The organism is Synechococcus sp. SYN20 (assembly GCF_014279555.1).
In the GTDB taxonomy this organism is placed as follows: Bacteria; Cyanobacteriota; Cyanobacteriia; order PCC-6307; family Cyanobiaceae; genus Synechococcus_C.
Genome location: NZ_CP047959.1, coordinates 55720 through 113068, shown reverse-complemented (window position 1 = coordinate 113068; position 57349 = coordinate 55720). Strand labels below are relative to the sequence as shown.

The window sequence follows — 57349 nt, the reverse complement described above, 5'->3', positions numbered from 1 at the left end:
CGTGATGGGTGCTCTCAATGTTGACTTCAAAGAGGCGATGGACACCATTTCCGCTCTGGCCGGCAACAACTTCTCCGGACTCACCTATGAGAGTGGTCAAGTGCGCAATATCTACGTGCAAGGCACACCGGATCAGCGACAAAACATCGAAGACATTCTCAGCTTCTACGTTCGATCGAACGATGGCGAATTAGTTCAGGTATCCCAGTTTGCTGAAGCCGAGCTCAGCAGCGCCCCCCCCGTCATCAGCCACTACAACTTGAATCGCACCGTACTCATTCAAGGCGCAGAAGCGATCGGCAAGAGCAGCGGTCAGGCCCTCAGCAAAATCAAGCAATTGTTTGACGCTCAGAATTACACCAACATTGGTTCAGCCTTCACTGGTTTGGCAGCTCTGCAACTCTCCGCAGGGAACGCGAGCATCCTGGTGTTTGGACTTGGGGTGCTGATTGTGTATCTAGTCCTTTCAGCCCAGTACGAGAGTTACATCACACCGATCATCATTCTGGCAACGGTTCCCCTGGCCATGCTTGGTGCCCTCGCCTTTCTTGCGATCCGTTCGATCGATTTGAACATCTATGCCCAAATTGGCCTAGTCACCCTGATCGGCCTAGCGGCCAAGAATGGAATTTTGATCGTGGAGGTAGCCGAACAAAAACTCAAAGAGGGGAAAAGTAGCGTGATCGCCGTGATCGAATCGGCCGAATCACGGCTTCGTCCCATTCTGATGACAGCTATAGCCGCCCTAGCGGGTTTCTTACCTCTCGTGGTCGCCAACGGTGCAGGAGCCAATGCACAACAATCTCTAGGAACCGTCATTTTTGGTGGATTAATCGTTGCCACCGTTCTCTCCATAGGGGTTGTTCCCCCCGTTTATGTGCTGGTCAAGGACCTTGAAAGCAGGCTCATGTCACCCAGCAAATGAACGCTCCTTTTGCTCCAATGCAGGCGCCTTGGACCTGGAAATCCCATGAGATTGGCTGGTCCGTCATGGGGGATCAAACGGCACCAACAGCGGTGCTACTGATTCATGGCTTCGGAGCGAATACGAATCATTGGCGCTTCAACCAACCCGTCCTCGCCGCGCAAGTTCCCACCTATGCCATCGATCTGCTGGGTTTCGGCAGGAGTGATCAGCCACAAGCACAGCTCAAGGATGAACCCAGCACAAACAAATCAGTTCACTATTGTTTTGATCTATGGGCTCAACAAGTTGTCGATTTTTGCATCAACGTGATTGATCGTCCCGTGGTGCTTGTTGGCAACTCAATCGGTGGTGTTGTAGCCCTAAGAGCTGCACAACTTTTAAAAGAGCAAAGCCAGAGGATTCCCTGTGAGGGAGTGGTGCTGATCGACTGCGCGCAGCGGCTGATGGATGACAAACAATTGGCAACCCAGCCAGCCTGGATGGCTTGGATCCGCCCTCTCCTCAAAACCCTGGTCAGTCAGCGCTGGCTGAGTACAGCCTTGTTCCGCAATGCGGCACGGCCAGCACTCATTCGGAGCGTGCTCAAACAGGCCTACCCCAGTGGATGCAATGTGGATGACGACTTGATAGCCCTTCTCTTAGGACCAAGTCAACGCAATGGAGCTGCAGAAGCATTTCGCGGCTTTATCAACCTCTTCGATGATCACTTAGCTCCGGATTTACTCCAAACTTTATCTGTACCCGTTCATCTGATTTGGGGGGAAGCGGATCCCTGGGAACCCGTTAAGGAAGCCAACAACTGGCAACAAGAATTCGATTGCATTCAATCACTCTTGGTGATTCCCCGTGCAGGACATTGCCCACACGACGAATCTCCAAAGGCTATCAACGAACGTTTATTGCTGATCCTCAATCAGCAGGCAACGTAGGCCTCAACCTGACCACTCAGACGACGCAAACCAGCTAAGCCATCACGCTCGAGATTGCGCACACGATCACGGCTGATGCCAATGATGCGGCCAATCCCCGTGAGGCTCATCGGCTCCTCTCCGTCCATCCCATAGCGCATCCGCAAGACTTTCCCCTGCAATTCAGGCAGCTGGCTCAGCAGATCGCGCAGGTCTCCCTTCAGGCATTCCCCTTCCACCTGTTCTGATGGCAGCTCTCCATCACCGGCCAACAATTCCAGCAGTTCGGTGTCATCACCATCGCCCACCTTCATCTCCAAGCTCACAGGCTGGCGGGCCCGGCACATCAAATCCTTCACCTCATCTTCTGGAAGTTCCACAAATGACGCCAATTCCGTCACCGATGGGGTGCGGCCCAGCTCTTGACTTAATTCCCGTTGACCCTTTTTCAGCTTGTTCAACATCTCGGTGATGTGAATCGGTAGGCGAATCGTGCGGCTCTTTTCCGCAATCGCACGGGTAATCCCTTGGCGAATCCACCAGTACGCATAGGTACTGAATTTGTAGCCCCGGGTGGGATCAAATTTCTCCACACCACGCACCAAACCGATCGTTCCCTCCTGGATTAAATCCAGCAGTTCCATATTCCGCTTGGTGTATTTCTTGGCGACGCTCACCACCAACCGCAAATTGGCAGCCACCATGCGCTCCTTGGCGCGGCGACCAGCCTGCAGCTTGCGCTTCAGTTGCGCTGCACTCACACCAGCAGCTTTCGCAACCTCTTCTCTGGCGACCTCTTCTCCGCCGCGCTGATCCTTGAGTTCTGCTTGCAACGCCTCCAAATCCATCAGCTCCTGAACCTGACGGCCCAGCGTGATCTCCTGTTGGTGACTCAACAACGGCACGCGGCCGATGTCGCGCAGGTACGAACGTACTAAATCGACTTCAGCGCCAGAGGCGCGACCGGTGGAGGCAGATGCGGGGCGGGAAGCAACAGCAGCAGCAGGAGCCATGACGCTTCATTGAGTTGTGTAAAGAGTAACCCTAAGAAACGTAAACGAACTCTCAGAAAGCGAAAGAAGTGGCTAGATGAGTAGAAATACTCGTGGTCTCGAGCAGCTGGGGCGCATGCAGCAGCAACCACTCCGCCGTTTTCAGATAGATGAACACGCCCGCCACGTCTGTAGCGGTGGTAATAAAAGGCGCTGACATCAGGGCTGGATCGAGGCCCATGCGGTTAAACAGCAAGGGCAGCGCAGCACCCGCCGTGGCGGCCAGGGTGGTAATCGCAAGCAAACTGATCCCAACCGCCATCCCTACAAGGGGGCCGTCACCACGCCACCAAGCAAATGGCACCACAACAAACAGCATTAGCAGGCCCAGGAGAGCACCGGCGAGCGCCTCTCTGACCACAGCACGCCAGGGGCCCAACGGTTGAATGCGCTGGGTGCTCAATCCACGAATCACCACCGTGGAACTCTGCGCACCCACATTTCCACCTGTGCCAATCAACAAAGGAATGAATGCGGCAAGCATCACAACCTCACGCAACACGGCATCGTTCATCGCGATCACCTGGGTGGTGAAGCCATTCGCAATCACCAACACCGCAAGCCAGACCACGCGGCGGCGCGCCACGGTGAACAAATTGCTCTGGAAATAGTCATCTTCATCACCAGCCTCCACCGCACCAGCGGCATAGAGGTCGCGGGTGGCTTCTTGCTCGATCACGTCGATCACGTCATCCACCGTGACGATCCCCACAAGACGACGCTCCCGGTCCACAACAGGCACCGCAAGAAAGTCGTAGCGCTGAATCGCACGGGCGACCTCCTCCTGGTCGGTATCGGTGCCAACGCTCACAACCTCCCGGGTCATCACATCACCGATGCAATCGCTGGGGTCGGCCGTAACCAAATCACGCAAGGACAAGATTCCAGTGAGATGGCGCTGCCCATCGGTGACATAAAGGCTGTAGATCGTTTCGGTTTCTGTCGCTCGGCGGCGAACGATGGTGAGAGCCTGCGCAGCACTATGAAATTCCTTGAGATCGATGTATTCCGTTGTCATCAAACGACCAGCCGTTTCGGGGGCATAGCCAAGGAGCTGGGCGGTCACACGTCGCTCAGCAGGACTGAGCTCCACCAAAAGACGGCGCACCACTTTGGCCGGAAGCTCATCAAGCAGGCGCACCCGATCATCGGGCGACATCTCTTCCACCAGCTCCAACACTTCACTGGAGCGCAGCCGTTCCAACAAGCTTTGCTGAATGGCTGGCTCAAGGTATTCATAAACCTCAATCGCTTCGTCCTTGCCGAGCAAGCGAAAGGCAAGTGCCTGCAGCGTTCGCGGAAGGCAACCCACCGCTTCCGCCACATCCACAGGCTGAACCGGAGCCAACAGCAACTTGACTCCGTCGTAATTGCCAACCGACAACATCGCTTCCAATTGCTGAGCAACCACCTCAGCGACCAGATCATTCGTGACGCTCACACCGCTGCGGCCGTGGGCTTCTTCCATGCTCTCCGCCCGGCCCCTTCCAGTGTAAGTGGGGCGGTCGCCGGTTATCGTCAGCGCCGATTGCACTTCCAATAGTTATGGCCCCCAACATCAGCAGCGTGTCCGTCAACACCCCAGACGGCACCAACAAATCACTCGGTTCTTACTCCGGCAAGGTGCTGTTAATCGTGAACGTGGCTAGCCGCTGCGGCTTCACGCGTCAGTACAGCGGTTTGCAAGCGCTACAAGACAGTTACGGCCCTCAAGGTCTTCAGGTTTTGGGCTTCCCCTGCAACGACTTTGGCGGACAGGAGCCAGGCTCTTTGGAGGAGATCAAAAGCTTCTGCTCCACCACTTACAACGCCAGCTTTGAGCTGTTCGACAAAGTGCATGCCACTGGAAGCACCACGGAGCCTTACACCACCCTCAACACAACAGAGCCTTCAGGCGATGTGGCTTGGAACTTTGAGAAATTCCTCGTCGGCAAAGACGGCACGGTGATCGCACGCTTCAAAAGCGGCGTTGAGCCCGATTCCGATGAACTGAAGACTGCGATTGAGTCTGCTCTTAACTCCTAACCAAGCTCCGGCCTACGACAACACCCAGGGCTGCGGCACCCAGCCCCAGCCCCAGGGTGAGGCCAATCAACCCCAAGGCAGCAAGCCAATCTCCTTGAGCGATGAAGCTCACGCAGTGCACCATCCAGCTGCTGAATGTGGTGAGCGAACCGCAGAAACCAATGCCAATCAACAACTGACGTTTTGGACGGAGGGGAAGCCCCACCAACCAGCCCAAAATGAACGCGCCGAGCACGTTCACAATCACGTTGTTGTCATGCAGATGGGACCCTATTTGCCAACGCATCACAGCGCCAGGAACGGCTCCAAGCGCTACAAGCCACAGCTCGTTCAGATCTTGGCGAAGGGTGAGCTCGTTGACGTTGGAAGAAGAAGACTGCGGCATCAAGCGACCCCCTCGGCCAAGCCAAGCCCGTAGCCAAGACCAGCCGCAACCAAGCCACCCAGGATCGAGCCCACGCCGAGAAGTAGCGATTCCAGCCAATTCCTCTGCTTAAGAGTATTGAGCAACTCAACGGCAAACGTAGAAAACGTACTGAGGCTGCCAAAAAAGCCCACAGCCACAAGCAACGTCAGCCCCGAAACCCCTTGAGACGGAGTGCAGGGATCATTGCCTTGCAGACCTAAAACCAGACCGAGGGCAAAGGCGGCAACGAGATTGACCGCAAAGGTTCCCCAATGCTTGCGGGGAACCATCGGCTCGAAGTGATTCACGATCCGCAGCCGAAGCCAGGCGCCAGGAATGGCACCAATCCCTACCAGCACGACCTGACCAGCCGTGAAGGAATCAGCCATTCACCCAACCACGCACAGACTGAAAGCTCGCTGGCAAGCCCTGGCCTGAAGACACCTGCACTTGAATCCAGTCGCGGCCATCGTCTCCACGCCAATGACGCAACATCTGGAGTGGAGTGCCTAACTCCAACCGGCGCAGGGCTGGGGCTTCAACCAGCGGGCTGGAGCGCAACACACAGCACTCACCACTGAGCAATGGGCTTTTGCCCTCCTGCCTGCGCAAGGGGGGAAGCCGCCGCTGAGCACCACCAGCGGGAAGTGCTGCTGGTGCCATCAAGGCCACGCCAAGAAGCCAGCCCCAACGCAACACAACACCGGTTGACATCCGCATCAGATGTCGAGAGACGCCATGTCCAAGTCGGCGCTGTGGGTTTCGATGAATTCCCGCCGTGGCGCAACTTTGTCGCCCATCAGGATCGTGAAGATGCGATCCGCCTCCAGCGCATCCTGCACTTCCACCCGTTTCATCATGCGGGTGGAGGGATCCATGGTGGTTTCCCACAACTGCTTGGGCATCATTTCACCGAGACCCTTAAATCGCTGAATGTTGTAGTTGGCTTTCTCGCCAAATCCAGCCAAGGTTTTTTGCAATTGCTGCTCGTTGTAGCAATAGGTGTGATTTTTTCCGCGCTCAACCTTGTAAAGCGGCGGACAAGCGATGTAGATATATCCACCTTCAACCAATTCTTTCTGATAGCGATAGAAGAAGGTAAGAATCAGCGTCCGAATGTGCGCACCATCCACGTCCGCATCCGTCATGATCACCACACGGTGGTAACGGAGATTTTTAACGTTGAAATCCTCTCCTTTAATCCCCAAGCCAAGGGCCGTAATCAGCGCTTGGATCTCAGTGTTTTTATAAATCTTGGCGTCGTCGGTTTTCTCGATGTTGAGAATTTTTCCGCGCAAAGGAAGAATCGCTTGAAAACGACGATCGCGTCCTTGCTTGGCGGAGCCTCCAGCGGAATCTCCCTCCACGATGTAGATCTCAGATTCTGAAGGATCTCTGGTACTGCAATCGGCCAGCTTCCCAGGAAGGGTGGAGCTTTCCAGCACACTTTTACGGCGCACCAACTCGCGCGCCCGGCGGGCTGCTTCTGCCGCATTAAAAGCCTGGATCGCCTTCTCCAGGATCATGTCGATCACCCCTGGATTGAACTCCAGGTATTGGCTAAGTGATTCTCCAACCAAGTTGTCAACAATGCCGCGAACCTCTGTATTGCCAAGCTTCGTTTTTGTTTGACCTTCAAATTCCGGCTCGGGAACTTTCACCGAAAGCACGGCGGTAAGGCCTTCGCGAATATTTTCGCCAGCCAAATTTGAATCAGCCTCTTTGCGCTTGCCTCGTTTCTTCGCAAATGTATTGAGAGTGCGGGTCAAAACCGTCTTCAAGCCTTCAATATGAGTGCCCCCATCCACTGTGCGGATGTTATTGGCAAAGCCAAGAATGCTGTCGGAATACGCATCAACGCACCACTGCAATGCCGCTTCCACGGTCACGCCATCTTTTTCAGCGTTCACATAGATGATTTCTGGATGCAGAGGATCTTTCTCCGCATTCATGTAGGCAACGTATTCCTTGATGCCACCTTCGTAGAAATACAGCTCCTCGCGGGGCTGGCCCTCTTTATCCCGGGCAGCTTCTCTCTCATCGCGGAACACGATGCGCACACCACCATTCAGATAAGCCAGCTCTCGCAAACGGGCCGAGAGGGTGGAGTAATCAAACTCAATTCCAACCGTAAAGATCTGGTGATCCGGCTTAAAGCAAACGCTGGTGCCTGTTACTCCATTCTCCTCAGCAGGCTGCGGCTCTGAAGCAAGGCTGCCAATGGCGGCACCGCGCTCAAAGCGCTGGCGATGCACCTGGCCTTGACGGCGAACGGTGACTTCCACCCACTCACTCAGGGCGTTCACGACGGAAACACCAACGCCGTGCAAACCACCCGAAACCTTGTAGCCACCAGCTCCAAACTTGCCGCCAGCGTGCAACACCGTGAGCACGGTTTCCAGGGCGCTTTTGCCCGTGCGGGGATGCACATCCGTAGGGATGCCTCGGCCGTTATCACTTACAAACGCGGAGCCGTCTTCTCCGAGAACAACCGTGATCTCGTTGCAATGCCCAGCCAGGGCCTCATCCACGGCATTGTCCACCACCTCGTAAACGAGATGGTGGAGGCCACGAGGCCCGGTTGTACCGATGTACATCCCCGGGCGCTTCCGCACCGGTTCGAGTCCTTCAAGAACTTGAATCTGTTCGGCACCGTAGGCGGCTTGAACTTTTGAGGCTTCGCTCATGCGCTCGTCGTCGGCCCAGCCCTTTTCATCTACAACTTACCACCGGTATCCCAGAGGCGCTCGTAGAACCCTCTGACGCGTCATTTTTAAAGGGGATGCACCCCATCGTTTCTTCGATGAATCAGATCAGCCCTGAATTCGGGACCACAGCCAAGGCAAAACCTGATGCAGAGGCGCCCCTTGTGGTGGCACTGGTGGGCCCGACGGCGAGTGGCAAAACCGAGCTTGCCCTTGAGCTTGCTGAGCACTTCCAGTTGGAGATCCTCAACATCGATTCTCGCCAGCTCTACCGAGAGATGGATATCGGCACGGCCAAACCCACGGCCGAGCAACAACAGCGCGTCACCCATCACCTCCTCGACCTGCGCTCCCCTGATCAACCGATCACGCTTCAGGAATTTCAGCAAGAAGCCGCTGCAGCCGTGAGCCAGGTGCTCAAGGTCCGAGGTGTGGCTTTTTTAGCCGGAGGCAGCGGCCTCTACCTCAAAGCCCTCACCCAAGGATTGCAACCACCGGCGGTACCTCCTCAAGCCGAGCTACGCCGCCAACTGAGCGCTCTTGGTCAAGCGAACTGCCATCAACTGCTCCAACAGGCCGATCCCCTAGCGGCCGCCAAGATCGCCCCTGCAGACGCAGTTCGCACCCAACGCGCTCTTGAGGTGCTGTACGCCAGCGGCAAACCAATGAGTGAGCAACAATCGGCCAATCCTCCGCCCTGGCGCGTGCTGGAGCTGGGACTGAATCCCGAGGAGCTGCGCTCACGCATCGCCCAACGCACCCAGCAGATCTATCAAGAGGGCTTACTTGAAGAAACGCAGCAACTGAGCCAGCGCTATGGCTCTGACCTCCCCATGCTGAAAACGATCGGCTACGGCGAAGCGCTCGAGGTGCTGCAGGGAGAGCGAAGCGAAGCTCAGGCCATCGCCACCACCACCAAGCGCACCCAGCAGTTCGCCAAGCGACAACGCACCTGGTTCCGCCGCCAACACAGCCCCCACTGGCTCACAGGTCAGGATGCGCTTAGCGAAGCGATAGGCCTGATCGAAGCGTGTCTAGACTGAAGAGCAATCTCTGCTGAGCACCGCTTTCAATCAGCAGCCCTTCACAACACTGAATGCCCCCACGTCCTCGCTTTGACCGTCGCGCCCCCGTCCGGGAGCTCCCCAACATCAATGACCGCATCAGCTACCCACAGCTCAGGGTTGTTGACGCAGACGGAGAGCAGCTCGGGGTGATCGACCGGGAAAAAGCACTAGAAGTTGCGCGTGAACGCGAGCTCGATCTCGTACTGGTGAGCGAGAAAGCCGATCCGCCGGTGTGCCGGATCATGGACTACGGCAAATTCAAATTCGAGCAAGAAAAGAAAGCCAAAGAAGCCAAGAAGAAGTCGCATCAGACCGAAGTCAAAGAAGTCAAGATGCGTTACAAAATCGATTCTCACGATTACGACGTCCGCATTGGTCAAGCGCAGCGGTTCCTTAAAGCCGGCGACAAGGTGAAATGCACGGTGATTTTCCGGGGCCGGGAAATTCAGCACACCGCCTTGGCCGAGGTGTTGCTGCGCCGGATGGCCAAAGACCTGGAAGAGCCCGCCGAGGTGCAACAGCCTCCGAAACGCGAAGGCCGCAACATGATCATGTTTCTCACACCCCGCAAAGCTCCTCTGTTGAAGAAGGACAAAGAAGACGGAGTGGGGAACAACGCTGTGCGCACGATTCCTTCACCGGCGCGTCGGATCATCACTCAAGAGTGAGCCGCTTCCAGAAGCAGTCGCCAGCCCTCCTCAGCTGAGGCCTGGTGATACTGATCACGGTCTTCGCACATGAAGCCGTGATCAGCGCCCTCAAAGGCGCTGTAGCGCAAGCGCAGGCCTGTGGGATCCACCCTTTGCAGTGCAGCCTGAATCGCCTGTTGCTCTGAGCTTGGGATCAGGGGATCGATGCTGCCGCACAAGCAATGCAGCTCTCCTTGCACTGCGGGCAGCAGCTCCAAGCTGGGGGCTCCTCCACCGGGCCGCCCACAGCTCACCCCAGCCCCATAAAAATCCAAACTCACATCTACGTCAGTGAGGGTGGCGGCCAGCAGAGCGGCATGCCCGCCAAAACAGAACCCCACCACTGTGATGCGCAGGGGCTGATCACGGCTTCCAAGGGCCTGCCGCAACCAATCGATTGAGGCTTGGACATCGGCCAGGATCGCCGCAGTGGTCGTGGCCTCCTTATGACGCCGACCTTCGCGGGTGGACGCGGGATCGTAGCCCAACTCCAGCTCTGGAGCCGTGCGCGCAAACAGCGGCATCGCTAAGGCCGGAACACCAGTCGCCGACAAGCGATCGGCCACACCCCGCACCCAACGATTCAAGCCAAAGATCTCAGGCAGCACGATCACCGCACGGGTTGCTGGCTTCACGCTGCTGGTGGGAGCCCACCAGCAGCGCAGCGGCACCGGCCCCGTGTTCAGCGTGATCCAGGAGCCTGGCGATGGCTCGGGAAGCACAGGAGGAAGAATGGAAGGAATGGGCATCAGCGCGTGAAGATAAGCCGCTAGATCGGGGCAAGGATCAGCTCAGCAATTGTCACCAAGCCATCCAGTCCTTAAGGTGGCCACATCAATCCGGTCCACCGGCGTGCGATTCCACATCCAACAGGAAAGCGACATACCGGCATCGACCCAGCTCTACAACCAGATCTGTTTCGCTATCGCCGCCCGGCACTACCCGCCTGGGCATCGTCTTCCGAGTACAAGACAACTAGCGATGCAAACCGGCTTACATCGCAACACGATCAGCAAGGTGTACCGCCAGCTCGAAACCGATGGGGTGGTGGAAGCGATGGCAGGTTCTGGGATCTACGTCCGCGATCAACAGAAGCCACGGGAAATCCGAACGCCGCCCCATATCCGCAATCGTGGCGTCACCGATCTCGATCGAGAGGTGCGCAAATGCGTGGATGGCCTGCTCAATGCTGGTTGCACCCTGCAGCAAACCCGAGAGCTACTCACGCGTGAAATCGATTGGCGCCTGCGCTGCGGCGCCCGGGTGCTTGTGAGCACCCCGCGAGAAGACATTGGCGCTTCGATGCTGATCGCCGAAGAACTCGAGCCCAACATCAATGTGCCCGTGGAAGTGGTGCCGATGGAAGAGCTCGAGAGCGTACTCGAGAACGCCAGCAATGGAACGGTGGTCACCAGCAGGTACTTCCTCCAACCCATCGAAGAACTCGCCAAAAAACACGGCGTGCGCGCTGTTGCCGTGGATCTCAATGACTTCAAAGCGGAGTTGGGGATGCTCAAAGAGCTCCGCCAAGGCAGCTGCGTTGGCCTGGTGAGCATCAGTCCCGGCATCCTGCGCGCCGCCGAGGTGATCCTGCACAGCATGCGCGGCAATGACCTGCTGCTAATGACGGCGACTCCAGACATCGGAAGCAGGCTGCTGGCCCTTCTGCGCGCCTCTAGCCACGTGCTGTGTGATCGCCCCAGCATGCCGCTGGTGGAGCAAAGCCTGCGTCAAAACCGCTCCCAACTGATGCGCATGCCCCAAGTGCACTGCGCCGAGAGCTACCTCAGTGGTGACACGATCGAGCTCCTCCGCAAGGAAATCGGTCTGGTCAGCCACTGATCAGTCCCTAATTCGCCGCGATAAGGGTTACCCGCACGAGATGATGCATGCATTAGCAACAGGTCCGAATCAAGGCCATGCTTGATCAAATTCGGGCCGACTTTGCAATCATCCGCGAACGGGATCCCGCAGCGCGCGGGCCTCTCGAGATCCTGCTCTGCTATCCAGGCTTTCAAGCGATCAGCCTGCACAGGCTGAGCCATCGGCTGTGGCGCTCGCGCCTACCCCTGAAACTGCCGGCACGCCTGCTCAGCCAGCTGGGGCGAGGAATCACCGGGATCGAGATCCACCCCGGCGCCACGATCGGCCGCAGCGTATTCATCGATCACGGCATGGGGGTGGTGATTGGTGAAACCAGCGAAATTGGTGATCGCTGCCTGCTCTATCAAGGCGTCACCCTGGGCGGTACGGGCAAAGACAGCGGCAAGCGTCACCCAACGCTCGCCAACAACGTGGTGGTGGGAGCCGGCGCCAAGGTGCTAGGAGCCATTGAGGTGGGCGCTAACACCAGAATCGGTGCTGGATCCGTGGTCGTGCGCAGCGTTGAGCAGAACTGCACTGTGGTGGGGATCCCCGGGCGGGTGATTCACCAGAGCGGGGTGCGCATCAACCCCTTGGCGCACTCGGCTTTACCGGATGCAGAAGCGAATGTGATCCGCAACCTGATGGAGCGGATTGATCAACTAGAAAATCAGGTGAGCATGCTGCAAACCTGCCTGAAGTCGGTAGCCGCAGGGCGACCTATGAATGAAGTGGAAGCTGGTCGAGCCCAAAGCCTGCAAGACCGTGAGATCCTTGAATTTTTAGGCGATTGAACTGAGAGGATATCAACAATTAACGAAAATAATGATTAACTCATCGCGCAGTTCAAATGTCAAACCAACGACAAAACGACGTAGAGCCTCATTAATGAATAAAAAGCTGCGCTTTCCACGCAATCTCTGGCGCCATCGCGAACTATGGTGGAGGCTGACTGAACGAGAAATTCTCGGGAGATACCGAGGCTCAGTTCTTGGAATCGCATGGAGCTTCATCACGCCCTTGGCGATGCTGGCGGTGTACACGTTTGTCTTTTCCCAGGTCTTCAAGGCGCGCTGGGGCGGCCTTGAGCAGGCTGGCCCTCTAGGATTCGCAATTAATCTATTTGCAGGGCTGATTGTTTTCAATCTATTCAGCGAGTGTGCCATACGTGCACCTAGCCTGATCGTGAGCAACCCCAACTACGTCAAGAAAGTCGTTTTCCCCCTGGATATATTGAGTTGCGTTTCAGTTGGAAATGCTTGCTTCCATGCACTGACCAGCTTGTGCATACTGTTAATTTTTGAATTAATTGCATTTCAAACTATTCCTCTAACTTTACTTTGGCTGCCTCTGGTCTGGTTACCTTTGATCCTGGGATCATTAGCATGTTCTTGGCTCTTGAGCTCTGCAGGTGTGTTTCTACGCGATATCGGTCAACTCATCGGCGTTGGCATAAACATGCTGATGTTCCTCAGCCCAATCTTCTTCCCTCTATCCGCTTTACCAGATCGATGGCAACCACTGCTTAGGATCAATCCACTAGCACAAGTGATCGAGCAAACACGACGAGTTGCCGTACAGGGCGTCAATCCAGACTGGCCTTATCTTTTAATCGGCACAGTAATTACGCTTTTAGCCTGCGAGATTAGCTTTCGAGGGCTCCAAAGGTCGAAAAAAGCTTTTGCGGATGTACTGTAATTAAGCAATGACAACTCTCCATTCAGCCAACACAGTTATTAAATGCACTGACCTAGGAAAGTGCTATCAAATTTATGACAGTCCCAAGGCCCGTCTCAAACAGGCCCTTTGGAGAGGAAAAAAACAATATTATAAAGAATTTTGGGCACTTAAAAATATCAATTTTACGGTTAAACGTGGCGAAAGCCTTGGCATCATTGGCCGCAATGGTAGTGGAAAAAGCACACTCTTACAACTCATCTGTGGCACTCTCACTCCTACAGTAGGAACAGTCCACGCCCAAGGCCGGATCGCAGCTTTACTCGAGCTTGGCAGTGGCTTCAACCCAGAATTCAGCGGATTAGAGAATGTTTACCTCAATGCCTCAATGCTCGGACTTAGCAATGAGGAGATATACGCAAAACTAGATGATATTTTAGGTTTTGCTGATATTGGTGAGTTCATTCATCAACCAGTCAAGACCTATTCCAGTGGAATGTCAGTAAGGCTGGCTTTTGCTGTGATCGCCAACGTAAATGCAGACATTCTTGTCATTGATGAGGCGCTGGCAGTTGGTGATGCAGTTTTCACACAACGCTGCATGCGATTTATTCGAAAAGTAGAGGAAGAAAAATGCTTGCTTTTTGTAAGTCACGACGCTAATGCCGTTAAAAGCCTATGCAGCCATGCACTTTGGCTATTAAAGGGATCAAAACAATCATACGGAAAGTGCAAAACAGTTACACTCGACTATCTTCGGTATTGCACAGCAACAAGCTATGGAGAAGAAACAGAACTAATAGCGGTTGGAGAAGAAACATCAACTGCAAAGGTGCAGGATGATCAATCGTTATATTGTGAGGATAGCTTTCAAGCAGACAATTGTTATGACTACTGCACAGAAACAATATCCTTGGATAATTTGCCAAACGCAAATGGCTGGAAAACTGGACAAGCCGATCTCATCGAGGTCTCTATAAGATCCATCGACGCGAAAAACAATGATGATAATATTTTGAAAGGAGGGGAACAAGTTGAAGTGGTAATTCGTGCCAAAGCTAATAAAGCCATTAAGTCACCAGCACTAGGTTTCATTCTAAAGAACAGACTTGGACAAGATTTATTTGGAGAAAACACTCTGATCACTCGAAAAAACGATACAGTGATCTCAGCAATGGCTGGGGATGAGCTCAAAGCAGTCTTTAAATTAGTTTTCCCAATGCTCCCCTCAGGCGAGTATACATTGACGGCATCGATAGCTGATGGCGACTCAAATTCGAATACACAGCATCACTGGCTAGAAGATGCAGTATTGTTGACAGTATTAACAAGCAAGGTTCGACATGGACTAGTAGGAGCATTCATAAATGACGTAAAACTTACAATCAAGGCAGGGCCGTAAAACGCGCAGTCATTATTAAACCAAAACAGGTTCACCTTCAGAAGTACATGACCATTGACAACAATCACTCCGATAACATGGATCAACAAATGCTCTCAAGTCGCTGGAAACAGATTTCTGCACTTGATTTATGGCACAAACAAGTTGTCCAGCATCACCAGGAAAGTTATAAAGGTATAGGTCTTGCGAAATTTCCCCAAGATCTATGGAGCTATGAAAAATTAATAGTTTCATCTAAGCCAAAAGCGATTATAGAGATTGGAATAAACGAAGGAGGATTTACTCGCTGGCTATACGACAGGTTACTTCTGGCTTCATGGGAGGAGCCGGAACATGAACATATTTTGATTGGTCTTGACCAAAATATCGAGAATGCCCGAAAAAACCTCGCAGAAGCAATTAAAGCATTTGAGGGGCGTGTGAAAGTTCACCTAATTGAATGCAACTTGCTAGACAAGCAATCTTTAGACAACGCAAAAAATAAAATTATTCACTTGATCGATGGCAAACCATCGCTAATTATTGAGGATTCAGGTCACACCTATGAGACCACCATATCGTCTCTAGAGGCATTTTCAGGACTGCTGCAACCTGGAGAATGGTTTGTTGTAGAAGATACATGTGTTGATATTGAGGATCTTCGCGAATCAGTTGAGTGGCCGAGAGGCGCACTTAAAGCAGTTAATGAATTTTTGCAAAAAAATTCCAGATTCGAAAGGACGTCGCTCAATGAAATGTATACGATTACCTGCCACCCCTTCGGATTCCTTCGTAAAAAATAATTACAACTAACTTATGGCGCATTTAGAGCAAATTCAGTTTTTCGAACGTCTGCGACTTTGTTACCCCATTTATTTTGTCCAATCAAATAAGATCCTAGAAATAGGCAGCCAGAATATAAACGGATCAGTTAGAGATTTTTTTAAATTCTCTACAGAGTATATTGGAATTGACTTAGGTATTGCTGACGATGTCGACTGGGTAATACCAGGCGAGTTTATTGAGCTACCAACAGCATGGTCGGATGTAACAATTTCGACAGAATGCTTTGAGCACTGTATGAATTGGCCTGATGTGCTTTCGAACATGATTCGAATTACACGTCCAAAAGGTTTGGTTATTATCACCTGCGCTGGGGCGGGCAGACCCACACACGGTACTTTGGACTCAGAGATAGATAGCTCAAGCTCACCTTTTACATCTGATTATTATAAAAATCTAGGAGTAAATGACATTGCAAGTGCAATATCATTAGAAAAACTTTTTGAGAATCACGGCTTTGAAGTAAATTCAAAATCACACGATTTGTATTTTTGGGGGATCCGTTCAGAAGTAACAATCAATGAAATAGATGGGTACTGGGAAGACACTTTGTCGAGATTAGCAAGGGCTCAAGGGCAGATAGGACAAGCTGCAGCAAGACAAGCTGCTCTCAAATCAGAATTGGAAAAAGCCAAATGCGAAGCTGAACAATCTAAAAAGGAAGCTGAACAAGCCAGGGCCGAAGCTAGACAAGCACAGGCTATTACCCAACAAGCACAGGCTGAAGCTCAACAAGCGAGGGCAGAGGCTGAACAAGCGAGGGCAGAGGCTTAACAAGCGAGGGCAGAATTAATGACAATAAAACAACCTAAATCGTGGGCCCTAACAAAACCGGCAAGGAAAACATTCGATCTCTTAAAAAGAGCAATTAAGGGCTCTTGAGCAGGAACGAAGAGACCGAACTCTAAGGAATTATGAATGATCTACTAAGTAGAATTATTCATGATTCAACAAGATATCACCAAAACGCCGCTCCACGCCTGCTAAATTTAACAATATAAGTATTGCCATCAGCTCTCATTGAGCCAAAAGCATAAAGACAAACCACAGACTAAGGCAATCTCACTTCCGGATGATCCTCGAGAGGCAACATAGCAAGAACCAAAATCATCGCAAACTCTACTCAAAACAAATGCATAGAAGCATGAAAGCACTACTTAATCCTTATGAATATCAAATCTAATTCCTCAACATCTTCAAGAAGACAGCCAAGGATCCAGTCGCGGAGGACTCGCTAAAGACATAGGAGAATTAAGTGAAAATGGATTATAATTCAAGCAGAGGTTAGGATTATAGGCCGGATCATGAAACAATTGATCCGACCATTGTTGCTTCATCCAAGCCACTTCGGTCGCGAAGCGTTCCGCTTTCGCGCCACTCAAATCATCACCACGACTGACAGATTCATGGTGAATCAAGACCGCCTCAGGAGCGTAAATGTTATGCAAGCCAAGCTCACGTAATTTCAGGCAAAAATCCACATCATTAAACGCCACTTTGAGATGCTCCTCATTCAAGCCACCCACTGCTTCATAATGGCTACGCCGTACCAGCAAGCAAGCCGCAGTAACGGCAGCCATCTCTTGAGTCAACTGTGCACGATAAAAATAACTAGGATGATTTTCGGGGATACGATGGTGAGCATGGCCAGCCACGCCTCCTGCACCGAGCACGACACCCCCATGCTGAATGGTGCGGTCTGGATAGAGCAGTTTCGCCCCCACAGCACCTACCCCGGGTCGCAGCACCTGGACCACCATCTCCTCCAGCCAACCAGGATCAATCACCTCGATATCGTTATTGAGCAGGCAGATCAACTCACTGCTGGTGTGCTGAACCGCACGGTTGTTTAGCGCTGAATAGTTGAACGGGCTGGGATCATGCAACACCTGGATCCGACCCTGCTGCTCCAAATCCGCCAAAAATTCCAAGGTGGAAGGCTCATCAGAGCCGTTATCCACCACCACTACCTCAAAATCTGGGTAGCACGTGCGCTCCAAAAGGCTAGTAAGGCAAGGGCCCAGCACCTCAATGCCATTACGCGTGGGGATGATCACACTCACCCGAGGAGCGGGATCCGGCAAAGCCAGCTTTGCGCGGAATCCCACCTCGCTCCAACTCAGATTCTCCAGCGCCAAACCAAGGCGCTGGATGTGCTCAGTGATCGCACGTTCTGCGGACTCCACGGCATACGACTTAGCACTAACACAGCTGGCAGTGCTCTGACGGTGCACCCGCCAGTGGTAAAGAACCCGCGGAATGTGCACGATCTGCTGCCGATCCAGCTGTTCGCTGCAACGCAGCACGAGATCGTGGTCCTGAGAACCTTCAAATCCCTGGCGGAATCCACCCACCTGGCGGACCAGATCTGTGGAATAAACACCTAAATGACAGAACATATTCTGCGCCTCCATCAGCACAGGGTTCCAATCACCCTTGAAATAGGGGTCAAACAACACACCATCCAGACCAATCTTGTCTTCGTCTGAATAAAACAACCGAGCATCGGAGTGATCCGTGATCGCCTTTGCTACCCAGATCAACGCCTCATCCGGGAGCAAATCATCGTGATCTAAAAGAGCCATCCATGGGGCATCAACCAGCTCAAGTGCGCTATTGGAGCTTGCGCAAATATGCCCATTGTGCTCACGGAAGACCACCTGGATGCGCGAATCGGCCGCCATCGCGGCCTCCAACAAAGGCCGAATCCTGGGATCAGTAGAGCAATCGTCTGCAATGCAGAGCTGCCAGTGGGGGTAAAGCTGAGACCGAACCGAATCGATCGCTTCTTGCAACCACTCCGGCTTCGGGTTAAAGACCGGCATCAGCACTGCGATAACGACCGGCTCCTGCAGCGACTCAGACCAGGCTGCCATCGCTACTTTTTCCTGATCTGTCGTACCAAATTGGTCTCGCCAATCCTGGTAATTCGCGCTGCTCGAAGAGAAACGCAAAGGATCTGTGACGCGCCGTAGCCGATGCAAGCTGGAACGAGGTCCTTCCTTGATCGCTCGCCAGACAAACCGCGGCAGCCGAAACAGCACATCAGGTTCTCTTTGAATGACTCTGGCCGAAGTGAACAAACGGCGAAGCAGAGCGTGAGCCTTCATCAGTCAGTTTGAGATATCAAACCTTAGTCCTGACCTTGCCCCCTTGCACTGCCCTTCTCGTGACCGCTCCCATGACATCCGCCAAAAATCTATGCGGCAACAAACGCAGAGGTACACGCAACAGCATAGAGCGAATCACACACCAAATCGGCATCAATCCGCTGCGCCCACATTGAAGAAGAAAGAGAGCCTCCGCCTTCGCATAGCCCCAGCCATGGCGACGGCCCAGGTGAGCCGGACCCACCCGAGCTAGCACCAAAGCCTCTGGAAGATTGGCCAGAGCACGAGGGCCATGGGCTTGCAACAAGCGCAACCAGAGCTCATAGTCTTCAAAGCCAGGAACCGAGCGGTAATTGCCGGCAGCAAGAACAGTGCTGCGGCGCAAGATCACCGATGGATGGTTGAGGGGATTGCGCAGCCGAGCGACCCGACTGATCTCTTCAGGGTCTATGGGCACCCAGCGCTGCAGCAGGAGCTGATTCGTGCGATCCATGAATTCGCTGATTGGTGTGCTCATCACCAGCACCCCGGGGTGCTGGTGCATCCAGCTCACCTGACGAGCCGCCCGTTCCGGCAGCGAGAGGTCGTCGGCATCGCACCGCAACACCAACTCCTCTTGGCAGTGGAGTAAACCCCTTGCCAGCACTGGCCCCACCCCCTCGGATCCCGGACCGAACACCAACTCGATCGGTAAACCAGACGTCACAAGGCACCGATGCAAAGCGGGGGGGGGAGTGCCATCGCAGCTGATCACAACCTGCTGAGGAGGCAGGGTCTGGCGCTGCAAACTGTCGAGCGCTTCCGCCAAGATCTCTGGCGCCTCCCACGGCGCCAACGGCATCAACACTGCGTAAGCAGAACGATGAACCATCAGAACGAATCGGCTGCCGGCAGTGGAGCGCACAAAGCGGCCAGGATCGCGGCGAGATTCTCGCGACGTCCTGGCTCACAAAGCACCCAGAGCCAGGGTTTAAGCAGCATCTTGATCGATTCTTTGCAGCGAAGATCCAGAGGCACTTCGGATTGCTGAAGCAGCCATCGCAAGTTTCGCAACTGGTAGTAGTGCCGAGTTGGGGAATACAGCTCCATCCCTAACCAACGGCATAGATGGTTGGGATGTGACCTACCAAACCGTTGCACCAGCTGCACCTCCGGATGCTGCAGTAAGCGGAAGCCCTGCCTGACCTGAGCACGAAAACACCAGCTGTGGTCAACAAAATCCACCACCAACCATTCATCCATAGCCCCAAGGCGAGGCCAATCCACCGCGCGAAACGTGGTGCCAGAACTGATCAACAGCCGAGTGAGGAGATATCCCTGCAAGCTGTTAGTACTGGCCATGGCATGCAAATGATTTCGGCGGCCATCCCAAATCAGAGGCCCCACCAGCAAGGCCGGCTGATCCAATCGCTGCCATGGCTCGCGCAGCCGCTGCAAATCCGTAGGAGTCAGACGGCTGTCTTGATCAAGCAGCGTGATCCAGTCAGCACCCTTTGCAATCGCCACATCCACTCCACGATTGAAGCCACCGGCGACACCTCCAACGTTGTGGTTACTAATAAAGTGCAGGCCCTGCTGAGATGGCTGCAACGCAGCAGGAAACTCCTTCAGATCGCTCGGGTTGTTCTGCACCAGCACCACGTACAACCCTGCCTGCTTAAGGGCCTGCACCCAACCTTCTAGATCGCTGGGTACTTCCCCGTAAAGAGGGATCACAACAGCGTGCATAGGCAAGCTCAAGCAACTGTGGTGCGAGTCACACCAATTCTCTGACCGCCATAACCAGCTCGACCGCGCACCTGCTGACACCAATCCAAATGATCGAGATACCAGCGCACGGTGGCCTCCAAGCCCTGCTCAAAGCTATGGCGAGGCGTCCAGCCCAGCTCGCCAGTAATCTTGGCCGCATCGATGGCGTAGCGCCGGTCGTGCCCAGGACGATCACTCACGCGAGTGATCAGTCGTGCATGCGGGGCAGCCTCGGGGCGAAAATCGTCCATGAAGGAGCAGATCGTTTCCACCACATCACGGTTGGTGCGCTCACTAGGCGTTCCATGATCACCAGCACCACCAACGCAATAACTTTCGCCGAGCTTGCCGCGTGTGGCGGCGAGGATCAGTGCCTCCACATGATCCTCGACGTACAACCAATCGCGCACGTTGGCGCCATCTCCGTAAAGAGGAATTGGCTCCCCGGCTACAGCCTTGAGGATCACCACTGGGATCAACTTCTCGGGGAACTGCCAGGGTCCGTAATTGTTGGAACAATTGGTCAGCACCACCGGTAGGCCATAGGTGTGATGCCAGGCGCTCACCAAGTGATCGCTAGCCGCCTTACTGGCCGAATACGGGCTACGGGGGTCATAGGGGGTGGTTTCTGAAAAGCGCCCGCTGGGGCCCAGCGAGCCAAACACCTCATCAGTGCTGATGTGGTGGAAACGAAAGCGCTCGCGCCGCTCATCCGGCAACTGCTCCCAATGACAGCGCACTGCCTGCAGCAGGTTGAAAGTACCCGTCACGTTGCTCTCGATGAAAGCCCCCGGCCCATCAATCGAGCGATCCACATGGCTTTCAGCCGCCAGGTGCATCACCAGGTCGGGATCGGCCTCTCTTACCGCCGACGCGGTGGCCTCAGCATCTGCCAGATCCACCTTCAGGAAATGGTGGCGCGAATTATTGCCGATGCTGCTCAGATCACTGGCATAGCCAAACTTGTCAAGATTAAAAACCTCAGCATCACTTTCGGCCAGCAAACGACGCACTACCGCACTGCCAATAAAACCAGCTCCGCCAGTGACAAGAACCCTTTTGATCCCTTCAGGTAAGAGAGCTGACGACACAGATTGACTCAATCAGATGGCAGGCTAAATCAAGCCTCAACGGCCTCCAGCCTTCAGCACTGTTTTGATCGTTTTCAACAAGATCAAGAGATCGAGCCAAGTGCTGAAGTGCTTCAGGTAATAAAGGTCATAAGAAAGCTTCAATTCGGAATCCTCCACACTGGCGGCATAGGGCGCATTCACTTGCGCCCAACCGCTTAGGCCTGGTCGCATCCAATGCCGCTTGCGGTAATGAGGAATTCGGAACTCAAGCTCATGCTCGTGCTCGGGCCTCTCTGGGCGCGGGCCAATCAAACTCATGCTTCCATTGAGCACATTCCAGAGCTGGGGGAGTTCATCGAGGCGAACACGGCGCAACCACCGGCCAATCGGCGTAATTCTCTGATCGCTAATTTCTGTCCAGCGAGCGGGTTCCGTTGCCGAAACAACATTCATAGTGCGCAGCTTATAGACAAAAAACGGCTTCCCAAGCCAACCACTCCGTTTCTGCATGTACATCACCGGTCCACGATCCTGAAGCCAAACCAAAACAGCCGATAGCAGCAGAAAAGGCGCAGTGAGTAGGAGCAAAAAAGCAGCCACAAAAACATCAGCTGCACGCTTCAATTGAGATTGAATATTGAAGGCCGAGGTCCAGGGGATCTCTCCATAACTCAGCCATGAATCTGGCAACAAGTCAGTGGGCAAACGCCCTTGATGGGTCTCGATTAAGCGAATGGGCGATAGCAATGAGATCTTTCGTGGATCGCAAGATTCAAGCTGCTCCATCAGGCCATCTGCCTCTGCAGCAATCCGCTGAGATGGTGTGATCGTCAACACAATCGACAGCGATTCATCACCCTGCAAGTGCTGCCGCAGACCAGCCAAAGATGTCATCTGCAATGGTTGCCGAGCAGGAATGGCCTGCCAGGCTTTCATAACAATCTCAGACTCCCGTTCAGGGCCTAACACGAGCAAAGCCGGCGCTTCTGGCAACAGCAGACCTTTGCCCAGGCCGATGCGAACCAACAGTGACCAAATCGTGACGGGGAGCATCCATGCCAATTGCACCCGTCTGTAGAGCAACCAAATCTCTTCACCAGGATTGAGTGCCCAACGAAAAACCGCCATGACAACAACTGTTGCCATGGCCGCCACGAATACACGCGGCAAAAGGCTGGGTAGCGGAACACGACGCCAGCGCAAAACCGTGTAACTGCCGAACAACCAACTCGACAACAAGTAGGTCGTCACTGATCCCATCAGCCAACCCCACTGCTTTTCAAGGCTCAGTTCAGCGGGAGACAGACCTACCAGAATCGGCAAAGAGATAAGAAACCACAGCACAACCAACTGGCCCACAACATCCAGCAAGGCAGCAATCAGCAGCAGCCTGCGTGGACTAGCTGTCCACATCTGCCATCACCCGATCCAAAGCCGAACGCCAGTGGCAAGCCCCTAATCCGAGCACTTCCCGGGTTTCTGTGCAATCCAGCAAGGAGTAGCTGGGCCGCTGAGCAGGAGTGGGGTAATCAGCGGCGGGAATCGGATTCACCTTCGCTGGCTGCTTTAACAAATTATTTGCCGCCGCGAGCTCACCGATCGCCACTGCGAAGTCATACCAACTCGCCGCACCGGCATCACTCCAATGCAAGGTGGAAGGAAGCGAATCCTGGCGTGGTTTGTCGATCACGGCCCAGCAGACAGCTGCGAGGGTTCTGGTACTCGTTGGGCAACCCACTTGATCAGCAACAACATTCAGCTGCTCCCGCTCCCGATGCAACCTGAGCATGGTGAGCATGAAATTCCGACCCACCGGTCCGTACACCCAACTCGTGCGCAGAACGCTTCCCCGACCCTCGGCACCAAGAACCTCTTCCACGGCCTGTTCTCCCTCTGCCTTACTGCTGCCGTACACCCCCAATGGCTCTCTTAGTTGATCAGCGCGGTAGGGAAAGCCCTGCCGCCCACTAAAGACAAAATCAGTACTCAGCTGGAGTAATGAACCGCCTGTCTCAAGCAGCGCTTCAGCGAAAGCCCTCGGTGCTCCAGCATTCACCGCATGAGCTAATTCCGATTCGCTTTCAGCGCGATCCACAGCTGTATAGGCACCGGCATTCAAGACCCAATCAGGCCTGTGAAACAGCACAGCTTCGCGGCAAGCCTGATGATCAGCAAGGTCGAGCGCTTGGATTCCCTCGCCACCGCTCCGACTGGTCGCAATCACTTCAAGCTCCTTCGACTTGGAGGCCAAAAGCGCTTGACCCAACTGGCCCTTTGCACCTGTGAGCAGCACCTTCATCAGAACAGGTCTCCCATGGATTCAGCAACTGAAAGCGACGGAGCTGCGGCATCCTTCTGGGCCAGAAGAGGCTGCTTCACACCAGCGCTCTCAAGCGGCCAATCGATGGCTAGCTGCGGGGCATCCCAGCGCAGACTCCTCTCACAATCGCGGTTCCAAAAGCCGCTGGCCTTATAAAGCACTTCAGCCTGATCACTCAGTGTGAGGAAACCATGCCCAAAACCAACAGGAACCCAAAGCTGCTGATGATTTTCAGCAGTGAGCTCCGCCGCCACCCAATGCCCGAAGGTGTCTGAACTGCGCCGTAAATCAACGGCTACATCAAAAATCGCACCAACGGTGCAGCGCACAAGCTTCCCTTGGGGCTCTGGTTCCAGCTGGTAGTGAAGACCGCGCAACACGCCGCGACTGGAGCGTGAATGATTGTCCTGACGGAACTCAACCTGTTTGGCATCAGCTTCGCTCCAACCACCCTCAACAAGCGCTGCAACAAAAGCCCGCTGATTCCAGCTTTCAAAGAAAAAACCACGATCGTCACCAAAAACGCGTGGCTTTAAAAGCAATGGGCCTTGAACCAAACCACCACTTCTGGTTGAAACGAGCTGTTCAACTTGCATGGTTCACCTCGAGATTGCGCTGCAGAGCGGAATGATCAGAAACCGACTCCTGCAGCAACTGATTTAGATAAATGCCGTAGCCACTCTTGAGCAAGGGCTGCGCCAAATGCTTCAGCTGATTGTTGTCAATCCATCCCTGGCGCCAAGCCACTTCCTCTGGACATCCCACCTTGAGACCCTGGCGGTGCTCAAGCGTTCGGATGTATCCACAAGCCTCATGCAAAGAGTCGCACGTTCCCGTATCCAGCCATGCCATTCCTCGACCCATCAACTCAACCCTTAACTGCCCCTCATCGAGATACATCTGGTTGAGATCCGTAATCTCCAGCTCACCGCGGGGGGAAGGTTTCACCCTTCGAGCCCTCTCCACAACTGTGTTGTCGTAGAAGTAAAGGCCCGTCACGGCATAACGACTTTTCGGGTGCTGAGGTTTTTCCTCAAGAGACAACACCCTGCCAGATGCATCAAACTCCGCAACCCCATAGCGCTCCGGATCACTCACCGGATAGGCAAACACGGTCGCGCCTTCGCAATTTTGATTGCTCCCCAGCAGTTGCGGAACTAAGTCATGCCCATGAAACAAGTTGTCTCCCAACACAAGAGCCGCAGGTGCTCCAGATAAGAAGTCAGCCCCAATCAAGAAGGCTTGTGCCAATCCGTCTGGAGAGGGTTGCACTGCATATTCAATCGTCATGCCCCAACGACTGCCATCCCCCAGCAAGCGCTCAAAGGATTGCTGGTCTTGAGGTGTGGTAATAACTAGTACCTTACGAATTCCCGCTAGCATCAAGGTGCTGAGCGGGTAATAAATCATCGGCTTGTCATAAACAGGAAGCAGCTGCTTGCTGACCGCCTGCGTCATTGGATGCAAACGGGTACCACTGCCACCGGCAAGGATGATTCCTTTACGATCCACGGCCAAGACAGGAAAACAAAAGGATCATAACTTTGACATCAAATCCGGAGAAAAAGCTTATACTCTTGTAAATTCAAAGTATCATTCGAGACGTTTGCTGACTACAATAGCACAAATGAAATTTAAGTTTATATAACGATCAATTGCTTGCAAATTTGAGCCGATCAAAGCAAGCCCGAAACCCTCTACTCAACACAAACATTCATTCAATGTACCATCATGATGGCCTACAAACAGTTCACAACAGCAGCTTTTTAGAAAATGCTGCATTCAAAGACGCCTATTCCTATACCAGAGACTTAATAGGGAAAGACTACGACTGGATGTGGAGAAACTACATTGGAATCAGTCTTGCCAGCAATGCTCGCCATAACTCATTAAATTTTGTTGAGTGCGGCGTAGGCGAGGGATGGATGAGCATCTCTATTCTCCGCTACTTTGCTAGAAACTATAACATTACTCCATCTATTACTCTTTTCGACACTTGGTCAGGCATTGATGAAAAAATAGTAGATCCGGAAGAAATTGATTATTGGGGATGCAGCGTCAAAGAACGCAAAGCCGCATACATTTATGAAAACTCATCTTTTACCGAAACACGCGATAGAATTCTTAAAACCGCTTTACACCCCCGAAAGATTGAATTTGTTCAAGGCTCTATTCCTAAATCTCTTACCGGCGAGGTCATCAATAGAATCAACGGGAAGGGGCCTGTCAGTTTTTTGCATATAGACATGAATAATTCGGTGCCAGAAGTGTCTGCGATGGAGAAACTATATCCGATAGTATCAAAAGGCGGAATTATTCTCTTAGACGATTACGCCTACGTAGGCTATGAATTCCAAAAACAAAAGATTGATTTATTTTGCGATAGTATCAGCATCGATCATCCCATCGCCCTTCCAAGCGGTCAAGGATTATTGATTCGCACAACATAGGAGTTAAGCTTTAACATCTATGTCTCGAGATTGACCAGCAGGCGGCGCAGGCTGGAACATAAACATCGAATAAATCACATTGCGGCGCATATTCGTCATCATCTCCAGGAACATATCGTAGCCCTCATTTTTATATTCAATCAGTGGATCTTTCTGTCCATAACCCCGCAATCCAACCGATTCACGCAGAGCATCCATGGCCTGCAGATGTTCGCGCCAAAGCGTATCAATCTGTTGAAGAATAAAGAAACGCTCAGCTTCGCGCATCAGCCCTGGACGCAACTCCTCAATCTGGCCTTCTTTGAGATCGTAGGCATTGCGTAATTGCTCCTGAAGGAAGGCCTTGAGATCATCCATTGAAAGGCCCTGAAGTTGATCAGGTTGAAGGTCTTCAAGTAGATAAACAAACTCTTTCACCTTGCTGACAAGTTGCGAAACATCCCATTCCTCAGGGGGAAGGTCGGGATTCACATAAGCCTCAACGATCTCATTCATCGTGCGCTCTCCGTAGCCAATCACCTGCTTCTTCAGTTCACGGCCATCAAGCACACGCCGTCTCTCGGTGTACACCGCCTTACGTTGATTGTTCATCACCTCGTCGTACTCAAACACCTGCTTACGGATGTCGTAGTAGTACGTCTCTACCTTCTTTTGCGCCCCCTCAAGAGAGCGGGTGAGCATGCCCGATTCGATCGGCATATCTTCCTCCACCCGGAAGGCATTCATCAACCCAGCAACGCGCTCACCACCAAAGATGCGCAGGAGGTTGTCTCCCAACGACAAGAAGAATCGTGTGCTCCCAGGATCACCCTGACGACCAGCACGACCGCGCAGTTGGTTATCAACCCGGCGTGATTCATGGCGCTCCGTGCCAATCACGTGCAGGCCTCCAGCCTCACGCACGCCCATCTCCTCCTGTTTCACAACGGCGTCGTATTCGCCTTTCACCTGGGCGATGGCGGCACGCAACTGAGCAATCTCAGGATCCTCTGTTGGGGCTTTTTCTGCTGCCGTCGCGATGCGATCTTCCAGCTCGATGACACTTAAAGCGCGATCACCCCACGCTTTCACCAACTGCTTAGCAAGATCCACCAGGGCCTGATCCGTGTCTTCCGTGAGCTGGCAGGGGTAGAGATTGCCTATCGCCTTAGCTTCACTGGGGGCATTGCCGTGAGGACCACTAGCGGGGGACTGGGTCGAGAAACCGCCGCCGCCTTCCTCGCTGCGCTGAAGTGGAACGGGAGGTCGGTGGCCATCCTCTGGGCGCACAAGCCGAGGGAGCAGCACTTCGCGCAACTTGAGGCGCGCCATGTAATCACTGTTGCCGCCAAGAATGATGTCAGTGCCACGGCCCGCCATGTTCGTCGCAATGGTCACCGAGCCTGCCCGACCGGCCTGAGCAACGATTTCCGCCTCCCGCTCCACGTTTTCCGGTTTGGCATTGAGCAGGTTGTGGGGGATATTTTCCTCCGCCAACAAGGCACTGAGCAGCTCACTTTTCTCAACGCTGGTGGTACCCACCAACACGGGCCGGCCTTGCTTGTGCACTTCAGCGGTTTCTTTGGCCACCGCTCGCCATTTCGCCGTTTCGGTTTTGTACACCTGATCCACCCAGTCTTGGCGGGCGCGCACCCGGTTCGTCGGCACGATGGCGGTTTGCAGGGAATAGGTCTTTTCGAATTCCGTTTCCTCTGTTTTGGCCGTACCGGTCATCCCCGCCAAACGGGGATAAAGCAAAAAGAAATTCTGATAAGTAATCGAGGCCAGGGTTTGCGTTTCTGGCTGAATCGCCAAGCCTTCTTTGGCCTCAATCGCCTGGTGCTGTCCATCACTCCAACGCCGGCCCGGCATGACCCGGCCCGTGAACTCATCCACGATCACCGCCTCACCATCGCGAACGATGTAGTTCACATCACGAACAAACAGCTCCTTGGCCTTGAGGGCGTTGGTGATGTAGTGCGCCCAAGGATCCTGTGGGTTGTAGAGATCTTCCACACCAATTAAGGCCTCAGCTTTGGCGAATCCCTCATCCGTGAGTGTGGAACTGCGCTGCTTTTCATCCACCTCGTAATCCCCTTCAGGGTCGATGCCGTCTTTGCCCATTTCGGCGGACCGCTCCAAGGCCTCAGCCACCTCTGCCGCTTTCTGATATTTCTCTTGAGGGCGTTCCACCTGCCCGGAAATGATCAAAGGCGTGCGTGCTTCATCAATCAGGATTGAGTCGACTTCGTCGATCACACAAAACTGAAACTCACGCTGCACCACCTCATTAATGTCGGCGGCCATATTGTCGCGCAGATAATCAAATCCAAGCTCTGAATTGGTGGCATATGTGATGTCACAGCCGTAATTAATCCGGCGTTCCGCCGGCGACATGTCTTGCTGGATCAATCCCACCGAAAGGCCAAGGAATCGATGCACTTGCCCCATCCATTCCGCATCGCGGCGGGCCAAGTAGTCGTTCACGGTGACCACATGCACACCACGGCCGGTAAGCGCGTTGAGGTAGCTGGGGAGGGTGGCAACGAGCGTTTTGCCCTCACCAGTTTTCATCTCGGCGATTTGCCCCTCGTGCAGCACCATGCCACCGATCATCTGCACATCGAAATGACGCATGCCCAGTACACGCTTGCCCGCTTCGCGCACCACCGCGAAGGCCTCGGGCAACAGATCATCGAGCAAAGGCCGTTGTTTATCTAACGACCCAGCAGCATCCAAGCGCTGGCGAAACTCTGCCGTCCGCCGGCGCAGGTCGTCGTCGCTTAGCGGTGCAATCTCCTCCTCGAGCAGATTGATGTCAGACACGATCGGCTGATAACGCTTTAGCTTGCGGGCGTTGGGATCACCCAGCAGGAGCTTGAGCATGGAAATCGCCAAATCGATTGCGCAACAGCCTACTGAGGCCCACTGGATGGCATGGCTATAACCAGAAGAAATTCAGGCTGTGTAATCGCTCGATCCTCACCATCAGGAGAAGAGCCCATCGAGAGCTTGCAACCAAACCTTGCGAGCAAACAAATCGAGATATCTGTCCCGCGCCTCAAGGCTCAGCGACGCTCTAAGTGCTGGCGAAGTCGCTAACTGATGGAGAACCAATGACAACTCTTCAGGCTGTTGGGACCAAGGCAATCCAGACAGTTGTCCGACCCAGCCCATCCCAGACCGCTTGTTTTGAAAAGCGAGTGACGGAATCCCTGCTGCCATGGCCTCTAACTGCACGATCCCAAAGGCTTCTGTGGAGCGATCCGAAGGGAGCACCAGAACGTCGGAAGAAGCGAGTTGTGCCAACTTCTCCTCCTCATCTAAGCGGCCCAGGAAAGTCACAGCAGAGCTCGCGCCAAACAACGTCGCACTGAGCGCTTCAAAGACAGGCCGGCGTGGGCCATCTCCGACGACTGCTAAGGACCAAGGCTCCTTCAACAAGGCAAGAGCTTCCAACAACCAGTCCAAGCGCTTGTAACTATCAAGCCGGCCGATGAATAGCACCCGCAATGGCATTGCTGTTGCTGAGCGCGATGGCAACGCCAATAGAACCTTTTCTTGTTCTGCATTCAGGCAACAGGGCAAAACAGCCACACGAGCGGGCTGGCATCCATAACGAATCAACTCTTTCGCCAACACGGGGGAGGTCGTGATGACTTTGGTCAAATGAGGGACGACACGAAGGGCCAGCCACTGATACACAGCAAAAAGCCGATTCTTCGAGCCTGGCTCCGGAGCAACAAAGCAGTGCCAATGGGCGAACACTGGCCGACGGGGATGCAGAAGACGGGCCAATAGCAAAACCAACAGCACCCCTGGCGATGGCAAATGCCCATATAGAGGTCGGCGTGAGAACAAGAGGCTCCAAAGCGCACGTGATGGCAAGGGAAGCAACAAACGGCCGAGGGGTGGACTCGCCGGCAACACCACACGGGGATAGGAAACCGGCAAGGCATCAAGCTCATCAGCGCTGCGAGATTGCGCATCAAAGCTGAATACCGTTGCACCCCACTCACTCGCTAATGCATGGGCCACCCGCTCCACGCCTCCATAGCCTGGAGGCCATTCGCGCATGAGTTGAGCAGGAGAGTCCATTACCCACCAACCTGATCATGAGCAAACAAACGACCAGGAATCGCAGCGTTCAAAAGATTGGATCGTTTCTTTCCATCATCTCAGCCAGACACAGTTCGCTCGGTGCGAGGCCTTTGCCGATGATGGAGGTCTGATTAACCCGCCATGGCCCGCATCCGACTCGTTCAACATGCCGCCGGCGCCCCAGGCCTGAGATGGTTTGGACTGGGCCCTGATCTCAAGCCAAGCCGTGGCCTGCTCAAGCTGCGTCGCTTGCTCCACAAACATGCGTTCTGGGCGCAACAGCGCAACACGGCAGATCTGAAAAGGATGCTGGCGGGCAGCAGGGTTGTCGTGAGCCTTTGGCGGGGCAAGCGAATGGTGGGGTTCGGACGAGCCACCAGCGATGGAATCCATCGCGCCGTGCTTTGGGATGTGGTTGTTGCCGGAGACCTTCAAGGCCGCGGACTCGGCCGGAGGGTCGTGGAAGCCCTGCTCAGCGCTAAAGACATTCGCAACGCTGAGCGCGTGTATCTGATGACCACCAACAGCTCTGGGTTCTACCAACAGCTGGGCTTTGAACCAGCCAGCCAGCAGCAATTGCTGATTCGCAAGCAATGACCCAGCACCCAAGGTTGGATCGAGATTCAACCGTGATCATCCTCATCCATGCGTTTCTGAAACTCTTGGCGCCATCCCTCCCAGGTTTTTGACCCTGGTGTTTGCTGGGCCATCAGCTCTGTTTGCTGACAGATGAGCTCTTCCGACTGGTTCAGATCGAGACCGGTTGTGGCATGGGGAGGGACGTACCAATCCGTTCCCACGAACAGCTCAATCGTGTTGCCTTCGGGGTCCGGGACATACAGGGACCAACTACCGCCATGGTTCATGGATTGCATGCCTGAGACGCCCAGTTCAGTGAGCGCCTGAAAGGCGTCAATGAGCTTGCGCAGGGTCTCGATTTCAAACGAGATCTGATTGATCGTCGACGCACTGGTCTCTGCACGACCTGGAGCCAGCACGATTTGATGATGCTCGAGCAAGGAACGGGAGAGAAACAGCATTTCCTGATCACCATTCCCCAGGCGATCCGTGACGTAGAACCCGAGAACATCGCAATAAAAACGCTCCATGACGGGCAGGCTTTTCACATACAGCCCGAGATGAGAGAAGGAGGGCTGCAGTGGCAAGGCTGAATTCACGGATGCAACGAGCAACAACGTTGAGGAGAACGTAGCCAGAACGTCCTCCATCCAAAAGTCTCAACAACCCACTCGAATGGGTGCTGAGGGCAGCCACCGGCGCATGAACAAAAACGAAAAGCGGATGAAGAGATTCGAACTCTCGACCCTCTCCTTGGCAAGGAGATGCTCTACCACTGAGCTACATCCGCAAAGCCGTGCTGAACGCTGGGTTCGCTACGACCTGGGCAGCATGCAACACAAAGGGGCCGTTGGTCAATGCCCCGGCAAGGCCTTCATCAAGGAAGCCATCTCTAAAGCCTCCAAGCCGTAGCTCCAGCCGAGATTGCTCTTGATCCCGGCACGCTCCAGGGCCTGCTGCATCGTGTCGGTCGTCAACACCCCAAAGATCACGGGCACGCCCGTGTCACGCGCCACAGCGGCAATTCCCTTACTGGCTTCCGCGACCACCACATCAAAATGGGGGGTGTCACCGCGAATCACGGCACCCAGGGTGATCACAACCTGGTAGCGCCCACTACGGGCCAGACTTTGGGACACCAAAGGCAGCTCAAACGAACCCGGCACCCAAGCCACATCAAGCTGGGCACTCTCAGCAGTCGTATCCACACCGTGGCGGGACAGGCAATCCAAGCAACCGCTCAGCAGCTTTGCCGTCACCAAATCGTTGAAACGGGCCACCACAACGGCGATACGAACCTGGCCTAAATCAGTGAAACGTCCTTCAAACGTGGCCATGAAAAGGCAGGGGCAAGTAAGACCATGCTCCCATCAAGGCGTAACTCGGTCTGAAGTGGACTTCAGACCACGAAGTAGCTCACGCCCCAATTGAGCAGCACCAGGGCCACCCAGGCGATCCCACCCAACAGGATCAAGCGGTTGGCACGTCCGCTGTCCTCATTCGAGGCATACAGCACAGGAACCGCCACGATGAGGGCAAACGACATCACCACCAGGGCCAGCACGGTGAGGGTGTTGAGGATCTGCATGGAGTTTTGTCGACGCCAGGGCGGTGCGAAAGATTCTCACATGCACCCGGAACCCTGGCCCACCTTGGAATCAAGCTTCACAGCTTGTGGTGATCCAAAGACGTCCTCCACTGCTGTGAGACTTACGATCCATGGATCGCTACGCCACCCGTGCCCCAACCGGACCTGGCCCTGCAGGGCAACCTTTTTGGGGATGCGGAACCGGCCAGTTCGCCGCCAAACAAGGGTCAGCAAAAAGAGGGTGCGCTCGATCAGCTCGATGATCTCGAGCTCACGCAAGATGCCAAGCAGCGCCCCCGTCAACGCCAACTTCAGCGCCAAGAACCACAACAGCATCCCGAACCCAGCAGCAACGACACCAACAGCCATCAAGACGCCAACAGCGACGACGATCTCCCGCCCTGGTCGCACCACAGCCAGGTCAGCCCAGAGCAGCTCACTCCAATGCTCCGCCACTACGTGGAACTCAAAGCCGCCCATCCCGATCGGGTGTTGCTGTACCGGCTCGGAGACTTTTTTGAATGCTTCTTCGAAGACGCCATCAACTTGTCACGCCTGCTGGAGCTCACGCTCACAGGGAAAGAGGCAGGCAAACAGATTGGACGGGTGCCTATGGCTGGCATTCCCCACCACGCCGCTGAGCGCTACTGCTCCGAACTGATTCGCCGCGGCCTCAGCGTGGCGTTATGCGACCAACTGGAAGCAGCCCCTGCCAGTGGATCCGCCAAAGGAACCTTGCTGCGCCGAGACATCACCAGGGTGCTGACTCCGGGCACGGTTCTGGAGGAAGGCCTGCTCAGCGCGCGCCGCAACAACTGGCTGGCGGCGGTACTGGTTGAACCCGCGCAAGGCCGGCAGCCCTTCCGCTGGGGGCTGGCCTGCGCCGATGTGAGCACGGGCGAATTCCTCGTCCGCGAACAGGACAACAGCGCTGCGCTGCATCAAGAACTGTCGCGGCTCGATCCAGCGGAACTGATCCACCACAGCCAAGACAACACGGCGCCCAGCTGGTGTCCGGAGCGCCTGCAACGCTGCGACATCGGCAGCACAGCTTTTAGCCAACCGGAAGCAGAAGCACTGCTCTTGGAGCGGTTCCGCTTGCAAACCCTCGACGGGCTTGGGCTGCAAAACGTTCCCCTCGCCATGCGCGCTGCCGGCGGATTGCTCGCCTACCTCAGCGACACCTGCCCCTTAGACGACAACGGCATCACACCGCCGCCTTTGGAGCGACCGATCACCTGCTTCCCAGGGGACGCGCTGGTGCTCGATGCCCAAACCCGACGCAATCTCGAGCTCACCGCCACCCAGCGTGACAACCAATTCCAGGGCTCGCTGCTCTGGGCGATCGATCGCACCCTCACCGCCATGGGCGCCCGTTGTCTGCGTCGCTGGATTGAGGCCCCACTGATGGACCCCTCCAGCATTCGCACCCGCCAAGCAAGCGTGAGCCAATTGGTAAGCAAGCGACCGTTGCGGCAAGCCCTGCGGCGCTTGCTGCGGCCCATGGGTGACCTGGAACGGCTAGCCGGACGGGCCGGTGCAGGCCACGCTGGAGCCCGAGATCTCGTAGCAATCGCCGACGGCTTAGGGCGCCTACCTCAGCTCGCCAACCTGATCGCCAGCCAGCTCAAGGGCGGCCCCTCTTGGCTCTCGGATGTGCTGGAACCGGATCCAGCCCTCGCGGCGCTCGGGGAGAGCATCCGGCGTCAACTCGTGGACAGCCCACCGCTAAGTCTCAGCGAGGGAGGGCTGATCCACGACGGGGTCGACCCACTCTTGGATGGCTTACGCAATCAGCTCGATGACCAAGACAAGTGGCTGGCGGAACAGGAGCAACGCGAACGTCAGCGCAGCAACAACAACAACCTCAAGCTGCAATATCACCGCACCTTTGGCTATTTCCTATCGGTGAGCCGGGCCCGCTCAGGCGCCGTACCAGACCACTGGATTCGCCGCCAAACCCTGGCGAATGAGGAACGCTTCATCACCCCCGACCTCAAAGCCAGAGAAGGCCAGATCTTTCAGATGCGCGCCCGTGCCGCCCAACGCGAGTACGAATTGTTCTGTGCATTGCGAACAGAGATCGGCCATCACGCAGAGGCAATCCGCCGGTCCGCGCGGGCGATCGCAGGCCTTGATGCCCTCACCAGCCTGGCGGAAGCCGCGGCCACGGGAGGTTGGTGTGCTCCTGAAATCACAGCGGATCGCAGCCTGGTGATCGAACAGGGCCGCCATCCAGTGGTTGAGCAGCTGCTCGTGGAGACGGCCTTCACCCCAAATGACAGCGACTTAGGAACAGGCATTGATTTGGTCGTGCTCACGGGGCCGAATGCCAGCGGCAAAAGCTGCTACTTGCGCCAAATCGGCCTGATCCAGCTGCTGGCCCAGATCGGCAGCTGGGTTCCAGCGCAAACGGCTCGAGTCGGAATCGCCGATCGCATTTTCACGCGCGTCGGCGCGGTCGATGACCTCGCCGCGGGCCAGTCCACCTTCATGGTGGAGATGGCGGAGACCGCCAACATCCTGCATCACGCAAGCGACCGCTCACTCGTGTTGCTCGACGAAATCGGGCGCGGTACCGCCACCTTTGATGGACTCTCGATCGCTTGGGCCGTCAGCGAACATCTGGCCGGTGATCTCCAAGCCCGCACCGTCTTTGCCACGCATTATCACGAGCTGAATGCCCTGGCCAGCGAGCGCAGCAACGTCGCCAACTGCCAGGTGCTGGTGGAAGAAACCGGAAACGATCTGGTGTTCCTCCATCGCGTCGCTGCTGGCGGCGCCAGCCGCAGCTACGGCATCGAAGCCGCCCGCTTAGCGGGGGTGCCAGCCTCCGTGGTGCAGCGCGCGCGCCAGGTGTTGGATCAACTGGCCACCTGACGCAGCAAGGCATTCACGGCTGCTGCCACCAAACCGGCGCCGCCGCGGGTGCCGTCCAAGCGGATCTGATCCAGGGAGGTTTGCGCCAAGCGACGCTTGCTTTCCGGCACCCCCACAAACCCCACTGGCATGCCAATCACCAGGCTTGGAGCTGCTGCCCCCGCATCCAGTTGATCCAGGAGTTGCTCCAAAGCGGTTGGCGCACTGCCAATCAATACCAGTGGTAATGGCTTGCCGGCGCCCGCAGCGGCCTGGGTCAGCTCGGGCCAAGCGCGCACCATCGCCGCTGCCGAACGGGTGGATCTCTGCGGCGACTGGGCCGGGGCCCAATCGAGCAGGCAGCGCACCTGATTACCCACGGTACGCGCCGCCATCGGCCGCACCGCCGCTGCCGCCATCGCCGTGTCCGTGAGAATTAGAGCTCCCGCCTTGAGGGCCTGAAGTCCCGCCTCGCAAGCACGGGGGCTGAACTCAAGCAGGGCCGCTAAGGAGGGATCCCCGCTGCTGTGCACCAGCCGTTCCAGCACGTCTTGCGGCAGGGGGTCCAAACCGGTGTCTCCCAGAAGGGCCCGAATGCGGCGAATGCTTTCGGTAAAGATTGGATGATCGCGGTTCAGGGGAATCCAGACGCAACTCCGGCATCATCGACGCAGAGCCGCCCCCTGAACTTCAAGCTTCTCCATGCCAATCCATCTGCTCTGGGGGGACGACAGTGCTGCCCGCGACCGCGCCGTCGCAACCCTGATCGATCAGGCGATTGATCCCAGCTGGAGCAGCATCAACCTCAGCCGTCTTGATGGCAGCGAAGCCGGCCAAGCGCAACAGGCCCTGGAGGAAGCACGCACGCCACCCTTTGGGGCAGGGATGCGAGTGGTGTTGCTGCAACGCTCCCCCTTTTGCAATGCCTGCCCAAGCGAACTGGCCGATCGCTTTGAAGCAGCGCTCGAGCTCATCCCAGACAGCACCCAGCTGCTGCTCACCAACCCAGCCAAGCCAGACGGACGCTTACGCACCACGAAAGCTCTGTTGAAGCGGGTGAAGCAGGGGCTCGCCAGCGAACAGAAGTTCCAGCTTCCGGCGATTTGGGATGGAGCCGGCCAACGCCAACTGGTGGAGCGCACAGCTGCGGATCTCAACGTGAGCATGGAAGCGGAGGCCGTCTCCGCCCTTGTGGATGCCATCGGCAACGACAGTGCACGCCTCAGCATGGAATTGCAAAAGCTGGCGCTCCACGCCGAAAGCCATGGACACGAGCGCATCAGCGCTGAAGCCGTACACACCTTCATTGAAGGCCAAGCCACCAACGCCTTGGCTGTGGGAGATGCCTTGTTGGAAGGCGATGCTGGCGGCGCCATTGGTCTTCTCGATGCCCTAATCGATGCGGGTGAACCCGCCCTACGCATCGTTGCGACCCTCACCGGACAAATCCGTGGCTTGCTGTGGGTGCTGCTACTAGAACAGCAAGGAGAACGCGATGTGGCCGTGATTGCCAAAGCGGCCGGCATCGGAAATCCCAAGCGGATCTATGTGATGCGCAAGCAATTACAAGGCAGGAACCCGAAACGGCTTTTATCTCTCTTGGGTCGGCTTTTAGAGGTGGAAGCGCGGCTTAAACGAGGAGCCTTACCAGGAGATGCCTTTCGAGACGGATTGCTGGGCTAATTGATCATCCACCCAGCGCTCTAACAACATCCACAACCTCGCCGTTAATCCATCTCCAACACATCGAGCGTGTTCTGCCGGCGTTGAGCATCACCCCTTGCATAATTATCAAGGCATTGATCTTTCCGAACCAAGAGGCAAGACACATAATCCGATGCGGCGATTAGAGCAGCACGAACAGCTTTGGAAGCCGGCGTTTTTTTCGTTTCACTCGACGACTCATTGAAACTCAACGTTCCAGCTGCGGCCAAACCGTAAGCACCAGCGCCACTAGCACCTGTAAGCCCGCCAACCAAACCCGCCAGAGGAGCTAAGGAGCCACCAGATCCCTTTACTTTGGCCGTATTTTTGGCCCTACCTTCAACAGTTTTATAACCAACAACTTCGCCCGTGGTTGTATCGACAACACGAAGATCTAACGAAACATACGCCTTGGTTTCCGCCACAGTTTTAGAACCTCCAAACCCCATAAACCTCATCCCACTTCCGGATTGCTTTGTTTCCACATTGTTTTCATAACCACTAACACGGCCAAGAATGATGTACTGAGAGCCAGTCATCTGCCCAGACTTTGCAGCGCGATCATTATTTTTAACGATACCCAATTCGGCCATCTCTTGCTCCGACAGCACAGCTTTTACATTTTGCCTTTCGACCACCGTGAGTCCACCTGCAGCAGACAATTCATTTGAAAGAGCATCAGCCAGCTGCCTGCTCACCCTGGGGCTCCACCATGCCAACTGGCCAACTTCGTTTTTAAAATCGGGTACAGATACAGTTGGGCCTGCGATCGACGCCAAGGAGCCAACAAAAGAAAGCCCAATAAATAATGAGGGAAAGATCGCTGAGGTACGTGCTCTCATAATAATCAGTATCAGCCAATTAATTAACCACGGTTCCCCTAATATGTAAACAACGTGGTCTATCAAGTGAATTCACTCAATGGTCACTCTCAACGCAGTTAAAATGAGATGATCCCCAGCTGTTGGAGACCGTTGAGATGGCCCTGCTGGTGCAGAAGTTCGGCGGTACGTCCGTCGGCAGCGTGGAACGCCTGCAGGCCGTCGCCCGGCGCATCGCCGACTGCAAAGAAGAGGGCAATGATCTGGTGATTGTGGTGTCGGCGATGGGTCACACCACAGACGAGCTCACCGCCAAAGCCAAAGCGATCAGCGCCGCACCGCCGCAGCGGGAGATGGACATGCTGCTCTCCACCGGCGAACAGGTCTCGATCGCCCTGCTCTCGATGGCCCTGCATGAACTAGGCGTGCCAGCTGTTTCGATGACCGGAGCCCAAGTGGGGATCGTGACCGAATCCGCCCATGGCCGGGCCCGCATCCTCGATGTGCGCACCGACCGGCTACGCGCCCGGCTGGCAGAAGGGCAAGTGGTGGTGGTGGCTGGCTTCCAAGGCACCAGCCTCAGCCGCGGCGGAACCGCCGAAATCACCACCCTCGGCCGCGGAGGTTCTGACACATCAGCCGTTGCCTTAGCCGCAGCTCTAGGTGCGGATGCATGCGAAATTTATACCGATGTGCCAGGGGTCCTCACCACCGATCCGCGCAAGGTGGCTAACGCCCAACTGATGCCACAAGTGAGCTGCGATGAAATGCTCGAACTCGCCAGCCTGGGCGCCGCGGTCCTCCACCCCCGTGCCGTTGAGATCGCCCGCAACTACGGCGTGAACATGGTGGTGCGCTCCAGCTGGAGCGATGCACCAGGCACCACACTCACCAGTCGCAATGCCAGACCGATCGGCCGCGATGGCTTAGAACTTGGCCGTCCTGTTGATGGTGTGGAACTCCTCGAAGATCAAGCCGTGCTGGCCCTCTCGCACGTGCCTGATCAGCCAGGGGTTGCTGCCCGCTTGTTCGAAAGCCTGTCTGCAGGAGGCGTGAACGTGGATCTGATCATTCAGGCCACCCATGAGGGCAGCAGCAACGACATCACCTTCACCGTGGCGGAAGCGGATCTCGATCAAGCACGCAGCATCTGCACCACGCTGGTGGACAGCCTTGGCGGCAACCTCAGCTCAGACGGCGGTATGAGCAAGCTGAGCATCAGGGGCGCTGGGATCATGGGCCGCCCTGGCATCGCCGCTGGCTTGTTCGACACGCTCTCAAGAGAAGGAATCAACCTGCGTTTGATCGCCACCAGTGAAGTGAAGGTGAGCTGTGTGGTGGACGCCTCCATGGGAGGCAAGGCTTTGCAAGCCGCGCAACAGGCCTTTGAGCTGAGCACACAGCAGCAACACATCAACCCTCCGGCCAGCGGAGAGGGCGAACCGGAGGTGAGGGGCGTCGCCCTCGATCGCGATCAAGCGCAAATGAGCGTTCGTCATGTGCCCGACCGACCGGGGATGGCAGGGGCCCTCTGCTCCGCGCTCGCTGACGCCGGCATCAGCCTTGATGCCATCGTTCAATCCGAACGGCAGCACCGCGATGGCAGCCGTGACATCAGCTTCATCGTGAAACGCGAGGACCGAGCAGCCTCGGATCAAGCCCTCGCGCCGCTCCTTGCCCAATGGCCTGGCGCCGTTCTTGAAGATGGGCCTGCCATTGCCCGCGTCAGCGCGATCGGCGCTGGGATGCCTGCCACCGCAGGAACGGCAGGGCGCATGTTCCGCTTCCTCGCTGAAGCTGGTGTGAACATCGAATTGATTGCCACCAGCGAAATCCGGACCAGTTGCGTGGTGGCTGAATCCGATGGCATCAAGGCCTTAGAGGCCGTTCATGCTGGCTTCCAACTCGGTGGATCTGAATGCCATCAAGCGCAGGGCACAGAGTCACCGCTTGAGGCTTAACTCACGAAAGCCCACTCATCTGCTGCTTCCCACCAGCTTCTGGCGCAACTTCTTGATCCGATCACGCAAGTTGGCCGCCTCCTCAAAGTCGAGCTTCTTGGCTGACTCTTTCATCTTCAGCTCAAGTTGATCGATGAGTTCAGGCAGAGCATCGAGAGCCAATCCAGCGCTGTCTTCCTCCAAAGCCTGAACCGCTTTACCAGCCACTTTGACCAGATCTGCATCGGGGCCATCGGCCTTGAGTTTGCGTGATAGCTCCAGAAAACTAAGAATTGAATTTGTGGCCTTCTTGCCAGCAGGCGTGGGCGTGATGCCGTGCTTTTCGTTGTAAGTGTGCTGGATCTTGCGCCTGCGTTCGGTTTCTTCAATCGCCTTGGCCATGGACTCCGTCATGTTCTCGGCATAGAGCAACGCCTTACCTTCCACATGCCGTGCTGCACGTCCAATCGTCTGAATTAAAGAGCGCTGGGCCCGCAGAAAACCTTCCTTGTCGGCATCAAGAATCGCCACCAGCGACACCTCAGGAAGATCCAATCCTTCCCGCAGCAAATTCACGCCAACGAGCACGTCGTATTCACCCAGACGTAAATCCTGAATGATCTCGATCCGCTCAATGGAGTGGATTTCGGAGTGCAAATAGCGCACACGAACTTTGTTTTCCGCGAGGTAATCCGTGAGGTCTTCTGCCATGCGCTTGGTGAGCGTGGTCACCAACACCCGCTGATTTTTGGAGGCACGATCACGAATCTCTCCCAACAAGTCATCCACTTGTCCGGTGGTGGGCCGCACCTCAACAATAGGATCCAGTACCCCAGTGGGACGAATCACCTGTTCCGCAATCTGACCTTCACTGATCTCCATCTCCCAGTTACCAGGAGTTGCGCTCACGAACACGGTCTGCTTGGCCTTGTTCCAAAATTCCTCCGACTTCAGAGGCCGGTTATCAGCGGCACTCGGCAAACGGAAGCCATGGTCAATCAGCACCTTTTTGCGGGCTTGATCGCCGTTGTACATCGCCAAAAGCTGAGAGCAGGTCACATGGCTTTCATCCACGATTAACAACCAATCATCTGGGAAATAATCAATCAGGCATTCCGGAGCCGATCCAGGCTCACGACCTGCCAGATGACGCGCATAATTTTCTACGCCATTGCAATACCCAATTTGTTGCAACATCTCCAGGTCGTAGGTAGCGCGTTGCTCTAAACGCTGAGCCTCAAGCAACTTCCCTTCACCATTCAAAAATTCAAGGCGATCTTTTAGCTCCGCACGAATCTCCTTAACGGCATCATTGAGACGCTCTTTTGGTGTCACAAAGTGCTTGGCTGGATAGATACTGATCGCGTCCAAACTTTGGAGGATTTCACCAGTGGTTGGATCCACATAGCGAATCGCTTCGACGTCATCACCGAAGAGCTCAACACGCACTAATCGGTCGTCATAGGCAGGACCGATCTCCAGAACATCGCCCTTCACACGAAAACGTCCACGCCCCGCCTCTGTGTCATTGCGGCTGTACTGATTGTTCACCAGATCGCGTAAAGATCCGCGCAAATCTAAAGTTTCACCCACCTTGAATGGCACAGCAGCTTTGAGGTATTCACTTGGAATTCCAAGCCCATAGATGCAACTAATCGAGGCCACCACAATCACATCACGGCGCTCAAATAATGATCGCGTCGCGGAGTGACGCAACATATCAATTTCTTCGTTAATTGATGCAGTTTTAGCGATATAGGTATCACTAACTGGCACATAGGCTTCCGGTTGGTAATAGTCGTAATAGGAGATGAAATATTCCACAGCATTGTGCGGAAAAAACTCCCGCAGCTCGTTGCAAAGCTGGGCCGCCAGGGTTTTGTTGTGGGCCAACACCAAAGCAGGACGTCCGGTTTGGGCGATCACATTGGCCATCGTGAACGTCTTGCCCGTACCCGTGGCTCCGAGAAGCGTTTGATAACGCTCTCCTCCATTCACACCCTCCACCAATTTGGCGATCGCCGTGGGTTGATCTCCTTTCGGGGTGTAAGGCGCCGATAGCTCGTAAGCGGGCATGATCCGGTGGCGTCGAGCCTGGAGGAAGGCTGATCAGGCTACGGCGATTGCCAAAGCATCGGCGTCTTACTCAGCACCAAACGCCAACGATCCGATCAGAGCGGCCCTGGTGAAGTCCACATCGGCAAGGCCAAGGGCACGCAAAACCATGGCACTGATCACGCTGTACACAACTGCGCCACAGATGGCACTGATCAGACCGTTCTTGAGGCGAAAGCCTTGGATCAGCCAAGCGGCCAAGCCAAATAGGATGACCGTAATCATCCAGTTGAAGAGAAACGACACCGGCGAAATCAACCCGCCTAGCGAGGTAATGGCCCAAACCGGACCCATCACCACTTTGAGCGGCAGGATCAGCAGCGTGCCCAACAGGCCAATCAACACCGCTGCCCACAGCGCCGTACCGAAGCTGGCCAGTTCCACGCCAAGCGGAAGCGCTGCCACGACAAGCAGCACGAGGGCTCGAATCGGCCATTGCAGCAACCAGCCAAGCGTTCCCATCAAAGTCCAACCATCACTGATCGCAAGCTAGGAATCTTTAGCGAAACCGCCCAAACCAGCGATGGGGCTAGGCAGCGAAATCAGACGCGGCTGATCACTGGACGAGCCAAAGCCTCACGCAGCCCGCGCACCACAGCGGTCATCGCCAGCTCATCGTTGAGGCGATTCACCGCCGATCCCACTCCCACACCAGCAGCGCCAGACGCAATCGCCATCGGCACGGTGACGGCAGACAATCCAGAGGCGCAGAGTACGGGCACAGCGCACTCCGCCTGATGTAGCGCAGCACTGATGCTGTGGGAAGCGGCCAAAGTAGGAGCTGCTTTCTCAATCAATCCAAGGCTTCCAGGGCTGAACGGCTTCGCGCTGGTGCCGCCTTCGGTTTGAATCAGATCAGCACCGGCTGCCACCAAATCCACAGCCAACTGCTCTTGCTGATCCAGCGGCAGCACGTGAGGCACCGTGACGCTCATCACCACATCGGGAAGCAGCTGGCGGGTTTGGCGCGTGATCGCCAACACTTCAGCGGCATCAAAGATCCGGCCTTGGGGATAAAAGGCGTCGTAATTGCCAATCTCCACCATTGCCGCGCCGGCAGCCACAGCGGCCGGAAACAGCTCAGGATCCACCGCAGACACACAGACAGGCACACCAGCGGAGGCCTCGATCGCCAACGTGACCAGCTCTGGATCACAGGCCACATCAATCAAATCAGCACCGCCGCGGCCCGCGGCAGCCGCCACCATCGCCACGTTGGAGCGATCGAAGTTCATCAAACCGGCGATCACCTTGAGTGCGGTTCGCTGCTCCAGGCTGCGGCGAAGCTCAGCGGGCAGCAGAGAAAGGCGGGTCATCCCAGCGAAATCAGATTCCATCATTCTCACACCGCGGGTGTGATCCCGCCCGAGAACAGGCAAGATCAATTCTCTGTTGTTCCACTCGCTAGCCAAACCATGGCTGCCTCCCAATCCTGGTTGCCTTGGCACGACACGCTGCACCGCCAACTGCTCAGGCAACCGAACCTGCTTCCCAAGGGGACAACATTGCTGGTCGCTCTCTCCGGCGGTCAAGACTCCATGGCCTTACTCGGCCTGCTCCTGGGGCTTCATCATCTACACCATTGGCATTTCCAGCTCTGGCACGGCGACCATGGTTGGCACGTTCAATCAGCAACCATTGCCTCCGAACTCCACGCGTGGTGCCAAGACCAGAAGCTGGATCTTCAGATCAGTCACACCACGAGGGAAAACACAGGAACAGAGGCCAGCGCTCGATCCTGGCGTTACCAAGAACTGGCCGTCCTGAGCCAGCAGCTGTGCTGCCGCACTGTTCTGACCGCTCACACCGCGAGCGACCGGGCAGAAACATTGCTTCTGCAGTTGGCCCGAGGAACGGATCTAGCTGGCCTTGGCAGCTTGCGGCCGATCAGACCACTACAAAACAATGACCCAACCGGCCCTCGGCTGGTGCGCCCCCTTTTGAGCTTCAGTCGAGACAACACCGCCCAGATCTGCCAGGACTTACAACTGCCCATTTGGCTTGATCCGTCGAATGCCAATCCGGCCTTCAGCCGCAACCGCATCCGCAATGAGGTGCTTCCGGTACTGGAGGAGTTGCATCCCGGCTGCAGCCAACGCATCGCCCAACTCAGCGAGCGCGTGTCTCAAGTAGAGGACAGCCAACGCACCCTGGCCAACCTGGCCCTCGAACAACTGCGTTGTGAACGCGGCTTGCAACGCAACGCACTCAAGCTTTTGCCAGAAGCCACCCGTCGGCTGTTGCTCCATTCTTGGCTGCAAGAACAAGGCGTTGGTGCCCTCTCCGCCAGCCAACTCGACAGCCTGAGTTTGGCGATTGGCCCTGGTCGCTCCCCCGGAAGCCGCTCCTTGCCAGAGCAAAAGACTCTGCAATGGACCCAAGACTCGGTACAACTAGTGAGCAAGCCATAACAACCTCGCTTGGACGCTAATTTTCAGGAGCAATACGTCGCCGCTGAGCAGGCCTACAGCGCTAGTGAGTTCGACAAAGCCGACGATTTGGCTCGTCCACTGCTGGGAGAACTGGAACCCCTCCCTGCCTCAGGAGCAGAACGGGACGCGACTCTGGCCTGGAGAGCCTTTGTCGCCCTTCTACTCGGCCACATCCACCTCTATGGAAAGGATGATGCAAGCCAGAGCGCAGAGTTCTACCGGCTCGTGCTTGCCAGCGAACCGCCAGACACGCTGCGGGAACTTGCTCAACAAGGCCTCAGCGAAGCGCTGGAGCGCTCACCTGTCATTGATGTTGCTGTGTCTGCCCCTGCTGCAGAAGAGCTGGCATCCAGTCCATTTGGCAAGGTGACGAGCGAGCCAGCCAGTAGCGATCTCATCCGTGATCCGTTTTTGAACGCCACCTCAACACGCACAGCGAAAGCCAAGCGCACAGCGGCAGACAAGCCCGCAACTGAAACGATCGAAACGGCCATGCCCTGGCTGAAGGCTGAGATGGATCAGCCCAAGGTGTCGCAACAGCAACTTGGATTGCAACAGCCAAGAGAATTGATCAGCTCTCAAGAACAGGCTGAACATCCAGTGAACTTGAAGCACGCCCCTGACCAGGCTTCCACTCCATCGCTCGCACGCACCTTTGATACCGACCCCAAACGCTTGGAGGCCGGACTGATGCGCGTCAACCTGACGCACATTGCCCAACTCGGATCGCCATCAGCACAGGCAGCTGATGGCGATCCGCTGATACCCATTCCCTTACAAAAACGGTTGGCGTTGGCCTGGCATTCCCTACGCCGCCGCTGAACGACGACGACGGGTGCGTCCTGCTGGCATCTCCGGCTCCGGATCGCGGGTCACAACCACCGTCGCTGCAACAGGCTCTTTCACCGGGGCTGGAGTGGACGCTGGCATCGCTGCTGCTACTGGAGCAGCCACTGCTGCTGCAGGGGCCGGTGATCCAATCACACGCGAAGGCACAACTCGAGCCGGGGCAGCATTGGGATCACGCCGACCATGGCCATTCCCGCTGTCGCGGCCGGGACCACCATGACGACCGCCACGCCCACGGGCTGCGGGACGGGTATCAGGCTCTGCATCAGCGCGGCCTTTATAGACCGGTGTGCCACCAGGGGCCGGCTGAACCAAACAAAGGATCAAGGGCTCCACCTGCATCTCGCGTCGCATGCGCCGGCCTAAGCCCACTTCCACTTCGCGCTGGACACCCATCCAATCCACTTCAGGAGAAGCTCCGTCCACAGTGCGGCAGAGCTGCTTCCAACGATTTTCAAGCACCCACTTGATTTCGCGTTCCGTCCACAGCGACATCTTGCGCGCATCCGCTGTGGTGACCACACCGCGCAAATTCACACGAGGCGGAGCCACCATCGCCCCATCGGTGCTGATCGCAGCCAGGATCGTCACGATCCCGTCAACGGCCAGCTGTTGACGCTCCTTCAGCACACGTGCATCCACGATTCCGTTGCGAGACTGATCGAGCAGCTCAATGCCAGCCTTCACGGGATCGCCTTTGCGCATTGAATCCGGAGTGAGCTCAACCACATCACCGTTGTTGATGATCAGCGTGTTGTCTTCTGGCACCCCCATCGAATGACCGGTGCGGGCATGCTTCACGAGCATGCGGTGCTCACCATGCACAGGCACGAAATACTTCGGACGCGTGAGGGCCAGCATCAGCTTTTGGTCTTCCTGGAAGCCGTGGCCAGACACGTGAATGCCTTCACCCTTGCCGTACACCACCTTGGCTCCCAAGATCATCAATTTGTCGATCGTGTTCACCACTGAAATGGTGTTTCCTGGAATCGGGCTTGCCGAGAAAATGATCGTGTCGGAGCTCTTCACCCTCACTTGAGGATGATCACCACGGGAGATCCGGCTCAACGCTGCCAGAGGCTCACCCTGGCTACCTGTCATCAGCAACAGCGTCTCGCGGTCTGGCACATCATTGATCTGCTTGATCGGCACAAACAGCTCATCCGGTGCACGCATGTAGCCGAGTTCACGGGCCTTAGCGATCACATTCAGCATGGATCGCCCAAGTAGACCCACCTTGCGTCCGTTTTTAAGCGCCAGCTCAAGAATCATCGAGACACGATGAATCGAGCTGGCAAAGGTGGTGATGATCACCCGTCCTTCCGCCTCAGCGATATGTCGGTCCAAGTTGGGGAACACGGAGCGTTCAGGTGGGCAGTAGCCAGGAACCTCCGCATTCGTGGAATCACTGAACAGACACAGCACACCCTGATCGCCGTAATGGGCAAGACGGGCCAGGTCGAAGTGCTCACCATCCACAGGGGTGTGATCAAACTTGAAATCACCCGTGAAAATCACAGTGCCCACTGGGGTCGTGATCGCCAGCGAAAAGCTGTCGGCCATCGAGTGGGTGTTGCGAATGAACTCCACCGAGAAGTGCTGACCCACCTTCACCACGTCTCTGGGACCCACCGTTTGGAGGGTGGTGCGGTCGGTGACACCAGCCTCGTCCATTTTTCCAGTGAGCATGGACAGGGCCAATCGAGGCCCATAAATCACTGGGATGTCGAAATTCTTGAGATGGTGCGCAATTCCACCGATGTGATCTTCATGACCATGGGTCACGATCATGCCGCGGATCCGACTCTGGTTTTCACGCAGGAAGCTGGTGTCGGGCATCACCACATTCACCCCGTGCATGCCGTCACTGGGGAATGCCAAACCGGCATCCACAAGCATCAGATCGTCGCCGTACTCGAACACGCAGGTGTTCTTGCCGATCTCATGCAATCCACCCAGTGGAATCACACGGAGACAGGCCTGCTTGGTTTTAGAGAGAGTGGATGTCATGAATAAGAACGCAAGGGAAGTTAAAAACGAAAAATCTGAATCGGCAGCCGGAGCGTCAGGTCTGACGCAGGGCAGTGAGAAGGTGGGCTAAGGAATCGCGCATGGCTGAATTAAGGGGTAATAAAGGAAGACGAGGAGCACCCACTGGCCATCCACTCAGCTCGAGAGCAGCTTTCACAGGGATGGGGTTTGAGGTGGCAAAGAGGGCCTGGAAGAGCGGCGTTAACTGCTCGTGTTGACCAAGGGCAACAGCGTTCTGACCGCTGAGGAACGCATCAATCATGTGGCGCAGACGCCTGCCCACAACATGACTGGCCACACTCACCACACCGACAGCACCAGCGGACAACATCGGCAAGAGCAAGCCGTCATCACCGCTGTACACGGCGAGGCGAGGTCCACAGGCCAAACGCAGCTCGGTGACTTCTTCAATCGAACCGCTGGCTGCCTTGAAGCTCACCACGTTGGCGCAATCCATGAGTTGAGCTGCCGTGGCCGGAGCCATGCTCGTGCCAGTGCGTCCAGGCACGTTGTAAAGCATCAGTGGTAGCTCGGGAGCCGCTGTCGCAATCGCTCGAAAATGCGCTTCCAAGCCCTCTTGGGGAGGCTTGTTGTAATAGGGCACAACCAAAAGAGCACCATCAGCGCCAGCCGCCGCCGCTTCTCGAGTCGCCTTCACCGCTTCACTTGTGCTGTTGCTTCCAGTACCGGCAAGCACCTTCACACCAGGTCCAACGGCTTGACGGACCGCTTCCAGCATCTTGACTTGCTCCTGCCAGCTCAGGGTTGGTGATTCACCCGTGGTGCCACAAACAACAAGCCCCTCTGAACCTTCCTCGACGAGATGACGGGCCAAACGACCTGCCAAGGCCAAATCCACGCTGCCCTCAGCATCGAAGGGGGTCACCATTGCCGTCAACAGTCGGCCAAACGGGGTGGGAGAAAGTTCAGCAGCGGTACTCATAAGGATCAAACAGAAGGGAGAAGCAGTTCGGCAATTTGAATGGCATTCAGAGCGGCACCTTTGCGAATCTGATCACCGCATAGCCAAAACTCAAGAGCGTTTGGCTCACTGATGTCCTGACGAATCCGCCCCACCATCACCGGATCACGACCGGTTACATCGGTTGGCATGGGGAAACGGTTGTGAGCGGAATCGTCGAGTAGCTCAACACCAGGAGCAGCAGCTAAGAGTGAACGAGCCTCCTCTACAGGGAACGGCTCATCGAATTCCACATTGACCGCTTCTGAGTGAGCGCGCAACACAGGAACCCGCACGCACGTTGCTGTAAAGCGCAAGTTGGGGAGGCCCATGATTTTGCGGGTTTCATGCACCATCTTCAGCTCCTCTTCGCAGTACCCATTTGGCTGAAGCGGTGAATTATGCAAAAAAAGATTGAACGCAAGCGAATGGGGCAACACCTCGCTGGTGGGGGTGCCTCCATCAAGCACCACCCGGGAGAGATCACGAAGCTCATCCATCGCTCGGGCACCGGCACCACTGGCCGATTGATAGGTGCTCACCACCACGCGACGCAAAGGTCGGCGCGACGCCAGCGGCGCTAACGCCAAGCTCAACAGGATGGTGGTGCAGTTGGGATTCGCGATCACGCCTTGATGCTGCTGCGCAGCATTTGGATTCACCTCGGGAACCACAAGAGGCACGCCGTCTTCCATCCGGAAGGCGCTGGAGTTGTCCACCATCACGGCTCCCGACGCCACGATCGCCTCGCGCCAAGCCTTGGACACCGAGCCGCCTGCCGAAGCGAGCACCAAATCAACCCCCTGGAAGGCTTTGGCTGTGGTCTCTTGAACCACGAGCTCCTGCCCCTTCCATGAACAGCGACTCCCTGCAGAGCGAGCGGACGCCAAAAGACGCAATTCAGCAACTGGAAAATTGCGTTCCTCAAGAAGCTGGAGAAGCTCTTGACCAACGGCACCACTGGCACCCAGCACTGCAACGGTGAGTGGACGGTTGGGGAATGGCGCGGCGGAAATCAAACGAATGAAACTGGAACAAAAATCTGGTTTTAAACGTGGCTACTTGCCACTCACTGCATCGATCCCCGACGTTGTGACGCCGCAGGGAATTGCTAAAGCGTTCCGATCAGCTTACGCGGATGGCAAAGGACTCGCACTTAATTAAGGTGATGGGTCTGCTCTTAAACGCCGCCGATGAGTGCCGCCAGCCTGAAGGTCACCTCCAAAGCCCGCCCCGGCAGCCGTCTGGCCGTTGAAGTAGCGATTCCAGCCGAACGCAGCCAAGCCAGTTACGAAGCGGCGATCTCACAGCTCAGCCGCAGCGTGAATCTGCCTGGATTCCGCAAAGGCAAGGTGCCTCGCTCCGTTCTCGTGCAACAACTTGGCGGACTGCGCATTCGCGCCACCGCACTCGAGAACCTCGTGGATGGCATCTGGCGGGACACCATCAAGCAGGAAACGATTGAAGCCCTAGGCCAACCCGAAGTGGATGGCGGCTATGAAGCCTTGCTGGAGGCCTTTGAACCCGGAAAGCCCCTTTCCGTCACCTTTGAAGCCGATGTGGCTCCCACCCCAACCCTGAAGACCACGAAGGGGCTGAAAGCAGAAGCGGAGAGCGTCAGCTTCGATGCCGCAAAAGTGGACGACATGCTCGAGCAGTCCCGTCGTCAGCTCGCCACCGTGGTTCCGGTGGAGGGCCGCAAGGCTGCGGAAGGTGATATCGCTGTGGTTGGTTTTAAGGGCACCTACAGCGACGACGGCAGCGAGATCGAAGGCGGCAGCGCCGAGTCGATGGACGTGGACCTCGAGCATGGCCGCATGATCCCCGGGTTCATTGAAGGCGTTGTGGGCATGGCCGTTGGTGACAGCAAAACCGTGGCCTGCAATTTTCCTGACGACTACCCCAAGGAAGATGCGCGCGGACGCAAGGCCAGCTTCGAGATCGAACTGAAGGATCTCAAAACCAGAGAGCTTCCCGACTTGGATGACGACTTCGCCAAACAAGCCAGCGAACAGGAAACGTTGGCAGAGCTCCGCTCTGACCTTGAAAAGCGTTTGAAGGATGACGCGGAACGCCGTACCACCAGCAATCGACGCGATGCCCTGCTCGCTGCTCTCGTTGAGCAACTTGAGGTGGAACTCCCCGAAACCTTGGTTCAACAGGAAGTGCGCAACCTGGTGGAGCAAACCGCAGCTCAATTCTCGCAACAGGGGATGGATGTGAAATCCCTGTTCACTCCTGAGCTCGTCCGCAACTTGATGGAGACCTCACGCCCGGAAGCGGAGGAGCGCTTGCGCCGCAGTCTTGCCCTCTCGGCCCTTGCGGAAGCAGAAAGCCTCAAGCTTGAGGACCCAGAGATTGACGCCAAAGTGAAGGAGGTCACAACCCAACTCTCTGGTGAGCGTGACATCGACCCCAACCGTCTCCGTCAAGCGGTGATCGAGGATCTCCTCCAAGAAAAACTGCTCGGCTGGCTGGAAGAAAACAGCACCGTAAGCGAAAAGGCACCTGAGGAAGACAAGCCGAGCGCCACCGATGCCTGAGCGGCGCCCATAGATTGCATTCATTAGTCCTAACGCCCGCCGCCGCGTGATCAACGCCCGCAGCCACCACCCAATCGAAAACCGCTGGCGAGGAACTCTTCCCGTCTCAGCTCACACCCCGTTTGCCTCTCCAGGGGTTCCCACGGTGGTGGAGCAGTCCGGGCGGGGTGAACGCTCCTTTGATATCTATTCCCGATTGCTCCGGGAGAGAATCATCTTTCTCGGCACCGACGTGAACGACCAAGTGGCGGATGCCCTGGTTGCTCAACTTCTTTTTCTAGAAGCGGAAGACCCTGAAAAAGACATTCAGGTGTACATCAATTCACCGGGTGGCTCGATTACGGCAGGTTTGGCGATCTACGACACCATGCAGCAGGTAGCTCCAGACGTCGTCACCATCTGCTACGGCCTCGCTGCCTCAATGGGAGCTTTTTTGCTGAGCGGAGGTTGCAAAGGCAAACGCTTAGCTCTCCCCAACGCCCGGATCATGATTCACCAGCCTCTTGGTGGGGCCCAAGGTCAAGCCGTGGACATTGAAATCATGGCTCAGGAAATTTTATTTCTTAAGGAAACCCTGAACGGTTTGATGGCGGAACATACCGGCCAGCCGCTCGCCAAAATCACCGAAGACACCGAGCGGGACTACTTTCTTTCTCCAGCAGAAGCGGTTGAATACGGATTGATCGATCGCGTTGTGGACAACCTCGGAAGCGAAGGAATCATTACGGGGGGCTGACACAGCCCACTTCCCCCGCGATCCTATGTATCCAGTCCGATCCCACCCCGACCGGTTCTGCCTTTCCGTTTGATGTGTCCAGAGCCCGATGGCTAAATTTGACGCCCATCTGAAGTGCTCTTTCTGCGGAAAGTCCCAGGAGCAAGTGCGCAAACTGATCGCCGGGCCTGGTGTCTACATCTGTGATGAGTGCATCGACCTCTGCAACGAGATTCTTGACGAAGAACTGATCGACGCTCAAGGCAATCCTCGTCACGGTGCCGAACCCTCCAAAAAAACTGCTGCAGGCGGCACACGCAAGACCAGCAAGCCTGCTCCAACGCTGGCCACAATCCCCAAACCTCACGAAATCAAGGGCTTTTTAGACGAACAAGTCGTCGGTCAAGAAGCGGCCAAGAAGGTGATGTCCGTTGCCGTTTACAACCACTACAAACGCCTGGCATGGCAGGGCGATGGCCAAGGAGAAGCCGCCCAAACGGCCACCCGCCTGCACAAGAGCAACATTCTGCTGATTGGTCCAACGGGCTGCGGCAAAACACTGCTGGCTCAAACCCTGGCGGAAATGCTCGATGTTCCCTTCGCCGTTGCCGATGCCACCACCCTCACAGAGGCTGGCTATGTCGGAGAAGACGTTGAAAACATCCTGTTGAGGCTGCTCCAGAAAGCCGATATGGATGTGGAGCAGGCCCAGCGGGGAATCATTTACATCGATGAAATCGACAAAATTTCGCGCAAAAGCGAAAACCCGTCGATTACGCGTGACGTGTCTGGGGAAGGCGTTCAACAGGCCCTTCTAAAAATGCTGGAGGGCACCGTGGCCAACGTGCCTCCTCAGGGCGGCCGCAAGCATCCTTATCAGGACTGCATCCAGATCGATACGAGCCAAATCCTATTCATTTGCGGTGGAGCCTTCGTCGGCCTGGATGACGTAGTACAGAAGCGCATGGGCCGCAATGCCATCGGCTTTGTTCCGAACGATGGCCGAGGCCGCAACCGCGCCACCCGCGATATCAAAGCCGCTCAGGTGCTCCGTCATCTCGAACCCGATGATCTGGTCAAGTACGGCCTCATCCCAGAGTTCATTGGGCGCATGCCTGTGAGCGCTGTGCTCGAGCCCTTAGACGAGAGCGCACTCGAATCGATCCTCACCGAGCCACGCGACGCCTTGGTGAAGCAATTCAGCACGCTCTTAAGCATGGACAACGTGCAACTGGACTTCGAAGCCCAGGCCGTTGAGGCGATTGCCAAAGAAGCGCATCGTCGCAAAACCGGCGCTCGAGCCCTGCGCGGAATCGTGGAAGAGTTGATGCTTGATCTGATGTACGAGCTTCCCTCCGATCAGACCGTGACATCCTTCACGATCACCAAAGCCATGGTGGAAGAACATACCGGTGGCAAAGTGCTGCCCCTCCCCGACACCAAGCAGCACAAACAATCGGCTTGAGCGTCACCCTCAATGGCTGCCGCTGACCATCTTTCAGTCCCGCGTCAGCACGGTCTGTTTCTGCATCACGGAATCGATCTCGGCGATGGCACCATCGCCCATTACCTCGAAGGACGAGAAATTCTGCGCAGTCCGTTGGAGGAGTTCAAACGCGGTTTAGAGACCAGCGTTGTCGAACATGACCGTCCATCTCCAGCAGGGGTCACGCTGCGGCGAGCAATGAGTCGCATCGGCGAACAGCGCTACAACCTGCTGTTCAACAACTGCGAACATTTCGCTAGCTGGTGCAAAACCGGCCGGCATCAGAGCGGCCAAGTGGAGAGCTTCCTGCACACCACCAGCCTCGGCGCTTTGGCCATCGGCCAGCTGATGCCTGCAGCACTTCTCACAGGGCTGCGATTGCTCCTCAAGCGGGGTTTGGTGAATGAACAATCCCGAGATCGCGCACGCCGCGGCCTTTTGCAATTAAAAAAACTCCGTCAGAGCTTGCTCGACCAACTGGAAGGCACGCTTGAACAGGCAGAGGGCTGGATCCGCGGCGGCCCAAACAATGGCGCCAGCGATCGCTACGGAGGACAGGGCAGAAAACTGCTCAAAGCGGGCCAAAGCCTCGCCGATGAACTCGCAGCCGTGGAAGAACTCGAGCAGCGCATCAGCGATTTGCTCAACGAGCAACATGGGCGTTCCATCAGCGATCAAGCTGAGTAGCCTCAAGGTCTTGCGGGTAGTGCATGAGTCAGGCCTATCAGCCGCTGCATCACAAATACCGTCCTCAACGGTTTGATCAGCTGGTGGGTCAGGAGGCGATTGCCGCCACACTCGGCCATGCCCTCACCTCCGGACGCATTGCCCCGGCCTATCTGTTCAGCGGCCCACGCGGAACCGGCAAAACCTCCAGCGCCAGGATCCTGGCGCGCTCACTCAATTGCCTCAGCCACGACGGCCCAACGCCCCAGCCATGCGGGACTTGTGAGCTCTGCACCACGATTGCGCGCGGCACCGCACTCGATGTGATCGAGATCGATGCCGCCTCCAACACCGGTGTCGACAACATTCGCGATCTGATCGAACGCTCCCGGTTTGCCCCTTTGCAGGCGCGCTGGAAAGTGTATGTGGTGGATGAGTGCCACATGCTCTCCACAGCCGCGTTTAACGCGCTGCTCAAAACCCTGGAAGAGCCACCGCCTCAGGTGGTGTTCGTGTTAGCCACAACCGATCCCCAACGGGTGCTGCCCACGATCCTGAGCCGCTGCCAGCGCTTTGACTTCAGGCGCATTCCACTCGAGGCTTTGAACGCGCACTTGGCCTGGATTGCCGAGCAGGAGTCGATTCCAATCCAATCAGAGGCGCTGCATGTGGTGGCCCAGCGCGCCCAAGGAGGGTTGCGCGATGCGGAAAGCCTTCTCGATCAGCTCAGCCTCCTGCCGGGTCCGATCAAAGCGGATGCGGTCTGGGACCTGTTAGGAGCGGTTCCAGAGCAAGAACTTCTCAACCTGGCTGAAGCGCTTGCAGAGGGAGAACCGCTCACGCTGCTCGAGGCGAGCCGACGCCTGCTGGATCGTGGCCGGGATCCCGGTGCTGTACTGCAGGGTTTGGCAGGTATTTTGCGCGACCTGGTGTTGATGGCCGTTGCACCGGACCGTCCAGAGCTCACCGGGGTATCACCACAATTTCGAGAGCAGTTGCCTCCACTCGCGCAACGCCTAGGCCGTCAGCGACTTCTGCACTGGCAGGCACAACTGAAGGGCAGCGAACAGCAACTGCGTCAAAGCGTGCAACCAAGGTTGTGGCTTGAGGTGTTGCTGCTGGGCCTCCTTGCTGACGCCGAGATCGCCCTTGCAAAACCCAGCTCTGCAGCACCGGCCAGCAGGCCATTAAGCAGCGCACCAGCCATCAGCACACCGGCGGTCACCAGCACAGCTCCAGGTCCAGCCCCAGTCGCTGAAACACCAGCACCAGCCGTCAGCCTTCCCAACACGAGTCCACAACCGGTCGTCAGCTCAGAACCCGCTCCAACGCCACCATCAGCGCAAGAGCCTGCACCTGACAGCAACAACCTGCCAGAACTGTGGCAACAAATTCTCGCCAGCCTCGAGCTCCCCTCCACCCGCATGCTCCTGTCACAGCAGGCGCAACTGGTGCGACTCGATCCCCATCGCGCTGTGGTGCAGGTGGCTGGAAACTGGATGGGGATGGTGCAAAGCCGGGCCAGCTTGCTGGAGCAAGCCATCAAACGTTCCATCGGCGGGAACCGACAACTGGTTTTGGAAAACCACGGTGGCGCAGCCCCGATGGCCTCAACGCCAGCCGCCGCGCCCGCACCGCAATCAACACCATCCACCCCCATCACAGATCCAACGCCGTCTCTACCGACGTCGTCGCCACCGAAGCCAGCACCTCCATCGCCAGTGGTGATACCTGATGTGCAAACACCACCCATCACTCAGGTAGCAGCGCCCACAACAAGTTCAAATCCCGCAAGTTCACCTCCCGCAAGCTCGAAACCGCCCAGCGTTGTTTCAGCGGAGGTGAGTCCGCCTTCGATCATGGATGAAAAGGTGAAGCGCTTTGCCGACTTTTTTAATGGTCAGATCTTGGATGTGGAACTCGACAATGACTAAACCATTTCAACCATCAACGCTCAGGCTTTGACCGTCTCCTCAGTCCCACGATGGCTGGTTTTTGCCCAAACCAAGCTCTTGGGAAGCACCGCCATCCGCAGCGTGACCCAGGGAATCACAAAGAACCAATGGCTTAGGTAGGCAATACCCAACAGCAATGAGAATGGATCGGGTTGAGGTAAGGCAGGGCCTTCACTGCAGCGGCGGCACCCTCTCCAATACGCCACCCCTGACACGCCAAACGCCACGATCGACAAGGGCCAGTACACCGGTGAGGTTCGCGTTAAAGCACTGGTGACCAAGTCGGCAAACGAGAGCACAGGGAGGGCGTACTGAAGCAAGAAAAAACAAGCCAGGTCTCGGCGCTGACCAACCGTTAAGCGATTGGATAGCAACCCCGGCCAGTAATCAAAGAAGCGCTGCAACCCTCCTTCTGCCCAACGTTGTCGCTGCTTCCAAAGCGCCGAAATGGTCTCCACCGCTTCTTCTCGCACCGGTGGATTCCATAGCAGCGTTGTGCGAGCACCCTGGAGCAAAAAACGAAAACTAAGGTCCAGGTCGTCCGTAACCGTGTCTTCGTTGAAGCCACCGCAGGCATCCAGCACATCACGACGCAGCAACTGCCCGTTGCCACGAAGTTCAGACACCCCTCCACCCAACAGGCGACCCTGCTGAATCAGCGCATCAAACGCCATCTCCATCGCCTGGACACGTGTGAGCAGGTTGGTATCGGCGTTTGTCACTGCTTTGCGCATCTGCACCCCAGACCAATCGCCCATCACGGCAATAGGAATCAAACGTTCCAACTGGTCATCACTGATCTGACCATCGGCATCCAGCACGAGAATCCACTCCCCACTGCTTTGAGCCAAAGCAGCATTCAACGCACCAGACTTCCCTCCGCCTGCATTGCGCTGCCGGCGAATCACGTTCAGGTTGGGGTACTGAGGCTTCAGTTCATCGAGCAGATCTGGTGTTTTGTCTTCGCTGCCGTCGTCAACGATCCAGGTGGTGAGTTGGTTGGCTGGATAGCGAAGCGCTCCCAGGCGTTCCATCAACCGTGCCACCACGGCCTCTTCATCCCTAGCCGCCACCACCACATCCACATTGGGCCAAGAGGCAAGGCTCTCGATGACGGCGGGGTCGGCGGCCAGGGACGCCTCAGGACTTGAGGTCCCATCCCCATCCTTTGAAGGGATGCTGTTCGCGGGCATGGCGCTCGCGTTAGATCCTCGTAGCGTTGTGCTGAGCGAGTACCCACCGAGCACGAGCGCAAGCGTGAGTGAGGGGATGAGACTCCTGGAGGGGTCAAGCCAATGGGGTGCTGCTCCAGCGCAACCGCAAGCCACCAAAAACAGGGCTGTCTTACCGCGTCGGCGATCGCCTGTCCCTGCGGCTAACACCCTGTCACCGTTCGAATTCATCGGACTTTAAGGGGCCTGACCAGGTTCAGAGCTTGAAGACGGCTGGACCGTAGTCAGTGTTGTACCTGGATAGTAGTGACTGAGGATCCGTTCAAAGCTCCAACCACGAGCCGCCAAATCGATGGCGCCGGCTTGCGAGAGGCCCACTCCATGGCCAAATCCTCCACCGTTAAAACGCCATCGATCGGGCCCAAGTGTCTCAATCACAAACAAGGTGCTGGGCAGGCGGCGCAGGGTGCGACGGATGCCATCCAGTCGCAACATGACCGCCTGCCCTTCAGCCGCCATCTCGATGTCGAGGGCCAGCACCCTTCCACTGGCTCCCCTCTTCTGCACGCTTAGGGCACTGGGGACACCACTAGACAAGCCAGCAGCC

53 protein-coding genes and 1 tRNA gene (2 of these 54 running past the window's edge) are annotated in these 57349 nt (G+C 56.0%); 23 read left to right on the top strand and 31 right to left on the bottom strand.

Features of this window, described 5'->3' with window-relative positions:
- A protein-coding gene (locus tag SynSYN20_RS00565) for an efflux RND transporter permease subunit (protein WP_186524303.1) crosses the window boundary here: on the top strand, positions 1-925 show its end. The gene continues 2330 nt to the left of window position 1, outside the view; only the last 925 of its 3255 coding nucleotides appear in the window; its start codon lies off the left edge, out of view; it ends in the stop codon at positions 923-925.
- Positions 922-1857 (top strand): alpha/beta fold hydrolase, encoded by a 936-nt coding sequence (locus tag SynSYN20_RS00560; protein WP_186524302.1) that lies wholly within the window; start codon positions 922-924, stop codon positions 1855-1857. Before SynSYN20_RS00565 ends, SynSYN20_RS00560 begins: the two co-directional genes overlap by 4 nt.
- Here the strand turns inward: SynSYN20_RS00560 and SynSYN20_RS00555 are convergent.
- Positions 1842-2849 carry an RpoD/SigA family RNA polymerase sigma factor gene (locus SynSYN20_RS00555; RefSeq protein ID WP_186524301.1) on the bottom strand — a complete coding sequence of 336 codons (1008 nt, stop codon included), beginning with the start codon at positions 2847-2849 and terminating at the stop codon, positions 1842-1844. The genes SynSYN20_RS00560 and SynSYN20_RS00555 overlap by 16 nt on opposite strands.
- A gap of 52 nt (positions 2850-2901) precedes the next feature.
- On the bottom strand, positions 2902-4356 hold the full coding sequence (mgtE, locus tag SynSYN20_RS00550; protein WP_186524300.1) for a magnesium transporter: 1455 nt from the start codon (positions 4354-4356) through the stop codon (positions 2902-2904).
- Between the two features lie 77 nt (positions 4357-4433).
- Here mgtE and SynSYN20_RS00545 point away from each other — a divergent pair, with 77 nt between their 5' ends.
- Complete coding sequence (locus tag SynSYN20_RS00545) at positions 4434-4913, top strand: glutathione peroxidase (protein WP_186524299.1); 480 nt, start codon at positions 4434-4436, stop codon at positions 4911-4913.
- On the opposite strand, the gene SynSYN20_RS00540 is transcribed toward SynSYN20_RS00545, so the two are convergent.
- The 4 genes from SynSYN20_RS00540 to gyrB are packed head-to-tail and all read right to left on the bottom strand — an operon-like array spanning position 4903 to position 8006.
- Complete coding sequence (locus SynSYN20_RS00540) at positions 4903-5298, bottom strand: CrcB family protein (protein ID WP_186524298.1); 396 nt, start codon at positions 5296-5298, stop codon at positions 4903-4905. The two genes, SynSYN20_RS00545 and SynSYN20_RS00540, sit on opposite strands and share 11 nt — an antisense overlap.
- Positions 5298-5708 carry a CrcB family protein gene (locus SynSYN20_RS00535; RefSeq protein WP_186524297.1) on the bottom strand — a complete coding sequence of 137 codons (411 nt, stop codon included), beginning with the start codon at positions 5706-5708 and terminating at the stop codon, positions 5298-5300. Before SynSYN20_RS00535 ends, SynSYN20_RS00540 begins: the two co-directional genes overlap by 1 nt.
- Positions 5701-6039: an SH3 domain-containing protein gene (locus SynSYN20_RS00530; RefSeq protein ID WP_186524296.1), complete on the bottom strand. Its 339-nt coding sequence runs from the start codon at positions 6037-6039 to the stop codon at positions 5701-5703. The genes SynSYN20_RS00535 and SynSYN20_RS00530 overlap by 8 nt, the downstream gene beginning before the upstream one ends.
- A complete protein-coding gene (gyrB, locus tag SynSYN20_RS00525) occupies positions 6039-8006 on the bottom strand; it encodes a DNA topoisomerase (ATP-hydrolyzing) subunit B (protein WP_186524295.1) in 1968 nt (655 codons plus the stop codon). Before gyrB ends, SynSYN20_RS00530 begins: the two co-directional genes overlap by 1 nt.
- Before the next feature lie 116 nt (positions 8007-8122).
- Here gyrB and miaA point away from each other — a divergent pair, with 116 nt between their 5' ends.
- Positions 8123-9067: a tRNA (adenosine(37)-N6)-dimethylallyltransferase MiaA gene (gene miaA, locus SynSYN20_RS00520; protein WP_186524294.1), complete on the top strand. Its 945-nt coding sequence runs from the start codon at positions 8123-8125 to the stop codon at positions 9065-9067.
- Positions 9068-9120: 53 nt separating this feature from the next.
- Positions 9121-9759: a translation initiation factor IF-3 gene (gene infC, locus SynSYN20_RS00515; RefSeq protein WP_186524293.1), complete on the top strand. Its 639-nt coding sequence runs from the start codon at positions 9121-9123 to the stop codon at positions 9757-9759.
- Here the strand turns inward: infC and SynSYN20_RS00510 are convergent.
- Positions 9750-10529: a dienelactone hydrolase family protein gene (locus tag SynSYN20_RS00510; protein ID WP_186524292.1), complete on the bottom strand. Its 780-nt coding sequence runs from the start codon at positions 10527-10529 to the stop codon at positions 9750-9752. The two genes, infC and SynSYN20_RS00510, sit on opposite strands and share 10 nt — an antisense overlap.
- A 103-nt stretch (positions 10530-10632) precedes the next feature.
- Between SynSYN20_RS00510 and SynSYN20_RS00505 the strand changes: the two genes are divergently transcribed.
- The 6 genes from SynSYN20_RS00505 to SynSYN20_RS00480 all read left to right on the top strand — a co-directional run bounded on the left by SynSYN20_RS00505 (position 10633) and on the right by SynSYN20_RS00480 (position 16318).
- A complete protein-coding gene (locus SynSYN20_RS00505) occupies positions 10633-11622 on the top strand; it encodes a GntR family transcriptional regulator (protein ID WP_038014178.1) in 990 nt (329 codons plus the stop codon).
- A 77-nt stretch (positions 11623-11699) separates the two neighbouring features.
- On the top strand, positions 11700-12437 hold the full coding sequence (gene epsC, locus SynSYN20_RS00500; protein WP_186524291.1) for a serine O-acetyltransferase EpsC: 738 nt from the start codon (positions 11700-11702) through the stop codon (positions 12435-12437).
- A gap of 94 nt (positions 12438-12531) precedes the next feature.
- Positions 12532-13341 carry an ABC transporter permease gene (locus tag SynSYN20_RS00495; RefSeq protein WP_186524290.1) on the top strand — a complete coding sequence of 270 codons (810 nt, stop codon included), beginning with the start codon at positions 12532-12534 and terminating at the stop codon, positions 13339-13341.
- A gap of 7 nt (positions 13342-13348) precedes the next feature.
- Complete coding sequence (locus SynSYN20_RS00490; RefSeq protein ID WP_186524289.1) at positions 13349-14722, top strand: ABC transporter ATP-binding protein; 1374 nt, start codon at positions 13349-13351, stop codon at positions 14720-14722.
- A gap of 47 nt (positions 14723-14769) precedes the next feature.
- On the top strand, positions 14770-15504 hold the full coding sequence (locus SynSYN20_RS00485) for a CmcI family methyltransferase (RefSeq protein ID WP_186524288.1): 735 nt from the start codon (positions 14770-14772) through the stop codon (positions 15502-15504).
- 13 nt (positions 15505-15517) lie between these two features.
- Positions 15518-16318, top strand: a complete 801-nt coding sequence (locus SynSYN20_RS00480) for a hypothetical protein (RefSeq protein ID WP_186524287.1) — start codon at positions 15518-15520, stop codon at positions 16316-16318.
- Positions 16319-16740: 422 nt separating this feature from the next.
- Here the strand turns inward: SynSYN20_RS00480 and SynSYN20_RS00475 are convergent, their stop codons facing one another.
- The 8 genes from SynSYN20_RS00475 to rfbA are packed head-to-tail and all read right to left on the bottom strand — an operon-like array spanning position 16741 to position 25308.
- Positions 16741-18654 (bottom strand): glycosyltransferase, encoded by a 1914-nt coding sequence (locus SynSYN20_RS00475; RefSeq protein ID WP_186524286.1) that lies wholly within the window; start codon positions 18652-18654, stop codon positions 16741-16743.
- Positions 18655-18670: 16 nt separating this feature from the next.
- Positions 18671-19525 carry a glycosyltransferase gene (locus SynSYN20_RS00470; RefSeq protein WP_186524285.1) on the bottom strand — a complete coding sequence of 285 codons (855 nt, stop codon included), beginning with the start codon at positions 19523-19525 and terminating at the stop codon, positions 18671-18673.
- Positions 19525-20394, bottom strand: coding sequence for a glycosyltransferase (locus SynSYN20_RS00465; protein WP_186524284.1), 870 nt, complete (start codon positions 20392-20394; stop codon positions 19525-19527). The genes SynSYN20_RS00470 and SynSYN20_RS00465 overlap by 1 nt, the downstream gene beginning before the upstream one ends.
- Positions 20391-21494: a dTDP-glucose 4,6-dehydratase gene (gene rfbB, locus SynSYN20_RS00460; RefSeq protein WP_186524283.1), complete on the bottom strand. Its 1104-nt coding sequence runs from the start codon at positions 21492-21494 to the stop codon at positions 20391-20393. The genes SynSYN20_RS00465 and rfbB overlap by 4 nt, the downstream gene beginning before the upstream one ends.
- 36 nt (positions 21495-21530) lie before the next feature.
- Positions 21531-22889 carry a sugar transferase gene (locus SynSYN20_RS00455; protein ID WP_186524282.1) on the bottom strand — a complete coding sequence of 453 codons (1359 nt, stop codon included), beginning with the start codon at positions 22887-22889 and terminating at the stop codon, positions 21531-21533.
- Positions 22876-23775, bottom strand: a complete 900-nt coding sequence (gene rfbD / locus SynSYN20_RS00450; protein ID WP_186524281.1) for a dTDP-4-dehydrorhamnose reductase — start codon at positions 23773-23775, stop codon at positions 22876-22878. Before rfbD ends, SynSYN20_RS00455 begins: the two co-directional genes overlap by 14 nt.
- Entirely contained in the window at positions 23775-24392 is a 618-nt protein-coding gene (gene rfbC / locus SynSYN20_RS00445) for a dTDP-4-dehydrorhamnose 3,5-epimerase (protein WP_186524280.1), read from the bottom strand. Before rfbC ends, rfbD begins: the two co-directional genes overlap by 1 nt.
- Entirely contained in the window at positions 24382-25308 is a 927-nt protein-coding gene (gene rfbA, locus SynSYN20_RS00440; RefSeq protein WP_186525348.1) for a glucose-1-phosphate thymidylyltransferase RfbA, read from the bottom strand. Before rfbA ends, rfbC begins: the two co-directional genes overlap by 11 nt.
- A gap of 209 nt (positions 25309-25517) precedes the next feature.
- On the opposite strand from rfbA, the gene SynSYN20_RS00435 reads away from it, so the two are divergent.
- A complete protein-coding gene (locus SynSYN20_RS00435) occupies positions 25518-26246 on the top strand; it encodes a class I SAM-dependent methyltransferase (RefSeq protein WP_186524279.1) in 729 nt (242 codons plus the stop codon).
- A gap of 3 nt (positions 26247-26249) precedes the next feature.
- On the opposite strand, the gene secA is transcribed toward SynSYN20_RS00435, so the two are convergent.
- Both secA and SynSYN20_RS00425 read right to left on the bottom strand, forming a co-directional pair.
- Complete coding sequence (gene secA, locus SynSYN20_RS00430; protein WP_186524278.1) at positions 26250-29111, bottom strand: preprotein translocase subunit SecA; 2862 nt, start codon at positions 29109-29111, stop codon at positions 26250-26252.
- Between the two features lie 102 nt (positions 29112-29213).
- On the bottom strand, positions 29214-30323 hold the full coding sequence (locus SynSYN20_RS00425; protein ID WP_186524277.1) for a glycosyltransferase family 4 protein: 1110 nt from the start codon (positions 30321-30323) through the stop codon (positions 29214-29216).
- 144 nt (positions 30324-30467) lie between these two features.
- Here SynSYN20_RS00425 and SynSYN20_RS00420 point away from each other — a divergent pair, with 144 nt between their 5' ends.
- Positions 30468-30923, top strand: coding sequence for a GNAT family N-acetyltransferase (locus tag SynSYN20_RS00420; protein WP_186524276.1), 456 nt, complete (start codon positions 30468-30470; stop codon positions 30921-30923).
- 26 nt (positions 30924-30949) lie between these two features.
- On the opposite strand, the gene SynSYN20_RS00415 is transcribed toward SynSYN20_RS00420, so the two are convergent.
- From SynSYN20_RS00415 to psbZ, 4 genes are all read right to left on the bottom strand, one after another.
- Positions 30950-31555 (bottom strand): VOC family protein, encoded by a 606-nt coding sequence (locus SynSYN20_RS00415; RefSeq protein WP_255476306.1) that lies wholly within the window; start codon positions 31553-31555, stop codon positions 30950-30952.
- A gap of 68 nt (positions 31556-31623) precedes the next feature.
- A tRNA-Gly gene (locus SynSYN20_RS00410) sits at positions 31624-31695 on the bottom strand.
- Positions 31696-31759: 64 nt separating this feature from the next.
- Positions 31760-32242, bottom strand: a complete 483-nt coding sequence (ribH, locus tag SynSYN20_RS00405) for a 6,7-dimethyl-8-ribityllumazine synthase (protein ID WP_186524275.1) — start codon at positions 32240-32242, stop codon at positions 31760-31762.
- A 62-nt stretch (positions 32243-32304) separates the two neighbouring features.
- On the bottom strand, positions 32305-32493 hold the full coding sequence (gene psbZ, locus SynSYN20_RS00400) for a photosystem II reaction center protein PsbZ (RefSeq protein WP_186524274.1): 189 nt from the start codon (positions 32491-32493) through the stop codon (positions 32305-32307).
- A 150-nt stretch (positions 32494-32643) separates the two neighbouring features.
- On the opposite strand from psbZ, the gene mutS reads away from it, so the two are divergent.
- Entirely contained in the window at positions 32644-35373 is a 2730-nt protein-coding gene (mutS, locus tag SynSYN20_RS00395; protein WP_255476305.1) for a DNA mismatch repair protein MutS, read from the top strand.
- Here mutS and SynSYN20_RS00390 read toward each other — a convergent pair.
- Positions 35358-35921: a precorrin-8X methylmutase gene (locus tag SynSYN20_RS00390; RefSeq protein ID WP_370586693.1), complete on the bottom strand. Its 564-nt coding sequence runs from the start codon at positions 35919-35921 to the stop codon at positions 35358-35360. The two genes, mutS and SynSYN20_RS00390, sit on opposite strands and share 16 nt — an antisense overlap.
- Before the next feature lie 133 nt (positions 35922-36054).
- Here SynSYN20_RS00390 and holA point away from each other — a divergent pair, with 133 nt between their 5' ends.
- Complete coding sequence (gene holA / locus SynSYN20_RS00385) at positions 36055-37035, top strand: DNA polymerase III subunit delta (RefSeq protein WP_186524273.1); 981 nt, start codon at positions 36055-36057, stop codon at positions 37033-37035.
- 44 nt (positions 37036-37079) lie between these two features.
- Here holA and SynSYN20_RS00380 read toward each other — a convergent pair whose 3' ends face one another.
- Complete coding sequence (locus SynSYN20_RS00380) at positions 37080-37964, bottom strand: CsgG/HfaB family protein (RefSeq protein ID WP_255476304.1); 885 nt, start codon at positions 37962-37964, stop codon at positions 37080-37082.
- Positions 37965-38035: 71 nt separating this feature from the next.
- On the opposite strand from SynSYN20_RS00380, the gene SynSYN20_RS00375 reads away from it, so the two are divergent.
- A complete protein-coding gene (locus SynSYN20_RS00375; protein WP_186525343.1) occupies positions 38036-39838 on the top strand; it encodes an aspartate kinase in 1803 nt (600 codons plus the stop codon).
- A gap of 15 nt (positions 39839-39853) precedes the next feature.
- Here SynSYN20_RS00375 and uvrB read toward each other — a convergent pair whose 3' ends face one another.
- The 3 genes from uvrB to SynSYN20_RS00360 all read right to left on the bottom strand — a co-directional run bounded on the left by uvrB (position 39854) and on the right by SynSYN20_RS00360 (position 43248).
- A complete protein-coding gene (uvrB, locus tag SynSYN20_RS00370) occupies positions 39854-41893 on the bottom strand; it encodes an excinuclease ABC subunit UvrB (RefSeq protein WP_186524272.1) in 2040 nt (679 codons plus the stop codon).
- Between the two features lie 66 nt (positions 41894-41959).
- Positions 41960-42394 carry a phage holin family protein gene (locus tag SynSYN20_RS00365; protein WP_186517418.1) on the bottom strand — a complete coding sequence of 145 codons (435 nt, stop codon included), beginning with the start codon at positions 42392-42394 and terminating at the stop codon, positions 41960-41962.
- A gap of 80 nt (positions 42395-42474) precedes the next feature.
- Positions 42475-43248 (bottom strand): DUF561 domain-containing protein, encoded by a 774-nt coding sequence (locus SynSYN20_RS00360; RefSeq protein WP_186524271.1) that lies wholly within the window; start codon positions 43246-43248, stop codon positions 42475-42477.
- 99 nt (positions 43249-43347) lie between these two features.
- Here SynSYN20_RS00360 and tilS point away from each other — a divergent pair, with 99 nt between their 5' ends.
- Positions 43348-44343: a tRNA lysidine(34) synthetase TilS gene (tilS, locus tag SynSYN20_RS00355; protein WP_186525342.1), complete on the top strand. Its 996-nt coding sequence runs from the start codon at positions 43348-43350 to the stop codon at positions 44341-44343.
- A gap of 9 nt (positions 44344-44352) precedes the next feature.
- Entirely contained in the window at positions 44353-45186 is an 834-nt protein-coding gene (locus SynSYN20_RS00350; protein ID WP_186524270.1) for a hypothetical protein, read from the top strand.
- Here SynSYN20_RS00350 and SynSYN20_RS00345 read toward each other — a convergent pair.
- From SynSYN20_RS00345 to SynSYN20_RS00335, 3 genes are read right to left on the bottom strand one after another with little or no spacing between them, the layout of a single operon-like run.
- Entirely contained in the window at positions 45172-47223 is a 2052-nt protein-coding gene (locus tag SynSYN20_RS00345) for a ribonuclease J (RefSeq protein WP_186524269.1), read from the bottom strand. The genes SynSYN20_RS00350 and SynSYN20_RS00345 overlap by 15 nt on opposite strands.
- A gap of 55 nt (positions 47224-47278) precedes the next feature.
- Positions 47279-48187 (bottom strand): 4-hydroxy-tetrahydrodipicolinate synthase, encoded by a 909-nt coding sequence (dapA, locus tag SynSYN20_RS00340; RefSeq protein WP_186524268.1) that lies wholly within the window; start codon positions 48185-48187, stop codon positions 47279-47281.
- A 5-nt stretch (positions 48188-48192) separates the two neighbouring features.
- On the bottom strand, positions 48193-49224 hold the full coding sequence (locus SynSYN20_RS00335; RefSeq protein WP_186524267.1) for an aspartate-semialdehyde dehydrogenase: 1032 nt from the start codon (positions 49222-49224) through the stop codon (positions 48193-48195).
- 174 nt (positions 49225-49398) lie between these two features.
- Between SynSYN20_RS00335 and tig the strand changes: the two genes are divergently transcribed.
- The 5 genes from tig (at position 49399) to SynSYN20_RS00310 (ending at position 55549) form a co-directional block, all read left to right on the top strand.
- The gene (gene tig, locus SynSYN20_RS00330) at positions 49399-50748 is read left to right on the top strand and encodes a trigger factor (protein ID WP_186524266.1); all 1350 of its coding nucleotides are present in this window, start codon (positions 49399-49401) and stop codon (positions 50746-50748) included.
- 46 nt (positions 50749-50794) lie between these two features.
- Positions 50795-51484 carry an ATP-dependent Clp endopeptidase proteolytic subunit ClpP gene (clpP, locus tag SynSYN20_RS00325; RefSeq protein ID WP_186524265.1) on the top strand — a complete coding sequence of 230 codons (690 nt, stop codon included), beginning with the start codon at positions 50795-50797 and terminating at the stop codon, positions 51482-51484.
- Between the two features lie 88 nt (positions 51485-51572).
- A complete protein-coding gene (gene clpX / locus SynSYN20_RS00320; RefSeq protein WP_186524264.1) occupies positions 51573-52928 on the top strand; it encodes an ATP-dependent protease ATP-binding subunit ClpX in 1356 nt (451 codons plus the stop codon).
- 12 nt (positions 52929-52940) lie between these two features.
- The gene (locus SynSYN20_RS00315; protein WP_186524263.1) at positions 52941-53636 is read left to right on the top strand and encodes a lecithin retinol acyltransferase family protein; all 696 of its coding nucleotides are present in this window, start codon (positions 52941-52943) and stop codon (positions 53634-53636) included.
- 23 nt (positions 53637-53659) lie between these two features.
- The gene (locus SynSYN20_RS00310) at positions 53660-55549 is read left to right on the top strand and encodes a DNA polymerase III subunit gamma/tau (RefSeq protein ID WP_186524262.1); all 1890 of its coding nucleotides are present in this window, start codon (positions 53660-53662) and stop codon (positions 55547-55549) included.
- A gap of 20 nt (positions 55550-55569) precedes the next feature.
- Here SynSYN20_RS00310 and SynSYN20_RS00305 read toward each other — a convergent pair whose 3' ends face one another.
- Both SynSYN20_RS00305 and SynSYN20_RS00300 read right to left on the bottom strand, forming a co-directional pair.
- Positions 55570-56973 (bottom strand): glycosyltransferase family 2 protein, encoded by a 1404-nt coding sequence (locus tag SynSYN20_RS00305; RefSeq protein WP_186524261.1) that lies wholly within the window; start codon positions 56971-56973, stop codon positions 55570-55572.
- 6 nt (positions 56974-56979) lie between these two features.
- A protein-coding gene (locus SynSYN20_RS00300; protein ID WP_255476303.1) for a SpoIID/LytB domain-containing protein crosses the window boundary here: on the bottom strand, positions 56980-57349 show its 3' portion. It continues 1244 nt past the right edge of the window; 370 of the gene's 1614 nt are visible here — the last part of the coding sequence; its start codon lies beyond the right edge, outside the window; its stop codon occupies positions 56980-56982.

Excerpts from the sequence above, each read along its gene's own strand:
- psbZ (WP_186524274.1), bottom strand. The coding sequence starts at position 32,493 with ATGCAGATCCTCAACACCCTCACCGTGCTGGCCCTGGTGGTGATGTCG.
- ribH (WP_186524275.1), bottom strand. The coding sequence starts at position 32,242 with ATGGCCACGTTTGAAGGACGTTTCACTGATTTAGGCCAGGTTCGTATC.
- SynSYN20_RS00545 (WP_186524299.1), top strand. The coding sequence starts at position 4,434 with ATGGCCCCCAACATCAGCAGCGTGTCCGTCAACACCCCAGACGGCACC.
- clpX (WP_186524264.1), top strand. The coding sequence starts at position 51,573 with ATGGCTAAATTTGACGCCCATCTGAAGTGCTCTTTCTGCGGAAAGTCC.
- SynSYN20_RS00535 (WP_186524297.1), bottom strand. The coding sequence starts at position 5,708 with ATGGCTGATTCCTTCACGGCTGGTCAGGTCGTGCTGGTAGGGATTGGT.
- SynSYN20_RS00315 (WP_186524263.1), top strand. The coding sequence starts at position 52,941 with ATGGCTGCCGCTGACCATCTTTCAGTCCCGCGTCAGCACGGTCTGTTT.
- SynSYN20_RS00485 (WP_186524288.1), top strand. The coding sequence starts at position 14,770 with ATGACCATTGACAACAATCACTCCGATAACATGGATCAACAAATGCTC.
- SynSYN20_RS00490 (WP_186524289.1), top strand. The coding sequence starts at position 13,349 with ATGACAACTCTCCATTCAGCCAACACAGTTATTAAATGCACTGACCTA.
- SynSYN20_RS00365 (WP_186517418.1), bottom strand. The coding sequence starts at position 42,394 with ATGGGAACGCTTGGCTGGTTGCTGCAATGGCCGATTCGAGCCCTCGTG.
- SynSYN20_RS00420 (WP_186524276.1), top strand. The coding sequence starts at position 30,468 with ATGGCCCGCATCCGACTCGTTCAACATGCCGCCGGCGCCCCAGGCCTG.
- holA (WP_186524273.1), top strand. The coding sequence starts at position 36,055 with ATGCCAATCCATCTGCTCTGGGGGGACGACAGTGCTGCCCGCGACCGC.
- SynSYN20_RS00345 (WP_186524269.1), bottom strand. The coding sequence starts at position 47,223 with ATGACATCCACTCTCTCTAAAACCAAGCAGGCCTGTCTCCGTGTGATT.
- mgtE (WP_186524300.1), bottom strand. The coding sequence starts at position 4,356 with ATGGAAGAAGCCCACGGCCGCAGCGGTGTGAGCGTCACGAATGATCTG.
- SynSYN20_RS00475 (WP_186524286.1), bottom strand. The coding sequence starts at position 18,654 with ATGAAGGCTCACGCTCTGCTTCGCCGTTTGTTCACTTCGGCCAGAGTC.
- infC (WP_186524293.1), top strand. The coding sequence starts at position 9,121 with ATGCCCCCACGTCCTCGCTTTGACCGTCGCGCCCCCGTCCGGGAGCTC.
- uvrB (WP_186524272.1), bottom strand. The coding sequence starts at position 41,893 with ATGCCCGCTTACGAGCTATCGGCGCCTTACACCCCGAAAGGAGATCAA.
- SynSYN20_RS00495 (WP_186524290.1), top strand. The coding sequence starts at position 12,532 with ATGAATAAAAAGCTGCGCTTTCCACGCAATCTCTGGCGCCATCGCGAA.
- SynSYN20_RS00530 (WP_186524296.1), bottom strand. The coding sequence starts at position 6,039 with ATGCGGATGTCAACCGGTGTTGTGTTGCGTTGGGGCTGGCTTCTTGGC.
- SynSYN20_RS00455 (WP_186524282.1), bottom strand. The coding sequence starts at position 22,889 with ATGTGGACAGCTAGTCCACGCAGGCTGCTGCTGATTGCTGCCTTGCTG.
- SynSYN20_RS00555 (WP_186524301.1), bottom strand. The coding sequence starts at position 2,849 with ATGGCTCCTGCTGCTGCTGTTGCTTCCCGCCCCGCATCTGCCTCCACC.
- tilS (WP_186525342.1), top strand. The coding sequence starts at position 43,348 with ATGGCTGCCTCCCAATCCTGGTTGCCTTGGCACGACACGCTGCACCGC.
- SynSYN20_RS00425 (WP_186524277.1), bottom strand. The coding sequence starts at position 30,323 with ATGGACTCTCCTGCTCAACTCATGCGCGAATGGCCTCCAGGCTATGGA.
- miaA (WP_186524294.1), top strand. The coding sequence starts at position 8,123 with ATGAATCAGATCAGCCCTGAATTCGGGACCACAGCCAAGGCAAAACCT.
- rfbC (WP_186524280.1), bottom strand. The coding sequence starts at position 24,392 with ATGCAAGTTGAACAGCTCGTTTCAACCAGAAGTGGTGGTTTGGTTCAA.
- SynSYN20_RS00510 (WP_186524292.1), bottom strand. The coding sequence starts at position 10,529 with ATGCCCATTCCTTCCATTCTTCCTCCTGTGCTTCCCGAGCCATCGCCA.
- tig (WP_186524266.1), top strand. The coding sequence starts at position 49,399 with ATGAGTGCCGCCAGCCTGAAGGTCACCTCCAAAGCCCGCCCCGGCAGC.
- SynSYN20_RS00435 (WP_186524279.1), top strand. The coding sequence starts at position 25,518 with ATGTACCATCATGATGGCCTACAAACAGTTCACAACAGCAGCTTTTTA.
- SynSYN20_RS00415 (WP_255476306.1), bottom strand. The coding sequence starts at position 31,555 with ATGGAGGACGTTCTGGCTACGTTCTCCTCAACGTTGTTGCTCGTTGCA.
- secA (WP_186524278.1), bottom strand. The coding sequence starts at position 29,111 with ATGCTCAAGCTCCTGCTGGGTGATCCCAACGCCCGCAAGCTAAAGCGT.
- SynSYN20_RS00310 (WP_186524262.1), top strand. The coding sequence starts at position 53,660 with ATGAGTCAGGCCTATCAGCCGCTGCATCACAAATACCGTCCTCAACGG.
- SynSYN20_RS00305 (WP_186524261.1), bottom strand. The coding sequence starts at position 56,973 with ATGAATTCGAACGGTGACAGGGTGTTAGCCGCAGGGACAGGCGATCGC.
- epsC (WP_186524291.1), top strand. The coding sequence starts at position 11,700 with ATGCTTGATCAAATTCGGGCCGACTTTGCAATCATCCGCGAACGGGAT.
- SynSYN20_RS00360 (WP_186524271.1), bottom strand. The coding sequence starts at position 43,248 with ATGACCCGCCTTTCTCTGCTGCCCGCTGAGCTTCGCCGCAGCCTGGAG.
- SynSYN20_RS00540 (WP_186524298.1), bottom strand. The coding sequence starts at position 5,298 with ATGCCGCAGTCTTCTTCTTCCAACGTCAACGAGCTCACCCTTCGCCAA.
- SynSYN20_RS00480 (WP_186524287.1), top strand. The coding sequence starts at position 15,518 with ATGGCGCATTTAGAGCAAATTCAGTTTTTCGAACGTCTGCGACTTTGT.
- rfbD (WP_186524281.1), bottom strand. The coding sequence starts at position 23,775 with ATGAAGGTGCTGCTCACAGGTGCAAAGGGCCAGTTGGGTCAAGCGCTT.
- dapA (WP_186524268.1), bottom strand. The coding sequence starts at position 48,187 with ATGAGTACCGCTGCTGAACTTTCTCCCACCCCGTTTGGCCGACTGTTG.
- gyrB (WP_186524295.1), bottom strand. The coding sequence starts at position 8,006 with ATGAGCGAAGCCTCAAAAGTTCAAGCCGCCTACGGTGCCGAACAGATT.
- SynSYN20_RS00560 (WP_186524302.1), top strand. The coding sequence starts at position 922 with ATGAACGCTCCTTTTGCTCCAATGCAGGCGCCTTGGACCTGGAAATCC.
- SynSYN20_RS00375 (WP_186525343.1), top strand. The coding sequence starts at position 38,036 with ATGGCCCTGCTGGTGCAGAAGTTCGGCGGTACGTCCGTCGGCAGCGTG.
- SynSYN20_RS00470 (WP_186524285.1), bottom strand. The coding sequence starts at position 19,525 with ATGGTTCATCGTTCTGCTTACGCAGTGTTGATGCCGTTGGCGCCGTGG.